At 70.5% G+C, this 57,280-nt stretch carries 52 protein-coding genes and 1 pseudogene (1 of these 53 cut by a window edge); 35 read left to right on the top strand and 18 right to left on the bottom strand.

The genetic code is table 11. The features are described from left to right. From AC5RVZ_RS09870 to AC5RVZ_RS09835, 8 genes are all read left to right on the top strand, one after another. On the top strand, positions 1 to 471 hold the 3' portion of the coding sequence (locus tag AC5RVZ_RS09870) for a TetR/AcrR family transcriptional regulator (RefSeq protein ID WP_494065576.1). Its footprint begins 444 nt before the window's first position; 471 of the gene's 915 nt are visible here — the last part of the coding sequence; its start codon lies off the left edge, out of view; the stop codon is at positions 469 to 471. A gap of 105 nt (positions 472 to 576) precedes the next feature. Beyond that, complete coding sequence (locus AC5RVZ_RS09865; RefSeq protein WP_045277098.1) at positions 577 to 768, top strand: helix-turn-helix domain-containing protein; 192 nt, start codon at positions 577 to 579, stop codon at positions 766 to 768. Between the two features lie 143 nt (positions 769 to 911). Then, on the top strand, positions 912 to 1,733 hold the full coding sequence (locus tag AC5RVZ_RS09860; RefSeq protein WP_494065575.1) for a basic amino acid ABC transporter substrate-binding protein: 822 nt from the start codon (positions 912 to 914) through the stop codon (positions 1,731 to 1,733). A gap of 22 nt (positions 1,734 to 1,755) precedes the next feature. Further along, complete coding sequence (locus AC5RVZ_RS09855) at positions 1,756 to 2,547, top strand: amino acid ABC transporter permease (RefSeq protein ID WP_494065574.1); 792 nt, start codon at positions 1,756 to 1,758, stop codon at positions 2,545 to 2,547. Then, a complete protein-coding gene (locus AC5RVZ_RS09850; RefSeq protein WP_494065573.1) occupies positions 2,544 to 3,299 on the top strand; it encodes an amino acid ABC transporter ATP-binding protein in 756 nt (251 codons plus the stop codon). Before AC5RVZ_RS09855 ends, AC5RVZ_RS09850 begins: the two co-directional genes overlap by 4 nt. Positions 3,300 to 3,450: 151 nt before the next feature. Next, positions 3,451 to 3,549 (top strand): 30S ribosomal protein bS22, encoded by a 99-nt coding sequence (locus AC5RVZ_RS09845; RefSeq protein WP_003792170.1) that lies wholly within the window; start codon positions 3,451 to 3,453, stop codon positions 3,547 to 3,549. A 98-nt stretch (positions 3,550 to 3,647) separates the two neighbouring features. Further along, complete coding sequence (locus AC5RVZ_RS09840) at positions 3,648 to 3,941, top strand: rhodanese-like domain-containing protein (RefSeq protein WP_494065572.1); 294 nt, start codon at positions 3,648 to 3,650, stop codon at positions 3,939 to 3,941. A 35-nt stretch (positions 3,942 to 3,976) separates the two neighbouring features. Further along, positions 3,977 to 4,225 carry a glutaredoxin family protein gene (locus AC5RVZ_RS09835; protein ID WP_494065571.1) on the top strand — a complete coding sequence of 83 codons (249 nt, stop codon included), beginning with the start codon at positions 3,977 to 3,979 and terminating at the stop codon, positions 4,223 to 4,225. Positions 4,226 to 4,285: 60 nt separating this feature from the next. Here the strand turns inward: AC5RVZ_RS09835 and AC5RVZ_RS09830 are convergent, their stop codons facing one another. Beyond that, positions 4,286 to 5,416 carry a ScyD/ScyE family protein gene (locus AC5RVZ_RS09830; protein ID WP_494065570.1) on the bottom strand — a complete coding sequence of 377 codons (1,131 nt, stop codon included), beginning with the start codon at positions 5,414 to 5,416 and terminating at the stop codon, positions 4,286 to 4,288. A gap of 133 nt (positions 5,417 to 5,549) precedes the next feature. Further along, on the bottom strand, positions 5,550 to 6,890 hold the full coding sequence (gene aspS / locus AC5RVZ_RS09825; RefSeq protein WP_494065569.1) for an aspartate--tRNA(Asn) ligase: 1,341 nt from the start codon (positions 6,888 to 6,890) through the stop codon (positions 5,550 to 5,552). Positions 6,891 to 6,925: 35 nt separating this feature from the next. Here aspS and AC5RVZ_RS09820 point away from each other — a divergent pair, with 35 nt between their 5' ends. From AC5RVZ_RS09820 to ccsB, 7 genes are all read left to right on the top strand, one after another. After that, a complete protein-coding gene (locus AC5RVZ_RS09820; RefSeq protein ID WP_494065568.1) occupies positions 6,926 to 7,288 on the top strand; it encodes a hypothetical protein in 363 nt (120 codons plus the stop codon). 84 nt (positions 7,289 to 7,372) lie between these two features. Beyond that, the gene (locus AC5RVZ_RS09815; protein WP_494065567.1) at positions 7,373 to 8,116 is read left to right on the top strand and encodes a DedA family protein; all 744 of its coding nucleotides are present in this window, start codon (positions 7,373 to 7,375) and stop codon (positions 8,114 to 8,116) included. Positions 8,117 to 8,158: 42 nt separating this feature from the next. Further along, complete coding sequence (locus AC5RVZ_RS09810) at positions 8,159 to 8,788, top strand: histidine phosphatase family protein (RefSeq protein ID WP_494065566.1); 630 nt, start codon at positions 8,159 to 8,161, stop codon at positions 8,786 to 8,788. Beyond that, positions 8,785 to 9,396 (top strand): TlpA family protein disulfide reductase, encoded by a 612-nt coding sequence (locus AC5RVZ_RS09805; RefSeq protein ID WP_494065565.1) that lies wholly within the window; start codon positions 8,785 to 8,787, stop codon positions 9,394 to 9,396. The genes AC5RVZ_RS09810 and AC5RVZ_RS09805 overlap by 4 nt, the downstream gene beginning before the upstream one ends. Continuing rightward, positions 9,393 to 10,229 carry a cytochrome c biogenesis CcdA family protein gene (locus AC5RVZ_RS09800; protein ID WP_494065564.1) on the top strand — a complete coding sequence of 279 codons (837 nt, stop codon included), beginning with the start codon at positions 9,393 to 9,395 and terminating at the stop codon, positions 10,227 to 10,229. Before AC5RVZ_RS09805 ends, AC5RVZ_RS09800 begins: the two co-directional genes overlap by 4 nt. After that, positions 10,210 to 11,943, top strand: coding sequence for a cytochrome c biogenesis protein ResB (gene resB, locus AC5RVZ_RS09795; protein WP_494065563.1), 1,734 nt, complete (start codon positions 10,210 to 10,212; stop codon positions 11,941 to 11,943). The genes AC5RVZ_RS09800 and resB overlap by 20 nt, the downstream gene beginning before the upstream one ends. 4 nt (positions 11,944 to 11,947) lie before the next feature. Further along, positions 11,948 to 13,009, top strand: coding sequence for a c-type cytochrome biogenesis protein CcsB (gene ccsB / locus AC5RVZ_RS09790; RefSeq protein ID WP_494065562.1), 1,062 nt, complete (start codon positions 11,948 to 11,950; stop codon positions 13,007 to 13,009). 27 nt (positions 13,010 to 13,036) lie between these two features. Here the strand turns inward: ccsB and AC5RVZ_RS09785 are convergent, their stop codons facing one another. The 3 genes from AC5RVZ_RS09785 to AC5RVZ_RS09775 all read right to left on the bottom strand — a co-directional run bounded on the left by AC5RVZ_RS09785 (position 13,037) and on the right by AC5RVZ_RS09775 (position 18,837). Then, a complete protein-coding gene (locus tag AC5RVZ_RS09785) occupies positions 13,037 to 13,831 on the bottom strand; it encodes an SDR family oxidoreductase (protein ID WP_494065561.1) in 795 nt (264 codons plus the stop codon). An 84-nt stretch (positions 13,832 to 13,915) separates the two neighbouring features. Then, positions 13,916 to 15,931 carry a YhgE/Pip family protein gene (locus AC5RVZ_RS09780; RefSeq protein WP_494065560.1) on the bottom strand — a complete coding sequence of 672 codons (2,016 nt, stop codon included), beginning with the start codon at positions 15,929 to 15,931 and terminating at the stop codon, positions 13,916 to 13,918. Continuing rightward, the gene (locus tag AC5RVZ_RS09775; protein ID WP_494065559.1) at positions 15,928 to 18,837 is read right to left on the bottom strand and encodes an MMPL family transporter; all 2,910 of its coding nucleotides are present in this window, start codon (positions 18,835 to 18,837) and stop codon (positions 15,928 to 15,930) included. Before AC5RVZ_RS09775 ends, AC5RVZ_RS09780 begins: the two co-directional genes overlap by 4 nt. Positions 18,838 to 18,989: 152 nt before the next feature. Between AC5RVZ_RS09775 and AC5RVZ_RS09770 the strand changes: the two genes are divergently transcribed. Then, positions 18,990 to 19,634 carry a TetR/AcrR family transcriptional regulator gene (locus AC5RVZ_RS09770; protein WP_494065558.1) on the top strand — a complete coding sequence of 215 codons (645 nt, stop codon included), beginning with the start codon at positions 18,990 to 18,992 and terminating at the stop codon, positions 19,632 to 19,634. 34 nt (positions 19,635 to 19,668) lie between these two features. On the opposite strand, the gene AC5RVZ_RS09765 is transcribed toward AC5RVZ_RS09770, so the two are convergent. Next, positions 19,669 to 20,658 carry an o-succinylbenzoate synthase gene (locus tag AC5RVZ_RS09765; RefSeq protein WP_494065557.1) on the bottom strand — a complete coding sequence of 330 codons (990 nt, stop codon included), beginning with the start codon at positions 20,656 to 20,658 and terminating at the stop codon, positions 19,669 to 19,671. Positions 20,659 to 20,757: 99 nt separating this feature from the next. On the opposite strand from AC5RVZ_RS09765, the gene AC5RVZ_RS09760 reads away from it, so the two are divergent. From AC5RVZ_RS09760 to metH, 4 genes are all read left to right on the top strand, one after another. After that, positions 20,758 to 21,093, top strand: a complete 336-nt coding sequence (locus AC5RVZ_RS09760; RefSeq protein ID WP_494065556.1) for a PadR family transcriptional regulator — start codon at positions 20,758 to 20,760, stop codon at positions 21,091 to 21,093. Between the two features lies 1 nt (position 21,094). Further along, entirely contained in the window at positions 21,095 to 22,060 is a 966-nt protein-coding gene (locus AC5RVZ_RS09755; protein WP_494065555.1) for a permease prefix domain 1-containing protein, read from the top strand. A gap of 53 nt (positions 22,061 to 22,113) precedes the next feature. Beyond that, a complete protein-coding gene (locus AC5RVZ_RS09750) occupies positions 22,114 to 22,914 on the top strand; it encodes an LLM class F420-dependent oxidoreductase (RefSeq protein WP_494065554.1) in 801 nt (266 codons plus the stop codon). Between the two features lie 193 nt (positions 22,915 to 23,107). Further along, positions 23,108 to 26,740, top strand: a complete 3,633-nt coding sequence (gene metH / locus AC5RVZ_RS09745) for a methionine synthase (protein WP_494065553.1) — start codon at positions 23,108 to 23,110, stop codon at positions 26,738 to 26,740. A gap of 141 nt (positions 26,741 to 26,881) precedes the next feature. On the opposite strand, the gene AC5RVZ_RS09740 is transcribed toward metH, so the two are convergent. After that, positions 26,882 to 29,857 (bottom strand): ATP-binding cassette domain-containing protein, encoded by a 2,976-nt coding sequence (locus AC5RVZ_RS09740; protein WP_494065552.1) that lies wholly within the window; start codon positions 29,855 to 29,857, stop codon positions 26,882 to 26,884. Positions 29,858 to 29,865: 8 nt separating this feature from the next. After that, complete coding sequence (locus tag AC5RVZ_RS09735) at positions 29,866 to 30,417, bottom strand: hypothetical protein (RefSeq protein WP_494065551.1); 552 nt, start codon at positions 30,415 to 30,417, stop codon at positions 29,866 to 29,868. A gap of 76 nt (positions 30,418 to 30,493) precedes the next feature. On the opposite strand from AC5RVZ_RS09735, the gene AC5RVZ_RS09730 reads away from it, so the two are divergent. Both AC5RVZ_RS09730 and AC5RVZ_RS09725 read left to right on the top strand, forming a co-directional pair. After that, on the top strand, positions 30,494 to 31,402 hold the full coding sequence (locus tag AC5RVZ_RS09730) for a 1,4-dihydroxy-2-naphthoyl-CoA synthase (protein ID WP_494065550.1): 909 nt from the start codon (positions 30,494 to 30,496) through the stop codon (positions 31,400 to 31,402). An 8-nt stretch (positions 31,403 to 31,410) separates the two neighbouring features. After that, on the top strand, positions 31,411 to 32,565 hold the full coding sequence (locus tag AC5RVZ_RS09725; RefSeq protein WP_494065549.1) for an AMP-binding protein: 1,155 nt from the start codon (positions 31,411 to 31,413) through the stop codon (positions 32,563 to 32,565). 7 nt (positions 32,566 to 32,572) lie between these two features. On the opposite strand, the gene AC5RVZ_RS09720 is transcribed toward AC5RVZ_RS09725, so the two are convergent. Beyond that, a complete protein-coding gene (locus AC5RVZ_RS09720; RefSeq protein ID WP_494065548.1) occupies positions 32,573 to 32,953 on the bottom strand; it encodes a VOC family protein in 381 nt (126 codons plus the stop codon). Between the two features lie 95 nt (positions 32,954 to 33,048). Here AC5RVZ_RS09720 and AC5RVZ_RS09715 point away from each other — a divergent pair, with 95 nt between their 5' ends. Then, a complete protein-coding gene (locus AC5RVZ_RS09715) occupies positions 33,049 to 34,029 on the top strand; it encodes a 1,4-dihydroxy-2-naphthoate polyprenyltransferase (protein WP_494065547.1) in 981 nt (326 codons plus the stop codon). 129 nt (positions 34,030 to 34,158) lie between these two features. On the opposite strand, the gene AC5RVZ_RS09710 is transcribed toward AC5RVZ_RS09715, so the two are convergent. Continuing rightward, a complete protein-coding gene (locus AC5RVZ_RS09710) occupies positions 34,159 to 34,464 on the bottom strand; it encodes a DUF4229 domain-containing protein (RefSeq protein WP_494065546.1) in 306 nt (101 codons plus the stop codon). Positions 34,465 to 34,580: 116 nt separating this feature from the next. On the opposite strand from AC5RVZ_RS09710, the gene AC5RVZ_RS09705 reads away from it, so the two are divergent. From AC5RVZ_RS09705 to AC5RVZ_RS09695, 3 genes are all read left to right on the top strand, one after another. After that, positions 34,581 to 35,063: a PLD nuclease N-terminal domain-containing protein gene (locus AC5RVZ_RS09705; RefSeq protein ID WP_494065545.1), complete on the top strand. Its 483-nt coding sequence runs from the start codon at positions 34,581 to 34,583 to the stop codon at positions 35,061 to 35,063. Position 35,064: 1 nt separating this feature from the next. Then, the gene (gene menD, locus AC5RVZ_RS09700) at positions 35,065 to 36,816 is read left to right on the top strand and encodes a 2-succinyl-5-enolpyruvyl-6-hydroxy-3-cyclohexene-1-carboxylic-acid synthase (RefSeq protein WP_494065544.1); all 1,752 of its coding nucleotides are present in this window, start codon (positions 35,065 to 35,067) and stop codon (positions 36,814 to 36,816) included. Between the two features lie 82 nt (positions 36,817 to 36,898). Further along, complete coding sequence (locus tag AC5RVZ_RS09695; RefSeq protein ID WP_494065543.1) at positions 36,899 to 37,762, top strand: polyphosphate kinase 2 family protein; 864 nt, start codon at positions 36,899 to 36,901, stop codon at positions 37,760 to 37,762. 13 nt (positions 37,763 to 37,775) lie between these two features. Here the strand turns inward: AC5RVZ_RS09695 and AC5RVZ_RS09690 are convergent, their stop codons facing one another. Continuing rightward, positions 37,776 to 38,537: a class I SAM-dependent methyltransferase gene (locus AC5RVZ_RS09690; RefSeq protein ID WP_494065542.1), complete on the bottom strand. Its 762-nt coding sequence runs from the start codon at positions 38,535 to 38,537 to the stop codon at positions 37,776 to 37,778. A 32-nt stretch (positions 38,538 to 38,569) separates the two neighbouring features. Beyond that, a complete protein-coding gene (locus AC5RVZ_RS09685; RefSeq protein WP_494065541.1) occupies positions 38,570 to 39,868 on the bottom strand; it encodes an isochorismate synthase in 1,299 nt (432 codons plus the stop codon). Positions 39,869 to 39,890: 22 nt separating this feature from the next. Between AC5RVZ_RS09685 and AC5RVZ_RS09680 the strand changes: the two genes are divergently transcribed. From AC5RVZ_RS09680 to AC5RVZ_RS09665, 4 genes are all read left to right on the top strand, one after another. After that, positions 39,891 to 40,445, top strand: a complete 555-nt coding sequence (locus tag AC5RVZ_RS09680) for a DUF402 domain-containing protein (RefSeq protein ID WP_494065540.1) — start codon at positions 39,891 to 39,893, stop codon at positions 40,443 to 40,445. A 57-nt stretch (positions 40,446 to 40,502) separates the two neighbouring features. Continuing rightward, entirely contained in the window at positions 40,503 to 41,252 is a 750-nt protein-coding gene (locus tag AC5RVZ_RS09675; protein ID WP_494065539.1) for a demethylmenaquinone methyltransferase, read from the top strand. Between the two features lie 46 nt (positions 41,253 to 41,298). Beyond that, positions 41,299 to 42,354, top strand: a complete 1,056-nt coding sequence (locus tag AC5RVZ_RS09670) for a polyprenyl synthetase family protein (protein ID WP_494065538.1) — start codon at positions 41,299 to 41,301, stop codon at positions 42,352 to 42,354. A 93-nt stretch (positions 42,355 to 42,447) separates the two neighbouring features. Continuing rightward, complete coding sequence (locus tag AC5RVZ_RS09665; RefSeq protein ID WP_494065537.1) at positions 42,448 to 43,833, top strand: FAD-dependent oxidoreductase; 1,386 nt, start codon at positions 42,448 to 42,450, stop codon at positions 43,831 to 43,833. Between the two features lie 591 nt (positions 43,834 to 44,424). On the opposite strand, the gene AC5RVZ_RS09660 is transcribed toward AC5RVZ_RS09665, so the two are convergent. The 6 genes from AC5RVZ_RS09660 to AC5RVZ_RS09635 form a co-directional block, all read right to left on the bottom strand. Beyond that, a complete protein-coding gene (locus AC5RVZ_RS09660; protein WP_494065536.1) occupies positions 44,425 to 44,946 on the bottom strand; it encodes a gluconokinase in 522 nt (173 codons plus the stop codon). Next, a complete protein-coding gene (gene manD / locus AC5RVZ_RS09655) occupies positions 44,943 to 46,181 on the bottom strand; it encodes a D-mannonate dehydratase ManD (RefSeq protein WP_494065535.1) in 1,239 nt (412 codons plus the stop codon). The genes AC5RVZ_RS09660 and manD overlap by 4 nt, the downstream gene beginning before the upstream one ends. A 150-nt stretch (positions 46,182 to 46,331) precedes the next feature. Then, complete coding sequence (locus AC5RVZ_RS09650) at positions 46,332 to 48,881, bottom strand: glycoside hydrolase family 3 protein (protein ID WP_494065534.1); 2,550 nt, start codon at positions 48,879 to 48,881, stop codon at positions 46,332 to 46,334. Between the two features lie 164 nt (positions 48,882 to 49,045). Further along, positions 49,046 to 50,470: a mannitol dehydrogenase family protein gene (locus AC5RVZ_RS09645; RefSeq protein ID WP_494065533.1), complete on the bottom strand. Its 1,425-nt coding sequence runs from the start codon at positions 50,468 to 50,470 to the stop codon at positions 49,046 to 49,048. Continuing rightward, on the bottom strand, positions 50,467 to 51,873 hold the full coding sequence (gene uxaC, locus AC5RVZ_RS09640; protein ID WP_494065532.1) for a glucuronate isomerase: 1,407 nt from the start codon (positions 51,871 to 51,873) through the stop codon (positions 50,467 to 50,469). Before uxaC ends, AC5RVZ_RS09645 begins: the two co-directional genes overlap by 4 nt. A 79-nt stretch (positions 51,874 to 51,952) precedes the next feature. Next, positions 51,953 to 52,180, bottom strand: coding sequence for a hypothetical protein (locus tag AC5RVZ_RS09635; RefSeq protein WP_494065531.1), 228 nt, complete (start codon positions 52,178 to 52,180; stop codon positions 51,953 to 51,955). A 161-nt stretch (positions 52,181 to 52,341) separates the two neighbouring features. Between AC5RVZ_RS09635 and AC5RVZ_RS09630 the strand changes: the two genes are divergently transcribed. The 5 genes and pseudogenes from AC5RVZ_RS09630 to AC5RVZ_RS09610 form a co-directional block, all read left to right on the top strand. Continuing rightward, complete coding sequence (locus AC5RVZ_RS09630) at positions 52,342 to 53,427, top strand: LacI family DNA-binding transcriptional regulator (protein WP_494065530.1); 1,086 nt, start codon at positions 52,342 to 52,344, stop codon at positions 53,425 to 53,427. A gap of 224 nt (positions 53,428 to 53,651) precedes the next feature. Next, entirely contained in the window at positions 53,652 to 54,686 is a 1,035-nt protein-coding gene (locus AC5RVZ_RS09625; RefSeq protein ID WP_494065529.1) for a TRAP transporter substrate-binding protein, read from the top strand. A gap of 83 nt (positions 54,687 to 54,769) precedes the next feature. Then, positions 54,770 to 55,366, top strand: coding sequence for a TRAP transporter small permease (locus AC5RVZ_RS09620; protein WP_494065528.1), 597 nt, complete (start codon positions 54,770 to 54,772; stop codon positions 55,364 to 55,366). 2 nt (positions 55,367 to 55,368) lie between these two features. Continuing rightward, entirely contained in the window at positions 55,369 to 56,682 is a 1,314-nt protein-coding gene (locus AC5RVZ_RS09615; RefSeq protein WP_494065527.1) for a TRAP transporter large permease, read from the top strand. A gap of 180 nt (positions 56,683 to 56,862) precedes the next feature. Further along, positions 56,863 to 57,280: pseudogene (locus AC5RVZ_RS09610) on the top strand (hypothetical protein); the annotation flags it as partial.

Genomic DNA, 57,280 nt, shown 5'->3' with positions numbered 1-57,280 from the left:
ACGCCTCTGAACCATGAGGAGCGGCTCGCGGTGCTGCTGCTCGTGACCGGCGCCGCACGGTGGACCGGGATCGTCCTCGCGGGATACCAGCGGACGGAGCGGGACCGCGGTCTGAGCAGCAGCGACATCACGGCACGCGAGGACGCGCTCTATCGTGCGCTCATCACCGCGGACGGCTATCCGCACCTGCGTGCCGCGATCGACGCCGGCGTCTTCCTCGACGAGTCAGATTCGTTCGCATTCGGGCTGGAGCGCAGCCTCGACGGTGTGGCCGCGTACATCGAGGCCGTCGCGCACGGGCGGACGGCTGAGCGCATGCCCTGGATGGAGCTCGACGACGCCGACATCGCGGACGACAAGCGGTATCGGGAAGCGAGGAAGGCGGTCCGCGACGCCGAGAAGGCGCTACGGGCGGCTCGCAAGCTGGAGCGGCAGGCGGCGCGCGAGGCGAGGGAGCGGCGCGCCCGCTGAGCGGATCATGGCCGGAGCACAGGAGCCCCACCGGTCACATGTGTTTACACGCGTCCCTCCCCGGCTCTAGAGTGTGGACAGCTGTTCTCTGGGGAAAGGGATCTCATGGCGGAGCTGCCGGATGTGCGGTTTCTCACCGTCGCCGAAGTCGCGGAGCTGATGCGCGTATCGAAGATGACGGTCTACCGGCTGGTGCACGCCGGGGAGCTTCCGGCCGTGCGCTTCGGGCGCAGCTATCGCGTCCCCGAGTCCGCCGTCACCGAAGCCCTGCAGCGCCCGATCGCCGACGTGGGCTGACCGATCGGTCCCTGGAGCGTCGGTCACCGGGCTCGCTGACCGTTGTCGCTGTCGGAGCGTGACAAAATAGGGCGACTCGTCGTCTGCTGACGCATCATCCGCGGCATCGCCCCGGATCCCACCGACATCGTCCAGGAGTACTCATGCACCGACGCCCTTCGTTCCTCGTCGGAGCCGGCCTCGCCGCCGCAGCCCTCGCGCTCGCCGGATGCGCCGGTGGCGGATCCGGGAGCGGCACCGACTCCGCGGGCGGCAATGCCGGCGACGATTTCGGTCTGGTGACCCCGGGCACCCTGACGGTGTGCTCCGACATCCCCTACCCGCCGTTCGAGTTCGAGGATGCCGACAGCCCGAGCGGATACTCCGGGTTCGACATCGACCTGCTCACGGCCATCGCCGAAGAGCTGGGTCTGGACGTCGCCGTGCAGGCGGTCGGCTTCGACGGCCTGCAGTCCGGCACGACCCTCGCCGCGGGGCAGTGCGACATCGCGGCATCCGCCATGACCATCACCGAGGAGCGTCAGGCGAACATCGACTTCTCCGACCCGTACTACGACTCGCTGCAGTCCCTGCTCGTGCCGGCCGACTCGGGAATCGCCTCGATCGACGACCTCGGCGGGAAGACGGTCGGCGTCCAGCAGGGCACCACCGGCGAGGCCTACACGGAGGAGAACGCTCCGGAGGATGCCGAGATCGTCGCCTTCCCCTCGGATGGCGAGCTGTGGCCGGCGCTGCAGGCGGGCAACATCGACGCGATCCTGCAGGACCTCCCCGTCAACCTCGAACACGAGCGCGCAGACAGCGCGTACACGATCGTCGAGGAGTACGAGACGGACGAGCAGTACGGATTCGCGTTCGCCAAGGGCGAGAAGACCGCGCTCCTGGAAGCGGTGAACGAGGCACTCGCGCAGCTGCGCGAGGACGGCACGTACCAGGAGATCTACGACGAGTACTTCGCCAACTGACAGCGGCAGCGGAACGCTCACGATGGCGGTGAAACGCACCACCCGGTCGAAGCTGTACCGGGGCACGATGTATGTCCTGTTCATCGGCATCATCGTGTGGATCGGGCTGTCCACCAACTGGCCGCGGCTGGCGCAGCAGTTCTTCAATCTCGAGGTCGCCGCCCAGCAGTTCCCGCAGATCCTCACGATCGCCCTGGTGAACACGCTGCTGTTCACCGTCATCGCCTTCGCAGGCGGCGCGCTCCTGGGCATTCTCTTCGCGATGATGAAGCTGTCGAGCATCGGCCCGTACCGATGGTTCGCGACCGCCTGGATCGAGCTCTTCCGCGGCCTGCCCGCCCTGCTCACGATCTTCGCCGTCGCGTTCATGCTGCCCATCGCGCTGAACGTGCGGGTGCCGGGCGGCCCGGTCGGGGCGGGACTGGTCGGCCTCATCCTGGTGGCCTCCGCGTACATGGCCGAGGTCATCCGCGCCGGGATCCAGGCGGTTCCCAAGGGGCAGACCGAGGCATCCCGGTCGCTGGGCATGTCGCCGTTGAAGACGATGTTCTGGATCATCCTGCCGCAGGGCTTCCGGATCATCATCCCGCCGCTCACGAACGAGTTCGTGCTGCTGCTGAAGGACACGTCGCTGCTGTTCATCGCCGGTTCCACCGTGTTCACGAAGGAGCTGACGACGTTCGCGCGCGACGCCAGCACGACGACGGCGAACGCGACCCCGCTCGTCATGGCGGCGATGCTGTACCTCGTGGTGACGATCCCGCTCACGCGAGCGGCGGCATGGATGGAACGACGGTTGGCGAAGCAGCGATGAGCACCGATCCGAACACAACCGCCGCGCCGGCCATCGAGCTGCGCGGCCTCGTCAAGCGCTTCGGCGACAACGAGGTGCTCCGCTCGATCGACCTCACCGTCATGCCGGGCGAGGTCGTGTGCGTGATCGGTCCCTCGGGGTCCGGCAAGTCGACGCTCCTGCGCTCGGTGAACATGCTCGAGACGCCCAGCGACGGGACCATCCTCATCGAGGGGATCGACATCCTCGATCCCGAGGTCGACATCGACAGCGTCCGCACGCGCATCGGGATGGTCTTCCAGAGCTTCAACCTGTTTCCGCACATGACCGTCCTCGGAAACCTGACGGTCGCGCAGCGGCGCGTGCTGAAGCGGCCGAAGGCCGAGGCTGAGCGCACCGCGCACGAGATGCTCGAGCGCGTCGGACTGGGCGAGAAAGCGGATGCGTACCCGTCGCACCTGTCCGGCGGCCAGCAGCAGCGCGTTGCGATCGCGCGCGCGCTGTGCATGAATCCCGACATGATGCTGTTCGACGAGCCGACATCGGCGCTGGACCCCGAGCTTGTCGGCGAGGTGCTCGCGGTCATGCGCGCACTCGCGGACGAAGGCATGACGATGCTGGTGGTCACGCACGAGATGGGCTTCGCGCGGGAGGTGGGCTCCCGGCTGATCTTCATGGACGGGGGCGTCATCGTCGAGGACGGCGACCCGCGCGAGGTGCTGTCCAACCCGCGGCATTCGCGCACCAAGGACTTCCTGTCGAAGGTGCTCTGATCGCACTGCCGGGCGTCACCCTCTCGGGCGCCCGAGGGGTGCGACACGGCGGGTGGCCCGGGTCGGCTAGACTGTCCCGAGGCGTTTTTCGCAAATCGCCGGTTCCCGGGCGCGGACGCCGCGCCCAGACCCCGACATAGTGAGGTTTTCCGTGGGTTCTGTCATCAAGAAGCGCCGCAAGCGCATGGCGAAGAAGAAGCACCGCAAGCTGCTTCGCAAGACTCGCCACCAGCGCCGCAACAAGAAGTAAGCGGCATCGACACAAGCGTCCCCCGACCGGTCAGCGCCGACGTGCGCTTTCGGTCGACGGGGGCGCTTCGTGTATCGGTCGCGTGACGAAGGGTCAGCATGAAGTCGATCACGGTCCAGCAGCTGCACGAGCGAGCGGGGACCCCGCTCATCGATGTGCGCGAGGAGTGGGAGTTCGCGCAGGGGCACGTCCCCGGCGCGATCAACCTGCCGATGTCGATCCTCGGCGAGCGGCTCGACGAGCTTCCGGATGCCGCGTTCGACGTCATCTGCAAGGTCGGCGGCCGCTCCGCGCGCGTGGTCGAGGCGCTGCAGGCGCGGGGCTACGACGCGACGAACGTCGAGGGCGGGACCGACGAGTGGATCGCATCCGGGTATCCGGTCGCGCACTGAGCCGGCGGCGCGGACGCCGCTTCTAGACTGAGAGCGTGACGACGCTGACCCTCATCGGCAAGCCCGACTGCCACCTGTGCGACGTCGCGCGTGAGGTGGTCGAGACCGTCGTGGCGGACCTGCCGGAGGATGCCGTGGAGGTCGAGGAGCTGTCGATCGCCGACGACCCGGCCCTGTACGCCCAGTGGTGGGAGAAGATCCCGGTGGTGCTCATCGACGGCCGCCTCCACGGGCATTGGCGGGTGTCCCCCGACCGCCTGCGCGCGGCGCTCGCGGCGAACTGACCCGCGCACGAACGCCGCCCGGTCCGCGAAGGGAGCCGAGCGGCGTTCGCTCGGGAGGGTCTAGCGAAGGCTGACGGCGTGCACCTCGCCGGCGCCGGGAAGGATCGCGCCGGTGCTCACATAGGCCGTCGTGCCGTGGATGGCGACCCCGTACGGCGCGAACAGACCGCTCAGCACAGCAGGGTGCTGCTCGCTGCCCGGGATCACCTTGCGCAACGAGCCGATGGGCGGCTGCGTCTCGTCCAGGAAGCTGCCGTCGGTGATCTGCACCGCGTACAGCGTCCGGTGCTGCCAGGCGAGGCTCGTCACATTGCTCAGGCCCGTGGCGTACACCGTCGGCTCCTCGCCCGGGACGACACGCCAGATGCGCGATTCGCCGACCGGGAAGGGGAAGCCCAGGAGTTCGGAGACGTAGTACGCGCCGTCGGGGCCCTGCACGACGTTCGTCGGGACCGACTCGGCGGGAATCGGGTCGCCGCCCCACGGCGGCACCCCCATCGCCGGCGGCAGGACCGCGACCGTGGCGTCGGGCTGATTGCCGCCCATCGTCACCACGGCGTTCGCACCGGCATCGGCGATCGTCCACCGCTTGCTGTTCACGTCGGTGAAGCCGTTGGGGTTGGAGTCGATGTGCCCGCCATCGGGGTTGTGGGCCTGCTCGTACGCGGAGACGTCTACGGCGACACTCAGGTCCTGCCCGATCCGGCCGGTGAGCATGGTGCCCAGCTCCGCGCCCTCGGCTCCGAGCTGCGCCCGGGTCTCCAGGTTGCCGCCGAGGCCCATCAGAACCGCGATGTTGTTGCCACGGACGCTCACGGCCGACGGGCCTGTCGCGGCGGAGCCGTCCGCCCCGGCGAGGGAGGGCAGACCCGTGACGACCCGCGTCTGTACGCCGTGCCGGATCTCGGTGACCGCGCCGGTGTCGCCGAGGCAGACGCTCGCCGCCGGGTCCTCGGGACTGGGCAGGCATGGTCCGTCGCCTCCCGTTCCCGCCTCGGCGACGTACACCGAGCCGCCGGGACCGATGGAGAGCTGTCGTGGATTGTCCAGGCCGCTCGCGACGACCCACGACTCCGCCTCCGCGGCTGTCGCCGGCGCCCCGACGGATGCCAGCGCGAACGCGGCCGCGGTGGCGGTGAGAAGGGCCGATGCGGCCCGGATTCGGTTCTTCCGAGTGTGCGGATAGCTCATGTAAGTCCCCAAAAGCAGATCGTCCGTCGACGAGAGGTTCCTCGCGCCGCACACAGCTTCGAGGGGAGGGCGGATCTGCACAAGGGGGAAAAACCCCGTAGGGGCCCCCTATTCAGCCCCGATGAACCGGCCGTCAGGGTGCGAGGCGCGTCGGGCCACGGAAGAGATAGGTGACCTCGCGGATCGACGATTCGCCGAGCAGCAGCATCAGCACGCGGGCGAGCCCCATTCCGAAGCCGCCGTGCGGCGGTGCGCCGTAGCGGAAGAAGTCGAAGTAGAAGTCGAGGTGCTCCGGCTCCAGGCCCTTCTCCTTGGCCTGTTCGATGAGGACGTCGACGCGGTGCTCACGCTGGGCGCCGGTCGTGATCTCGACCCCCTTGAACAGCAGGTCGTAGCTCTTGGTCAGCCCCGTCCGCTCATCGCGCATGTGATAGAACGCGCGGATCTCGGGGTGGTAGTCGGTGATGAACACGAACTGGTGGTCGTAGGTCTCCTCGACGTACGCGGAGATCTGGCGCTCGCCCTCGGGGTCGAGGTCTCCATCGGTGCGGGGGATGTCGTAGCCGCGGCTCTTGACGATCTCGCGGGCCTCGGCGAGCGGGATGCGGGGGAAGGGCACCGCCGGAACCTGGACCTCGACGCCGAACAGCTCCTGGATCTCGGCGCCGTGCTTGTCCTTCACGGCCTGGATCGCCGTCGCGAGGAGCTCCTCTTGCATGCCGGCGACGTCCTCGTGGGAGTCGATCCAGCTGATCTCGGCGTCGATCGAGGTGAACTCCGTCGCGTGGCGGCTGGTGAACGAGGGGTCGGCGCGGAAGGCGGGCGCGATCTCGAAGATCTTGCCGAACCCGGCGACCTGCGCCATCTGCTTGAAGAACTGAGGCGACTGCGCGAGGTAGGCGGTCTGGTCGCCGAAGTACTCCAGCGAGAAGAGCTCCGCGTTGGACTCGGAGGCCGACGCCATCAGCTTGGGCGAGTGGACCTCGATGTAGTCGCGCTCGATCCAGTACGTGCGCATGGCGTGCTCGAGGGTGGTCTGCACGCGGAAGATGAGGTTGTTGCGGCGCTGGCGGAGGTCGAGGAAGCGCCAGTCCATGCGCTTGTCGAGCCCGCTGTCCGCGGCGATCGGCGTCTCGGGCAGGGCGGCCCCGGCGATCTCCAGCGTGCCGATCCTGATCTCCACGCCGCCGAGCTTCACCCGCTCGTCGTGCTTGAGGTCGCCGGTGACCGTGAGGAACGTGCCGGTGGCGAGGTTCGAGATGGTGTCGGTGAGCGCGAGCGCCGCGGCATCCTGTTCGGATCCGTCCTCGGCGGGACGCGTGGCCGGGTTGACCAGCTGCACGGCGCCGGTCTCGTCGCGCAGGATGACGAACTGCACCTTCTTCTGATCCCGGACGGTCTCGACCCACCCGGAGACCGAGACGGGGCCGTCGGCGAGACCCTGCAGCTGCTGGACGAGAACGCGTTCACTCACGAGCGACAAGTCTACGTGCGCCCTAGGATGAGGCCGTGACCACCCTCGCGCGCTCGTCCCGGCCCGTCCGCGTGTGGGATGTCGTGGCGTCCGTGGTGCTGCTGATCGGACTGGGCGTGCTGGCCGCGCTGACGTCGGTGTTCGGTGCGTTCCTCGCGATGGCATCCGATCCGTGCGGAGCGCGCGACTGCGACACCGGACTCATCTCGGCGGGCATGCTGACGGCGATGATCCTCCCGTGGGTGCTGCTGGCAGCGGCCGTCGTGGTGGTGGTCGTGCTGCTCGTCCGCCGGCGTCTGGCGTTCTGGGTGCCGCTGGTTGGCGTGCCGCTCGTGATCGGCGCGTGGTTCCTCGGAGCCGCGATCGCGTCCGCGGGCGTGCCCGGCTCGACGCTCTGAGCCGCGGCGCGGGGGAGAGCCCTCAGCGGATTCGGGGGTCAGCACCCAGGAAGGATCCATGCCGACCCCGTACCGTGGGGCGGGATGAGCGACAACACCGACACCTCGTGGCTGGGCGCGCTGCTGGACTGGTCCGTCTCGCTGATTAATCTGATCGGCCCTGCCGGAGCCGGCATCGCGATCGCACTCGAGAACATCTTCCCGCCCCTGCCCAGCGAGGTGGTGCTGCCGATGGCCGGCCTCGCGGCCAGCCGCGGCTCGTTCTCGCTGTTCGAGGCGCTGGCATGGACGACGGCCGGCTCGCTGATCGGAGCGCTGCTGCTCTACGGGATCGGCGCGTGGTTCGGCGTCGACCGTCTGCGCCGCATCGCCGCGAAGGTGCCCCTGCTCAAGGCCGACGACATCGACCGGACGGTCGCGTGGTTCGAGCGGCACGGCGGCAAGGCGGTGTTCTTCGGGCGCATGATCCCGATCTTCCGCAGCCTCATCTCCATTCCCGCCGGCGTGACGCGGATGCCGCTGTGGCGGTTCGGGCTGCTGACCACGCTGGGCAGTCTCATCTGGAACACCGTCTTCGTGCTCGCCGGCTACCTGCTGGGGGAGTCGTGGCACATCGTCGAGCAGTACGTCGACGTCGTGCAGTACGCCGTCATCGCGGTGGTCGCCGTCGCCGTGGTCTGGTTCGTCGTCCACCGCACGCGGGCCCTCCTGGCCGTCAAGCGCGAACGCGGTGACGCCGACCGCCTCGACCGCGGTCGCACCGATGACCGCGAGCGCCGCGTCAGCGACGACGCCGAGCGGGAGCCGGCGTCGACCTCGGTGGACTGACGCTCAGCCGCCCCACAGAACAGCCCGCCGTAGACTGGTGCGGTGCCCGCCGATCGCCTGCATCTCGTGCGACACGGGGAGGTTCACAACCCCCGCCGTGTGCTCTACGGGCGACTCCCGGGGTACGGACTGAGCGTCGACGGCCGTCGCATGGCCCGCCAGGCCGCGGAGTTCGTCCGTGCCATGGAGCGCCCGGTCGCCGCGCTCATCTGCTCGCCGCTGCAGCGCACGCAGGAGTCGGCCGAGCCGTTCGCGGAGCTGTTCGGCATCGCGGCGCGGGTGGATGACCGCGTGATCGAGCCGACCAACGTCTTCGAGGGCAGGCGGATGCTGCACGCGCTGGTCAATCCGTGGAACTGGCGCCACCTGCGCAAGCCGGCCCTGCCGAGCTGGGGGGAGCCGTACGCCGACGTCGTCGGTCGCATGAACGCGGCGATGACGGAGGCGTGGGATGCCGCCGATTCGGGCGACATCGTCATCGTGTCCCATCAGCTGCCGATCTGGATCACGCACCTCGCCGTCGCGGGTCTTCCGCTGCGGCACGATCCCCGCACGCGACGCTGCGCGCTGTCGAGTGTCACCAGCTTCGAGATGCGGGACGGGAAGTGGACCGAGACGGCGTACGCCGAACCGGCGTCCACGTCCGGCGCCGTGGACGTGGGGGCGGTATGAGGAAGATCGTGCGCGGTGCGCGGGCCGCGGCTTCCGCTCTTCTCGCGGCCGGGCTGGCGGCAGGTCTGGTCGCCTGCACGGACGACCCGCTGGCGGATCAGTACCGCGAGGGCGACAACAAGGGGTTCATCGCCGCCGACGGTCTGCGCGTGGAGGAGGTCGCTCCCGACGAGCGCACCGAGCCCATCGAGTTCGAGGCCGCGCTCGACGTGGGGGGCACCGCCTCGAGCGCCGACTACGCCGGCGAGGTCCTCGTGGTCAACTTCTGGTACGCCGCGTGCGCGCCGTGCCGCGTCGAGGCGGCCGAGCTCGAAGAGGCTCACCAGACGTTCGCCGCCGACGACGTGTCGTTCCTCGGTGTGAATCTGTATGACGGCGCCGAGGCATCCCGCGCGTTCGCCGAGAAGTACGGCGTGACCTATCCCAGCGCGCTGACCACGGTCGACGGCTCGATCAAGCTCGCGTTCGCCGGCCAGACGCCGCTGAACGCCGTCCCGGTCACCCTGGTCCTGGACCGCGAGGGCCGGGTCGCCGCTCGCATCATCGGGCAGCTGGAGGAGGCGTCCATCCTCGAGACGCTCGTGCGCGAGACGCTGGAGGAGGCGTGAACCTCGCCGACCTCGTCGCCGACGGCTCGCTCCTGGTCGCGGTCCCCATCGCCGTGCTGGCAGGGCTCATCTCTTTCCTGTCGCCGTGCGTGCTGCCCCTCGTGCCCGGGTACCTCGGGTTCATCGGCGGCGCCGTCGCGCCGCGGGCGCCGCGCGCCGTTGCGCACCCCGTTTCGTCCGGCTCCGCTCGCCCGGTGAACGGAGGGAGCCCGGTCCCTGAGCACGGACCGCAGGGAAGCGATGAGACGCAGCCCGCACGCGGGCGGCTGGTGCTGGGGGTCCTGCTCTTCATCGCCGGCTTCACCGTCGTGTTCGTCAGCATGGCGATGCTCGGCGGCACGGTCGGCCGGTTCCTGCTCGAATACGCCGACCTCATCACGCGGATCCTCGGCGTCGTCGTCATCGCGATGGGCCTGGTCTTCATCGGCGTCTTCGGCCTGGCGCAGCGGATCGTCCGGCCGCAGATCCGCGGGAACCTCGGCCTCGTCGGCGCGCCGCTGCTCGGGATCGCGCTGGGCATCGGGTGGGCGCCGTGCATCGGCCCGACACTGGCGGTGATCCTCACGATGTCCTTCGACGCCGCCTCGACCGGCCGTGCGGCGCTCCTCGGGGTGGCCTACTCGCTCGGCCTCGGCATCCCGTTCGTGCTGCTCACGCTCGGCTTCGGCTGGGCGACGCGATCCGTCGCGTTCGTGCGCCGTCACATCCGGGTGGTCAACCTCGTCGGCGGCGCGGTGCTGATCGTGCTGGGCGTGCTCATGCTCACCGGGGCGTGGACGGCGATCATGGCGCAGCTGCAGGGGGTGTTCGCCAGTGTCCCGGCCCCTCTCTGACGACAGCACCGCGGCGGTCCCCGAGTCCGTCGAAGGGACGCTGCGCCCCGACGACCACGCCGACGGCGGCCGTGCCGAGGCATCCGACGACGTCGCGCAGCCCGCGCTCGGAGCGATCGGGTGGCTGCGCTGGGGCTGGCGCCAGCTGACGTCGATGCGCACCGCGCTCGTGCTGCTGCTGCTGCTCGCCATCGCCGCCGTCCCCGGATCCCTCGTGCCGCAGCGAGGCGCCGACCCCAACGGCGTCACGCAGTACTTCAACGACAATCCCGACCTGGCGCCCATCCTCGACGGCCTGAGTCTGTTCGACGTGTACACGTCGCCGTGGTTCTCGGCGATCTACATCCTGCTGTTCATCTCGCTCGTGGGCTGCGTGATCCCGCGCACGAAGCACCATTGGAAGGCGCTGCGCGCCAAGCCGCCGCGGACGCCCGCTCGTCTGTCGCGGCTGGATGTGCACCGCACCGAGGTGCTCGAGGCGACCGACGACGCGGATGCCGCGACACTGGCCGCGTCCGCCGTCGGGTCGGCGCAGCAGCACCTGAGGAAGAGCGGCTACCGCGTCGAGCGCTACGACACCGGCAGGACCCTGTCGGTGTCGGCCGAGCGCGGATACCTGCGCGAGACGGGCAATCTCGTCTTCCACGCCGCGCTCGTGGGCGTTCTGCTCGCCGTCGGCATCGGCGGCGGGTTCACCTACACCGGTCAGACGGTCATCATCGAGGGTCGCACCTGGGTGAACACCCTCCTCGACTACACCTCCTTCAACCCGGGACGCTTCGTCGACGAGGACGGGCTCACGCCGTATGCGCTCACGCTCGACCGCTTCGATGTGACCTATCAGCCGCTGGGCACCGAGGGTGCCGGGCAGGCCGGTGATTTCGTCGCCAACCTCACGACGCAGCGCGCCGGCGAGGCGCCCGAGTCCGGAGAGGTGCGCGTCAACCACCCGCTCGAGATGGAGGGCGACCGCATCTATCTGATGGGCAACGGCTACGCCCCGACGCTGACGATCCGGGATGCGGACGGACAGGTCGTCTTCTCGGAGTCGGTGCCGTTCCTGCCGCAGGACACGAACATGACCTCGCTGGGCGTGGTGAAGGTCCCCGACGGCCTGCCCGAGCAGGTCGGACTGGTCGGCTTCTTCTACCCGACGCAGGCGCCGCTGTCGACCGGGGCGTTCGCGTCGGCCTACCCCGCCCTGGTGAACCCCGTCGTGTCGCTCGACGTGTACGTAGGGGACCTCGGCATCGACGGCGGCATCCCGCGGTCGGTGTACACGCTCGACACCAGCGAGATGGAGAAGCTCGCAGGCCGCGGCGCCGACGTCGACGCGCTCGAACTGGCGCCCGGCGAGACGGCCGAGCTTCCGGGCGGCCTCGGAACCATCACGTTCGAGAACGAGGCGCCCGACGGCGCGAGCGGATACGACGGCTCGGTCAAGCGGTACGTCTCGCTGTCGATCCATCGGGATGCCGCCGCGGGCTGGGTGCTCGTGTTCGCGGTGCTGGCGACGGCCGGCCTGCTGGCCGCGCTGTTCGTGCCGCGGCGGCGCATGTGGGTCAAGGCGACCGTGGAGGGTCACACCGTCCGGGTCGAGTACGCGGGCCTGGCGCGCGGCGAGGATCCCGCGCTGGCCGATGCCGTCGACCAGTTCGCCCAGCGTCACCGGGCCGGTCTCTCGGGCCCGCCGCCGGGCGCCCGCGTAGACTGAGATCATGCCCGAAACCTCCGTCTTCACGCTCGACTCGGTCTCGGTGCTGCTGGTCTGGACCGCGATCGCGATCTACGCACTCGCGTTCGTCGCGTACGCGGTCGACCTCGCTCGTCGCGGTGCGATGGCCGTCGAGGTCAAGGACGCCGCCGCGAAGGACGCCCGCGTCCGCGAGCGCGAAGTCGTGATGGCAGGCGCCGGCCACGGCGCGTCCCGGGATGCTGTCGCGGCGCAGGCGCTCGGCGGGGAATCGGCCCTCGACGCCCCGATCGGACGCCGTCAGCGACTCGTGTGGGCGCGCATCGGCACGTCGCTCACCGTGCTGGGGTTCCTCTTCCATCTGGGCGCCGACGTCACGCGCGGCATCGCCGCCGGACGCGTGCCGTGGTCGAACATGTACGAGTTCGCCCTCACCGGAACCCTCCTCATCGTCGCGGTCTACCTCGCGGTGCTGTTCCGGTACGACCTGCGCTTCCTCGGAACGTTCATCACCGGCCTGGTCGTCGTGCTGCTCGGCGGCACCGCGATCTGGTTCTACACCGACATCGTCCCGCTGATGGACCCGCTGAAGTCGGTGTGGCTCGTGATCCACGTGTTCGTGGCATCCCTGTCGACGGCCCTGTTCGCCCTGGCGTTCGCGCTCTCGGTCCTGCAGCTCATGCAGGCGCGGCGCGAGCGGAAGACGGCCGCCGCGGATGCCTCGGCCACGGGTCCCGCCAAGACCGGTCCGCGGTTCCTCCGGACGCTTCCCAGCGCCGACGCGCTGGAGTCGCTGGCGTACCGCTTCGCGATCATCGGCTTCATCTTCTGGACCTTCACGCTCATCGCCGGCGCGATCTGGGCCAACGACGCGTGGGGCCGCTACTGGGGCTTCGACACGAAGGAAGTCTGGACCTTCGTGATCTGGGTCCTCTACGCCGGCTACATCCACGCGCGCGCGACCCGCGGCTGGCGCGGCGCGCGATCGGCGTGGCTGTCGATCATCGGCTTCACCGCCGTGATCTTCAACTTCACGATCGTGAACATGTTCTTCAAGGGGCTGCACGCCTACTCCGGCCTCAGCTGATCCGCCCGCCGGAGCGCCGGGCGCCGGTCATGGCGTGCGCCACTCGTCGGAACGCAGGTCCGATCCTCCCTGCGGCCCCATCAGCAGCATCCCGCCGTCGACCACGAACGACGCGCCCGTGACGTACGAGGCCTTCCCCGACGCGAGGTAGGCGACGGTGGACGCCACCTCGCGGGCGTCGCCCGATCGGCGCAGCGGGATGCCGGGTCGCTCCGTCGAGCGCGGGTCGACGTCGGCCATGCCGGTCATCGGGGTGGCGATCTCGCCCGGGGCCACCGTGTTCGCGGTGATGCCGTGGACGCCGAGCTCGAGGGCCGCGCTCTTCATGACGCCCGCCAGGCCGTGCTTGGCGGCGTTGTACGCGGTGAAGCCGACGCGGGGGAGATGCTCGTTCACGCTCGTCACCGCGATGAGTCGGCCGCCGCGTCCCGCCGCCACCATGCGGCGCGCGGCTCGCTGGATGCACAGGAACGCCCCCGTCAGGTCGACCGCGAGCGTCCGGCCCCAGTTGTCGGCAGTGATCTCGAGGAACGCCGCGCTGTCGACCATTCCGGCATTGCTGACGAAGACGTCCAGCCCGCCGAGCCGGTCGGCCAGCTCGTCGACGACGTCCGCGGCGGACGCGTCTCCCGTGTCGAGGTACGCCCACTCCGCGCGCCGGCCGTGGGCGCGGACCTCTTCGGCGGTGCCCCGGGCCCCTTCCTCGTCGGCGTGCCACGTGATCCCCACGTCCATGCCGTCCTCGGCCAGCGCGACGGCGATGGCACGCCCGATCCCCGATTCGGCTCCGGTGACGACGGCGCGGCGTGGGCTGAAGTCCATGTCGGGAGTCTCCCGGACAGCGCCCGCCACGGTCGAGCGGCTTGACACGTTCCCCCCTGCGGGAGACGGTGCGGGCGCGCCGGGTCAGGCGGACGGGGTGGGCTCGAGGAGGGAACGGGCAGAGGTGGTGCGGCGCCGCGCCACGACGAGCATCGTGACGAGAAGGCTGAGCAGGGTCCACACCACGAGTCCGGTGAAGGCGGCACCGAGCCCGGAGGCCGATGTCAGCGCCGCCAGCATGCCCTGATAGGCCGGCGCCGTGGGCATCAGCTGTGCCACGCCCGAGAGCACCCCCGGAACGGTCGAGACGACCCCCGTCGCGGCGGCGAGGACTCCGATGAGCGCCGACACCCAGCGGCCCGCGCCGCCGAGCACCGCGACGAGCGACTGGTTGACGGCGGCGAACGCGACGCCGGCGACGACGCAGACGGCGGCGAACACCGACCATTCGGCCCACGTGTAGGTGGCGGCGAGCTGGACGACGCCTGCCACCGACAGCCCCTGCAGCGCTCCCAGCCCGGCGGCGGGCAGGTAGGAACGCAGCGCGAGCCACGCCGACGGTGCGCGCGAGGTCAGCGCGCGACGCGACACCGCCTGCAGCGCGATGAACGTGCCCAGCCCGCCGAACCACAGCGCGAGCGTCGCCAGCAGTGGAACGGCCGATGCCCCGAACAGCGACGTGCCCACGCCCTCGGCCTCGACCGGATCTGCGACGACATTCGCGAGGTCGGACGCCTCTTCGTCGGTGTACGACGGGATCGAGTCGGTCGCCGTTGAGAGGCCGTCCGCGAGCTCGCCGGTGCCGTCCGCGAGCTGAGCCACACCGTCGGCGAGGCTCGTGGCGCCGTCGGCCGCCTGCGATGCGCCGGTGGCAAGCTGCGACGCACCGGCGGCGAGCTCTCGCGCGCCGGCGGCGGACTGCGTCGTCGCCGTCTGCAGCTGACCGAGCCCCGACGCGAGGCTGCGCACGCCGCTCGAGGCTTCGACGAGACCTGCGCTCGTCTGATCCATCAGGCTGGAGATGCCGCTCGCGGTGGGAGCCGCGTAGCCCGCCGCGGTCCCGGCACTGATCGCGGCAGCGCCCGCGTCCTGCGCCGCCGTCCCGGTCGCCGCGGCGAGGGACTGCAGCTGCGCGCAGAAGGTGTCGGCGGGCGTGGCCGGAACGCACTGGGCGGCCAGGGCGCCGAGCTGCTGAGCCAGTCCAGGCGTGCCTGTCTCGGGGTTGCCGCCGAGTGCCACCGCCAGGGCTGCGGTCTGCCGGGCTGCGGTGCCGGACTGGCCGGCGGCGGTGTTGGCGGCATCCAGCAGGTCCTGGTTCTTCACGGCCGACGCCGCCGCGTCGAGCCCGACGGCGACCTCGTTCGCGCCGCCCGCCGCGCCGCCGATCCCCGCGGCGATCTGGTCGAGGCCACCGGCGAGCTGCGTCGCGCCGTCGGAGAGCTGCGAGCCGCCGTCGGCGAGCTGCGCGATGCCGTCGGGGAGCTGGGACGCGCCGTCCGCGGCCTGCTGCGCACCGTCGGCGAGATCCGTCGCTCCGTCGGCCGCCGTGCCGAGCTGGTCGCCGAGGGTCGTGAACCCGAGGAAGACGTTCTCGAGGTACACCGACGACAGCTCGGTCCCCATCGTCGAGGCCGCGGCGCCCGCCACCTGCGCCGTGATCGCGTCGTCCACGATGAGGCTGTCGGGCGGGGTCTGCACCTGGATGGTCGCCCGCTCGGGCACCTCGCCGGGCTGCGTCGAGGTTGCCGCAGCCGAGAAGTTCTCGGGGATCGTGATGACCGCTGCATAGGTGCCGTCGGCGAGTCCGGATGCCGCGTCGTCGGCGTTGGAGATCGTCCAGGTGAGGTTGCTCTCCAGCTCGTCGGAGCCTTCGACGAGACCTGCCGCAAGCTGCCGGCCGAGCGGTGCCGTCCGGCCGTCGATGGTGACCGGCTCGTCCTCGTTCACGATCGCGGCGGTGAGACTGTCGAGGCGCTCGACGGGGTTGTACAGCGCGGCGACGAGGACGCCGCCGATCACGACAGGGAGCAGCAGCACGCCCAGAAGCGTCAGCCATGTGACGGGCCGCCGCGAGCGTGAGCGTTCGATGGAGAGAGTCATGCGTTCACCTCGGAAGAAGCGGAAGTGCGGGCGAGTCCCGTGGACAGCGCCAGAGATTCGACGTGCGGTCGGTGGGCGTCGGAGAGGAGCCAGAGCGCCGCGGACTCCGAGCGCGCGGTGACGATGAGCGTCAGCGCCGCGGAGTCGCCCCGGCCGCCGGGCCGCGATGCACGCACGGCCTGCGACGCGTCGCGCAGCAGCGCGGCAGCCTGGTCCCGTTCGGCGGCATCCAGCGCATCCGCACCGTCGATCACCACGATCGCAGGGCGGCCGGCCACGGCATCCCGCAGCGCTTCGACGTGGTTCTCACCCTCGTCCAGCAGCGCCAGGCCCACGTGCCCGCGAACCCAGACAGCGCGCTCGGGCAGGAGGTGGCCGCCGACGCGAAGGCGCCCGTCCGTGATCGCCAGGCGGCCCGACACGGCGAGGGCGAACGCGCGAGCCGCCCGCGGGTCGCCCGTGACGATGAGCGTCCCACCGGGCTCGACGCGGAACGAGGCATCCGAGAACAGCGCCACGCTGCCTCTCGCCCGGCCGCCCTCGACCTCCACGGCGACGCCGTCGCCGACGACCGCCGCTGTGCTGCCGGGCTCCGGCCAGTCGGCGAGGGCGAGCTCCCGCTCGACCGCCTCGCCCTCGATGTCGAAGTGGGGGAGGACCCGCTCCAGCCAGCGCGGCATCCACCATGCCCGCTCGCCCAGCAGCGCCATGACCGCAGGAACGAGCGTCATGCGCACGAGGAAGGCGTCGACCGCGATGCCGACGGCCAAGCCCAGCGCGATCGGCTTGATCGACGAGTCGCCCTCGGGGACGAACGCGGCGAACACGGCGAACATGATGACGGCGGCGGCCGTGACCACGCGCGCGGATGCGGTGAAGCCGGAACGGACCGCGCCGATCGCGACATCCCGGCGCGACCGTGTGGGATGCCCCGCGGCTGCGCGCCGCGCATGCACGTAGTCCTCGCGCATGCGGCTGACGAGGAACACCTGGTAGTCCATGGCGAGGCCGAACAGCACTCCCATCAGGATGATCGGCATGAAGCTGATCACCGGCCCGGTCCGGGTGACGTGCAGCAGGTCGGCGAACCAGCCCCACTCGAAGACGGCCGCGACGACGCCGAAGGAAGCCGCGACCGAGAGCAGGTAGCCGAGGGCGGCCTTGATCGGCACCCAGATCGACCGGAACACGATCATCAGGAGCACCAGCGAGAGACCGACGACGAAGATGCCGAAGGGCACGAGCGCTGCGCCGAGCCGGTCGGAGATGTCGATGCCGACCGCGGTGAACCCGGTCACCTTGAGGTCGACGCCGTACTCGTCCTTCAGCTCGGGAGCGAGATCCCGCAGGTTCCGCACCAGGTCGGCGGTCGCCGGGTCATCGGGCGCGGTCTCGGGCACGATCTGGATGAGTCCGGTGTCGGCGGTCTCGTTCGGCGTCGCGAGGGCGATCTCCTTGACGCCGCGGACCTGCTCGATCTCGTCCGCGAGGTCCTGCATGAGCCCCAGCGGGTCGGTCGACGTGACGATCGTCCCGGTCATGATGAGGGGACCGTTCGCGCCCGGGCCGAAGTGCTCCGCGGTCAGGTCGTATGCCTGACGGGCCTGGCTCTCGGGCGGCTGCACCCCCGCGTTCGGCAGCGCGAGGGTGAGGCTTGCGGCCGGGATCGCCATGATCCCGAGGGTCAGCACAACGGCGATGGTGGTGACGAGCGGATGCCTCGTGACGAGCATCACCCACCTGTTCGGCTCCTTGGCCGGGTGCGGTGCGGCCAGGGCACCCTCCTCATCGACGGTCGCGTCGGCCTCCACCCGTCGGCCGGCTTCCTGAGCCGGTGCCGTGCGGCGCCCGGGCAGGGGCACGCCGGCACCCGCGCGGCGGCGCCAGCCGGCGACCCGGCCCTTCGCGAGCCCCAGCAGCGCCGGGGTCATCGTGATGGCGACGACGACGGCGATGGCGACGGCGACCGCCGCGGCCACGCCCATTGTGGTGAGGAACGGGATGCCGGCGAAGCTCAGCCCGATGAGCGCGATCAGCACCGTCACCCCGGCGAACACCACGGCCGAGCCGGCCGTGCCCGTCGCGCGGGCGGCCGACTCCTCGGGCTGGACTCCCGCGCGGACCTGGTCCTGATGGCGCGCGACGATGAACAGGGCGTAGTCGATCCCGACCGCGAGACCCAGCATGATCGCGAGCATCGGGGTGGTGGACGAGATCGAGGCGAACGCGGTCGAGACGTAGATGAGGGCGATCGCCAGGCCCACCCCGATGAGCGCCGACACGAGCGGGAACCACGCGACGGCGAACGAGCGGAAGGTCACGATGAGCACGAAGAGCGCGATGAGCACGCCGACGGCCTCGATGATCGACAGCGCCGGGACCGACGTCGAGAACAGGTCGCCGCCGATGGCGACCTGAGATCCTTCGGGCAGCTCCTGACGCAGCGTCGACGCCACATCCTCCAGCGCGGCCTTGGTGCCGTCGGAGACATCCGTGGCCTGCCCGTCGAACTGGAGGCGCACGATGGCGGCGGTGTCGTCGTCCGACACCATGCCGGTGACCATCTCGTCGAAGGGGTCGGTCACGGCGATGACGCCGTCGAGATCTTCGAGCTCCGCGACGGTGTCGGCGATGCCCTCGGCGTACGGGTCCTGATCCACCGCATCGCCGTCCCCTGCGACGATCACCAGCTGGGCGCTGGTGCCGCTGGCCTGCGGGAAGCTGCGGTCCAGCAGCTCGATGCCCTCCTGAGCCTCCGTGCCAGGGATGGAGAATGAGTTGTCGGTCCCCTTCATGAAGACCAGCGCGCCTCCGCCGGCGATGCCCAGCAGCACCAGCCACGCGATCAGCACGCGCCACGGGTGCCGGTACGCCCAGCGGCCGAGGGCATACAGAAGAGTCGACACAGCGCCTCCGGAGTCACGAATCGATCAGAGCGGACTTTCGATACAGCGCTGTATCGGATACATGAGTGTATCGTAGAGGCGGCTCGGGCACTCAAGCTGTGGAGTCACCGAGTACTTCGATGCACACTGACACCGTTGCGGAAGGAGGACGCATGGCCGACACCGTCACCGCGCCCTCGCGCCGCCGTGAGGCCACGCGCCAACGCCTGCTGGATGCCGCCGCCCAGGTCTTCGCCGAGGTCGGCCTGGACGCGGCATCCGTCGAGGCGATCTGCGACCGGGCAGGCTTCACGCGCGGCGCGTTCTATTCGAACTTCGAGACCAAGGACGAGCTGTTCCTCGAGCTCGCGGGCAACGTCGCCCGCGCGCGCGTGGAGGCCGTGCGCGAGCGGGTGGACGGCCTGCAGCGGGGAGGCGCCTTCGACGAAGCGCCCGCCGACGCTCTCGCGATCATCCAGCAGGTGCTCGATGTCTCCGCCGACGACCGCCTCGGGGTGCTGCTGGGCAGCGAGATCCGCATCCACGCTCTGCGCAGCCCGGCGCTCGCCGTCGCCTACCTCGCCCAGGAGGACGAGATGCGGCGGAGCGTGGCGCACATCATCGACGACATCGGCCGCGCCAAGGTGCTGCGTTTCCGCCTCCCCAGTGATCAGGCAGCGCGTCTGATGCTCACGGTGTGGGAGGACTCGGCGGTCCGCGCCACCATGGCGGGTCTGGATCACGAGGAGATGCGCCTTCGCACCAATGAGGAGCTCGCGCGGGTCGCGCAGCTCATCATCGAGGTCCCCGAGTCGTGACCGCCGCGGTCGGAGAGGGGATGGGATCGGCGGCTCAGCCCTCCCCGAGCAGCTCGTAGCACCGCGTCAGCCGGGTCAGCCACCACTCGCGCCGATCGTCGGATGCCGCATGCGCATCGAGCAGCGACGGGTCGGGCTCGATCCGGCCCACCGGCAGTGAGCCGGCGCGAGGCGTGAGCGACGGGGACGCGACATCCGCGCTGAACAGCGACGCCGTGCCCAGGCCGCAGTCGTAGTCGAGCGTCGGCAGCGCCGCGGCCAGTGTCGCCCCCATGGCGAGGCCGACCGAGGTGTCGAGGGCGCTCGACACGACGGCCGGCAGCCCGGCCTCGGCGACGATGTCGAGCGCACGGCGGATGCCGCCCAGTGGCTGCGCCTTCACGACCAGCACGTCGGCCGCCCCCGCGCGGGCGACGGCGAGCGGGTCCGATGCCTTGCGAACGCTCTCGTCGGCGGCGATGGGGATGCCCATGTACTTCACGCGACGCCGAAGCTGCGCGAGGTCGTCGACCGTGGCGCACGGCTGCTCGGCGTATTCGAGATCGAACTCCGCGAGCCCGTGCAAGGCGTGCTCGGCCTCGTCGACGTTCCATCCGCCGTTCGCGTCGATGCGGATGCGGCCTTCCGGACCCATCGCGTCTCGCACGGCGCGTACGCGCGCGATGTCGTCCTCGAGGCGCTGGCCGGCCTCGGCGACCTTGACCTTCGCCGTCCGGCATCCGTCGAAGCGCGCGAGGACGCCGGGAACGGACCGCGCGTCCACCGCCGGCACGGTGGCGTTGACGGGGATCTCGTCGCGCAGCGGGGCCGGCTGAGGCATCCAGCCGTAGTCGACGGCGGCGGCGAGCCAGGTGGCCGACTCGCGGTCGTCGTACTCCGTGAAGGGCGAGAACTCCGTCCAGCCCTCGGGGCCCTCGAAGAGAACGGCCTCGCGGACGTCGACGCCGCGGAACCGCGTCGCCAGCGGCACGGCGACGACGCGCGCGGTGCGGAGGATGTCGGCGAGCGAAGGAAGCGCGGTCATGCTCCCATCTTGGTCACCGTCCCGGCGCAACGACGAGATCTCGTCATGACGACAATGTGTTGTTGACGATGGTGTGTGACACACAGTATCGTGTGAGGCATGAGCGAGTCGGAGATCCTCGAGACGCACCTGCAGGAGCTGCGGCGCGGCACGGTCGTCCTGGCATGCCTGCGGCTGCTGGCCGTGCCCGGCTACGGGTACGGACTGCTCGAGGAGCTCCAGACGCGAGGCTTCGCGACGGATGCCAACACCCTCTATCCGCTGCTGCGGCGCCTCGAGAAGCAGGGGTGTCTCACCAGCGAGTGGAACACGGACGAAGCGAGGCCCCGCAAGTTCTACCGCACCAGCGCGGCGGGCGCTCGCCTGGCATCCGCGCTCACCGACGACTTCCGCGCGATCGCGGCGGCGATCGATGCGCTTCCGAAGGAGGACTGATATGACCACCACAACCCTCACCGAACGGTACGTCGACGCCGCGATGCGCACGGTGCCCGAGCGACAGCGCGCCGACCTGGCCGCCGAGCTGCGCGCCTCGATCGACGACCAGGTCGAGGCCCGCGTGGCCGACGGCCAGGATCGGGCTGCCGCCGAGCGCGCGGTCCTCATCGACCTCGGCGACCCCGAGAAGCTGGCCGCGGATTACACCGACCGGCCGCTGCACCTCATCGGCCCGCGCTACTACCTCGCGTGGTGGCGCCTGACGAAGCTGCTGTGGGCGATCGTCCCGGCGTGCGCGGCGTTCGGCGTCGCGCTCGGACAGACCCTCGCCGGCGCTGATTTCGGCGAGATCATCGCCTCCGTCGTCTCGGTGGTTCTCGGCGTCGTCGTCCACATCGGGTTCTGGACCACGCTCGTGTTCTTCATCGTCGAGCGCACGGCGAAAGGCAGCGACGTCGGATTCGTCGGCGACTGGACGCCCGAGAGCCTGCCGGAGCCGCGGGATCGCGGCGCCGGACTGACCGACCTGGTCGCGTCCCTGGTCTTCCTCGCCGTCGCCGCGGGGGCGATCCTCTGGGACCGGTTCGTCGGCTTCGTCCTGGTGGCCGAGACGGGAGAGCGGATGCCGTTCCTCGCGCCGTCGCTCTGGCCCTGGTGGATCGGCGCGCTGTTCGTGCTCATGGTGCTCGAGGCGCTGCTCGCCATCTCGGTCTACGCCAAGGGCCGCTGGGACATCGGCTCGGCGACGGTGAACCTGTGCCTCAACCTCGCGATCGCGCTGCCGGCGGTGTGGCTGCTGATGAACGAGCAGCTGGTGAATCCCGGTTTCTTCGACGCGGTGATCGCCGCCGGCAGCGTGGAGACGGTCCGTGGCGTCGTGCTGACGCTGACCGGCTTCGGCATCGTGGCCGTCGCGGCATGGGACGCGGTCGACGCCTTCGTGAAGGCGCGGCGCGCGCGCTGACGCAGTGGGCGGGTGCCGGAGGCGACGGCATCCGCCCGCTTAGGCTGAAACCCATGCCTCTTCTGGATACCCCCGTCCGCCTCGGCGTGCAGCTGCAGCCCCAGCACGCTCCGTACCCGGCCTTCCGCGACGCGGTGCGCCGCCTCGAGGAGATGGGAGTGGACATCCTGTTCAACTGGGACCACTTCTTCCCGCTCTCAGGCGATCCCGAAGGGATGCACTTCGAGTCCTGGACGATGCTCGCCGCGTGGGCCGAGCAGACCGAGCGGGTCGAGTTCGGAGCGCTCGTGAACTGCAACAGCTACCGCAACCCCGACCTGCAGGCTGACATGGCGCGCACCGTGGACCACATCTCTGCGAAGGGCGGCGGTCTCGGCCGCTTCATCTTCGCCACCGGCGCCGGCTGGTTCGCCCGCGACTACGCCGAGTACGGCTACGAGTTCGGCACCGCCGGCTCGCGGCTGGACGACCTCGCCGTGGGACTCGAGCGCATCGAGGCGCGGTGGGCGAAGCTCAATCCCGCGCCGACCCGCGACATCCCGGTGATGATCGGCGGCAAGGGCGAGCAGAAGACGCTGCGCCTCGTGGCGCGTCACGCCGACATCTGGCACAGCTTCGTCCGACCGGACGAACTGGCGCACAAGCTCGACGTCATCGAGCGCTGGGCCGAGCGCGAGCAGCGCGACACGTCCGACCTGGTGATCTCCAACGAGCTCCACCAGAAGGGCGAGGACTTCGCCGACGAGCTCTACGACGCCGGCGTGCGCCTGTTCACGCTGGCGTTCCACGGGCCGGACTGGAACTACGACCTCGTGCGCTCCTGGCTGCGCTGGCGCGACGCCAAGAACGCCTGACCCGTCGCGTCCCGTCCCGGTGTCGTTTCCGTGAGACAGCATCGGGACGCCGAGACTGCGTGAACGCGGACGCTGTCTCGGCGCTCGGATGCTGTCTCGCGGAGGGGCGACCGACCACGGGATGCCTCGAGCGGCGCCGACGCAGACCGTCACGCGAGCGGCCGGGCAGGGCCTGCGCGACTAAAATCGCCGAGTGACCGCCGCCTCCACCGCTCCCCGCTTCGCGCTCGACATCGAGGGCGTCCCGCGCCCGGATCGCTCGGAGCGGCTGCGGGATGCCGTGCAGCGCCGTGTCGTCATCGCCGATGGCGCCATGGGCACGATGCTGCAGCGTCACGACCTGTCGATCGAGACGGACTTCCAGGGGCTCGAGGGCTGCAACGAGATCCTCAACATCACGAGGCCCGACGTCATCGCGGCGATCCACGACGCCTACCTCGCGGTGGGCGTCGACGCCGTCGAGACCAACACCTTCGGGGCGAACTGGTCCAACCTCGGCGACTACGGCATCGACGACCGCATCGCCGAACTGGCGGCCGCCGGCGCCCGCATCGCGCGCGAACGCGCCGAAGCGGCTGAGGCCGCGGACGGCCGTGAGCGGTGGGTGCTCGGCTCCATGGGACCGGGCACGAAACTCCCCAGCCTCGGTCACACGACGTACGACCACCTGAAGCAGACGTTCGCCCTGCAGGCCGAAGGCCTCATCGACGGCGGGGCCGACGCGTTCCTCGTGGAGACCTCGCAGGATCTCCTGCAGACCAAGGCGGCCATCAACGGCTGCAGGCAGGCGATCGTGAGCCGCGGCATCCGGCTGCCGATCTTCGTCGAGGTCACGGTCGAGACCACCGGCACGATGCTGATGGGCAGCGAGATCGGCGCCGCCCTGACGGCGATCGAGCCGCTCGGCGTCGACGCGATCGGCCTGAACTGCGCCACGGGTCCGACGGAGATGAGCGAGCACCTGCGTCACCTCTCCCGGCACGCGACCGTGCCCATCGCGTGCATGCCCAACGCCGGGCTCCCGGTGCTGACCGCCGACGGCGCGCACTATCCGCTGTCGCCGTCCGAGCTGGCGACCGCGCACGAGCAGTTCGTGCGCGAGTTCGGCCTGGGCCTCGTGGGCGGATGCTGCGGCACGACCCCCGAGCACCTGGCCGCCGTCGTCGAGCGGCTGCGGCCGCTGCGGGCGGCGGGGGAGCGGCGACCGGCACTCGATCCCGGCGTGGCGTCGCTGTACCAGCACGTCTCCTTCGCGCAGGATGCCTCGTACCTCGCCATCGGCGAGCGGACCAACGCCAACGGCTCCAAGGCGTTCCGCGAGGCGATGCTCGAGGGGCGGTGGGACGACTGCGTCGAGATCGCGCGCAACCAGATCCGGGTCGGCGCGCACCTGCTCGACGTCTGCGTGGACTACGTCGGGCGCGACGGCGTCGCCGACATCCGTGAGGTGGTGTCGCGGTTCGCCTCGGCCTCCACGCTGCCGCTCGTGGTGGACTCCACCGAGCCGGGGGTGATCCGGGCGGGACTCGAGCTCATCGGCGGCCGCCCGGTCGTCAACTCCGTCAACTACGAGGACGGCGACGGCCCGACCTCGCGGTTCGGCCGCATCATGCCGCTCGTCAAGGAGCACGGCACCGCGGTGATCGCCCTGACGATCGACGAGCAGGGCCAGGCCCGCACCGCCGACGACAAGATGCGGATCGCCTCCCGGCTCGTGGAGGAGCTGACCGGCGCGTGGGGGATGCGGGTGACCGACATCATCGTCGACTGCCTGACGTTCCCGATCGCCACGGGACAGGAGGAGACGCGCCGCGACGCGATCGAGACGATCGAGGCGATCCGCCGGATCACCCAGAAGTACCCCGGCATCCAGACCACCCTCGGGGTGTCCAACGTGTCGTTCGGGCTCAACCCCGCCGCCCGGAGCGTGCTCAACTCGGCGTTCCTGCATGAGGCCGTCCAGGCAGGGCTGACTTCGGCGATCGTCGACGCCGCCAAGATCGTGCCGCTGGCGTCGCTGTCGGACGAGCAGCGCCAGGTCGCGCTCGACCTGGTATGGGACCGCCGCGAGTACGACGCCGACGGCAACGTCACCTACGACCCGCTGGCCCGCATGCTCGACCTCTTCGCCGGCGTCGACACCGCCGCCCTGCGCGACCAGCGCGCCGCCGAGCTCGCGGCGCTGCCGGTCGGCGAGCGCCTCGAGCGGCGCATCATCGACGGCGAGGGCAAGGGGCTCGAAGCCGACCTGGACCTCGCCCGCGAGGGCGGGCTCACGCCGCTGCAGATCATCAACGATCACCTGCTCGAGGGCATGAAGATCGTCGGCGAGCGTTTCGGCGCCGGTGAGATGCAGCTGCCCTTCGTGCTGCAGTCGGCCGAGGTCATGAAGACGGCGGTGGCCCTCCTCGAGCCCCACATGGAGCGAGCGGATGCCTCCGGCCGGGGCCGCATCGTCCTGGCGACCGTGCGCGGTGACGTGCACGACATCGGCAAGAACCTCGTCGACATCATCCTGACCAACAACGGCTACGAGGTGATCAACCTCGGGATCAAGCAGCCGATCGCCGACATCATCGCCGCCGCCGAGGAGCACGACGCCGACGTGATCGGCATGTCGGGCCTGCTGGTGAAGTCCACGGTCGTCATGAAGGAGAACCTCGAGGAGCTGCAGTCAAGGGGCCTCGCCAAGCGCTGGCCGATCATCCTCGGCGGCGCGGCGCTCACCCGCGCCTACGTCGAGGACGACCTCGCCGGACTCTTCGAGGGCGAGGTGCGCTACGCCCGCGACGCCTTCGAGGGGCTGGCGCTCATGGAGCCCCTCGTGAAGATCGCGCGCGGCGCCGATCCCGCGTCGGTGGGGCTCCCGGCACTGAAGAAGCGCCGCCACGCCGCGGGTTCGCGGCTCACGCTCACGGAGCCCGAAGCCATGCCGGCCCGCTCGGACGTGGCATCCGACAATCCCGTTCCCGCGCCGCCGTTCTGGGGGACCCGCATCGTCCGGGGGATCGCGCTGCAGGACTACGCCGCCTTCCTCGACGAGCGCGCGACGTTCATGGGGCAGTGGGGCCTCAAGCCGGGGCGCGGCGCGGACGGCCTGTCGTACGAGGTGCTCGTGCAGACCGAGGGACGACCGCGGCTGCGGTACTGGCTGGACCGCATCCTCGCCGAGGGGATGCTGGACGCCTCGGTCGCGTACGGCTACTTCCCGGTGGTGTCCGAGGGCGATGACGTGGTCGTGCTGCACCACGGCGACGACCCGGCGGGCGTGCTGGGAGCCCCGGGGCTGCTCGCGCCCGACGGCGGCTCGGACGGGGCGATCGGCGCCGACCGACTGCGGTTCCACTTCCCCCGCCAGCGTCGCGACCGGCACCTGTGCCTCGCCGACTTCGTGCGGTCACGCGGGTCCGGGCAGGTCGACGTGCTTCCCGTGCAGCTCGTCACCGCCGGCGCACGCATCGACACGGTGACGGCGAAGCTCTTCGCCGAAGACCGGTACCGCGACTACTACGAGCTCAACGGGCTGGTCATGCAGCTCACCGAGGCGCTCGCGGAGTACTGGCACGCGCGCGTGCGCGCGGAGCTCGGCTTCTCGGATGAGGACCCCACCGACACGGCGGGCCTGTTCAAGCTCGAGTACCGCGGTGCCCGGTTCTCGCTCGGCTACCCGGCGTGCCCCGACATGGAGGACCGCCGCAAGGTCGTCGAGCTGCTGCGCCCCGAGCGCATGGGGGTCGAGCTCAGCGAGGAGCTGCAGCTGCACCCCGAGCAGTCCACGGACGCGTTCGTCTTCCATCACCCCGAGGCGAAGTACTTCTCCGTCTGAGGCGCGGCCGGCGCAGGAGAAGTCGTCCTCCACAGGAGGTTCGGCGGGGCGACGTCCTGTCGAGGTGCGGTTCTCCTGTGGACGGGACAGGATGCCACGGCGCCGGGCGGTGGCCGCGGCACGTGCCGCGGCATCCCGGGGTCAGGGCGTCGGAGCGGGCACGCGACTCGGAAGTGGCCGGGCGGCAGGAGCGAGGGGCTTGGTGCGACGCAGCGCCGCGAGGACGGGACGCCCGACGAGCAGGAGGCCGAGCACCGTCGTGACGGCGCGGAGGGTGTCCCAGCCGGCGGTCGAGGTGACGAGCGAATACAGCAGGAACCCGGCGAGGTTCTCCACCAGCGGCGCCCCCGGCTCGTACGAGATGCCGGTGCCGTAGCCGACCGCGAACGGCCAGAACCACAGATTCATCAGCAGCCCGAAGACGTAGGAGGCGGCGACGCCGTACCCGCAGAGCATCGCGATCTCGGAACGGCGCTCCACCTGGCGGGGAAGCAGCCCCGCCATCGCAGCGACCCACCCGCACGCGAACATCTGGAACGGCGTCCAGGGTCCGAAGCTGCCGGTCACGGCCGTCGACAGGACGATCGTGGCCAGACCCAGCAGCATCCCGAACCTCGCCCCGAAGGCGCGGCCGGCGAGGATCAGCAGGATGAACACGGCCTCGACGCCGCCCGCGCCGGTGCCCGCGATGCGGACGGCCGCGCCGATCGCGGCGAGGGTTCCCAGCAGCGCCAGCATGTGGGCCGAACGGACGGTGCCGTCCAGCGTCGCGACGACGACGAGCGCGGCGAGCGGTGCGAGGGCGAGAGCGGCGACGGGGACGGCCGCGTGCGCCTGCTGGGGGAGCGCGGCGGCGACGAGGGGCCAGCAGAAGGAGGCCAACGCCACCGCATTCGCGGCGAGCAGCGCCATGAGGGGAATTCGCCGCGCGGCCGCGACCGCCGCAGGGTGAGCTGGACCGGCCGGGCGCGACGAGGGCTCGTCCCGGCGGTGGGGCGCCGGAATCCGGGAACGACGCGGAGCCGCGACCTGCGCCGTCGCGGGAGCAGGGAGCGAGGCATCCGGTCGGGATGCCGGCGCGGCGGCGAGCACGCCGGCATCCATCGTCAGAACCCGATCCGCGAGGGCGGCCACCTCGGGCTCGTGCGACGCGATCAGCACGGCCGCGCCCTGCGCCGCCAGTCCCACCAGCGCCGCGCACACCATGGCGCGCGCCGCCGGGTCGAGCCCCCGCGTCGGCTCGTCCACGAGGAGGACGCGCGGCCGCGTCGCGAGCTGGATCGCGAGCGCGAGGCACCGGCGCTCGCCGACCGAGAGGTCCCGCGGATGCCGCGCCAGTCGCATCCGGAACTCCGGGCTCTCGGGCTCGAGGCCGAGGAAGGCGGCGAGGAGCGCCGCCGTGGTGCCCGCCGGCGCCGGGGCGAGCGGGAGGAATCGAGGAGATCCGCCGGATCGAGGAGCGGATCCCGCGATCTCGTCCTCGTTCCCGGTCATCTCCGCATTCACGCGCGCACGCCGGCGTTCGGTCCGCGCCGCGCGCCGGTCGGCCCGCTCGCATTCGGCTGCGACGGAGTCGTGCACGAACAGGTCGTCCGAGGCATCCGGGACGAGGGCGACACGTCCGCCGGCGACCACATCGCTTCCGCGCGGCGGCAGGGCGAGCGCGGCGAGCAGACTCGACTTGCCGGCGCCGTTGGGCCCGACGAGCGCGACCACCTCGCCGGGGAGAAGGTCGAGCTCGGCCGCCGCGACGGCGACGAGGTCGCGGTGGCGCACCGTGACCGCCCGGGCACGCAGCACCGCATCGCCCACGGCGAGGGCATCGTCCGTCCGGGGCGGAGTCAGACCTCGGGCCGGCCCGTCGCGGTCCGATCCGGCACGGGGGAGCCCCTCGACGACCGTCCCGCCGTCGATCCGGAACGCCCGGTCGGCGACGCTCGTCAGGGCCTCCACGCGGTGCTCGGCGACGACGACGCACACGCCCGCCTCGTGCGCCAGCCGGTCCAGCACGTCGACCACGCGCCCGCGAGCCGCCCCGTCGAGGTCGGCCAGCGGCTCGTCGACGAGCAGCAGGATGGGATGCTCCACGACGGCGGCGGCGATCGCGACGAGCGTCGCCTCACCGGCCGACAGCCCGCGCATCGACCGGTCGAGCAGCGCCGTCACGCCGACGCGGCCCGCGACCTCCGCGACGCGCGCGGTCGTGATCGTCGGGGCGACGCCGCGCAGCTCGAGTGCGAGTCCGATCTCGTCTCGCACCCGATCCGTGACGAACGCCTCCCGCGGATGCTGCAGCACGACCCCGACCCGCTGCGCGAGGTCCCTCGGCGGCACCTCGCGGCGATCGTGACCGACGACACGCGGATTCCCCGTGAGCCAGCCGCCGTCGACGTGGGTGTGCAGGCCGGCCAGTGCCCGCAGCAGCGTGGACTTGCCCGAGCCGGTGGGGCCGGACAGGAGAGTGAGGGAGCCGGTGGAGAGCGTGAGATCGTCGACGCGCAGGCCCACGGCGCCCGCCACGCCCGCGTCGGGGATTCGATCGCCGCCGCCGAAGCCCAGCGAGACCGTCAACGCCTCGACGGGCGCGTCGCAGGCGCCGTCGAGGCCGCGGCCGGCGAACCCCCGGAGCTCGAGCGCCGCGGCGAGGGCGCCCGCGCGCTCGAGGGTCCGCTGCAGCAGCGGCACGAGCATCCGCACGCCGCGGCGCTCGCCTCGCAGCCGCTGCGCGAACGCGACCGCCCGCGCGGCCTCGGCGAGGGACGGAAGGGTCGCCCAGGCGATGGCCAGCGCACGGGCGAGACCCCGCAGCGGCCCACGCCGGGACGCCCGGGCGAACACGCGCGCGACGTCGACGACGGCGTTGACGACACCGAACGCGAGGATGCCGACGGCGATCGGCAGTGCGCTCACGGCGGCATCCCACAGGCCGTCCGCGGTCACCGGACCGAACATCACCACGTGCGCGAACGGCGCCGGCAGCCGCAGCGACGGCAGCGCGAGCAGCACCGGTCCGTCGCCGTCGGCGCCGTGGAACAGCATCCGGTAGACGACCCGGATCACCACGAACCCGACGGCGAGCGCCGCCGCGGCACGCAGGGGCCCGGGTCGGAACGTCACGGCATCGGTTACGGGGTCGGTGCGGCGGGCTCGCCGTTCAGGGTGAAGAGGAGCTCGACGGCGTCGCCGGGCTGCAGCTCCAGCGTCGACAGGCCTTCCTGCGCGTAGCCCCACTCGCCGCCGCCGGGCTTGACCCACAGCGACCAGTACGCGAACGCGGCGGGCATCGCCTGGCAGGTCTCGAAGTAGTCCGAGCCGTCCTCGGCCGGCAGCGCCGTGTCCTCAGCGGGCACGCCGTCGACACGGCACACCACCTGGTCGCCGTACTCCTCGGTGCCCTCGGTCTCGATGCCCGCCAGCCTCAGGGCCTCGGCGGCGATCACCGGCTCTTCGGTGATGAGGCACTGCTCCTCGGCGGGGTCGTCCCCGAGGGCGGAGGCATCCACGACGATCGTGACGCCCTCGTCGCCCGAGCACGCGGTGTCGGTCGAGACCGAGGCGGTCGCCTCCCCGGTCTCCGTCGCCGTCGGCGTGGGCGTTGCGGAGGCGCAGCCGGCGAGAGTGAGGAGCAGGACAGCGGATGCCGCAGCGGCGGCGAGAGGGCGAAGCGTCGAAGTCACCGATCCAGGCTAGGCCTCGCGGCGACCGGGTCCGCACCGCATGACGCTCGAGGTCGCACCGCCGTAGGCTGGCCGGGTGACGGTTTCGGAGCTGTTCGACGAGAACGAGTGGATCGCGGCGCCCGGCGCCCCGGACGGCGGATACACCGACATCACGGCTCACGTGTCGAAGGACGGACGCATCGCACGCATCGCGTTCGATCGCCCCGACGTGCGCAACGCCTTCCGGCCGCACACCGTCGACGAGCTGTACCGCGCCCTCGACCTCGCGCGCCAGGATCCGCGCATCGGCGTCGTGCTGCTGACGGGCAACGGGCCGAGCCCGAAGGACGGCGGCTGGGCCTTCTGCTCGGGCGGCGACCAGCGCATCCGCGGCCGCGACGGCTACAAGTACTCCGACGACGAGCAGGCGGTGGCCGACCCCGCCCGTGCCGGCCGACTGCACATCCTGGAGGTGCAGCGGCTCATCCGGTTCATGCCCAAGGTCGTGATCGCGGTGATCCCCGGGTGGGCGGCCGGCGGCGGACACTCCCTGCACGTCGTGTGCGATCTGTCGATCGCATCTGGCGAGCACGGGCGGTTCAAGCAGACCGACGCCGACGTCGGCTCGTTCGACGCCGGCTACGGCTCGGCGTACATGGCCAGGCAGGTGGGGCAGAAGTTCGCGCGCGAGGTGTTCTTCCTCGCCGAGGAGTACTCCGCGCAGCGCGCGCACGAGATGGGGGCGGTCAACCGCGTCGTCCCGCACGCCGACCTCGAGCGCGAGGCCGTCGCCATGGCGCGGACGATCCTGACCAAGTCGCCGACGGCCATCCGCATGCTGAAGTTCGCGTTCAACGCGGTCGACGACGGGATGGTCGGGCAGCAGGTGTTCGCCGGCGAGGCGACGCGGCTCGCCTACGGCACCGATGAGGCCGTCGAGGGACGCGACGCGTTCCTGCAGAAGCGCGACCCCGACTGGTCGCCGTATCCCTGGCACTACTGAGGTCGGCTGTGAAGCTGCAGCCGGTCACGGGCGACGATCCGCGGGAGATCCTGCGCAGCCTCCGCGGCGCGATCCACGGTGCAGGCCCCGCGCTCGCGCTCGGGCTCGTCGAGGGACTCCCGCCGGACGTCGACGCCGGAACAGCGGTGGTCGTGACCACCTCCGGCTCGACCGGCATCCCCAAGAGCGTCGTCCTCAGCCGTGACGCGCTCACGGCCAGCGCCCTCGCGACGGCCGACCGCATCGGCGACGGCGCGTGGCTCCTCGCCCTGCCGGCCGCCTACGTCGCGGGCCTGCAGGTCCTGGTCCGATCGCTCGTCGCCGATCGGGAGCCGGCGATCCTCTCCGGAGCCTTCACGCCGCAGTCCTTCGCCGCGGCTGCCCGCACGATGGTCTCGACCGTGCGCGGGAACCGCGTGCCGACCTACACCTCCCTCGTCCCCGCCCAGCTGTCGAAGCTGCTCGACGCCGCCGAGGCCGACGCGGGCGTGCTGGCGGCGCTGCGGTCCTTCGAGGCGATCCTCGTCGGGGGTCAGGCGCTGCCGGCCGCGACGCTCGAACGAGCCGAGTCCGCCGGTGCGCGCATCGTCCGCACGTACGGGGCCACCGAGACCAGCGGCGGCTGCGTGTACGACGGGGTTCCGCTGCGCGGGGTCCGCGTGCGCATCGAGAGCGGTGAGGTGCAGGTGTCGGGGCCGACCCTCGCGGGCGGCTACCTCGGCGACCCGGAACGGACGGATGCCGCGTTCCCGCGGGACCGGGACGGGGCACGGTGGTACCGCACCGGTGACGCGGGCCTGATCGAGGACGGTGTCCTGCGGGTGCGGGGACGACTGGACAACGTCATCGTCTCCGGCGGCATCAACGTCTCGCTCGATCGCGTGGAGCGGGTGGTGCGGTCGGTCCCCGGGCTGGCTGAGGCCGTCGTGGTGGGCGTTCCGGACGAGCGCTGGGGCGAGGCATCCGTCGTCGTCGCGGCCCGCGGCGAGGCGCTGCGCCGGAGCGAGGCGACGCAGCTGGAAGAGGCGCGCGCGGCGGTGCAGGCCGAGATCGGCGCGCACGCGCGGCCGTCGCGGCTGGTGCTCGTCGATGAGCTGCCGACGCTGCTGTCGGGCAAACCGGACCGTGAGACGATCCGCCGCGCCGTCGCGGCGCTGCACTGAGGGGCCGTCAGCGCGGCGGCGGACCGGCGTCGACGACGCAGAAGCGATTGCCTTCGGTGTCCTCCAGCACGATCCAGTCGGCGTCCTCGGGGTATCCGTCCCAGTCGACTTCGCGCGCGCCGAGGCCGAGCAGGCGCTGGACCTCGGCCTGCTGGTCCTCGGCGTAGAGGTCCAGGTGGATCCGCGGCGGGTAGTGCTGCGGGTACCCGGTCACCGACAGGGCGAGACTCGCGCCGGGCGCTGCCCAGTCCGGCTTGTCCGGCGGGTCGAGGATCACCCAGTCGTCGGTCGGCTCGCGGCGGTTGACGTAGCCGAGCGCGCCGCGCCAGAACGCGCCCGCTCGATCGATGTCCTCCACGGTCAGCACGATGGATCCGATGCTCAACATCCCGCCATGGTCGGCTCACGACGCTGCGGTGGCGAGGGACTTGACGAGCGCGGCTCCGCGAGCCGACATGGCCGCGACGCCTAGAATGTGCACTCGTGGCAGGCACCTCCAGCAAGAAACGCAAGCGCCCGGGACCGAAGAACCACGTGACGCGCAGCAATCCGCAGAAGCCTCGGGTGTCGCGTGACCCCGCGCGTCCCAGCAAGGCGTCGGCACGCGACTGGATCGCGGCGGCACGGCTGCGCACGCTCCCGCTGGCCATCACGCCGGTGCTGATCGGCACCGGCGCGGCGATGCTCGTCGTCGACGAGTTCCACTGGGTGATCGCCCTCTTCTGCCTCATCGTCGCCGCCGCGCTGCAGATCGGCGTCAACTACGCCAACGACTACAGCGACGGCATCCGCGGGACCGACGACCACCGTGTCGGCCCGGCGCGGCTGACCGCCTCGCGAAAGGCCGAGCCTCGCACGGTGCTCCTCGTCGCGATGGGCTTCTTCGCGATCGCGGCGCTGGCGGGCCTCGCCATCACCATCCGCACGCAGCAGTGGTGGCTCATCGCAGTCGGCGCGGCGTGCATCGTCGCGGCCTGGTTCTACACCGGCGGCAAGCGCCCCTACGGCTACTACGGGCTGGGCGAGGTGTTCGTCTTCGTCTTCTTCGGACTGGTCGCGACCCTCGGGACGACCTGGGTGCAGGCCCTGTCGCTGCCGCAGGAAGCGTGGTTCGGGGCGGTCGCCGCCGGTCTGCTGGCGTGCGCCGTGCTGCTGGCGAACAACCTCCGCGACATCGACCAGGACCGGGCTGCCGGCAAGCGCACTCTGACCGTGCTCATCGGCCGCACCGCGACGCGCTGGCTGTTCACGCTGTTCGTGCTCGTGCCCTTCGTCATCGCGGTCCTCCTGGCGCTGTTCTACCCGATCGCGTGGCTGACCCTGCTGGCGCTGCTCGGCGCGCTCCCGGCCATCCTCATCGTCTGGACGTACCGGGATCCGCGCGAGCTGGTGGTCGCCCTGGGTGTGACCTCGCTCACGTCGGTGGCGTACGGGGCGTTCCTGTTCTGGGCCTTCGTCGGCTGAGCGACACGCCCGCCCGCGGGGGCGCCGCGCGGAGGAGATGCGTCCTTCCGCAGGATCCCCGCGCGGCCGACGTCCTGTGCAAGGCCGTTTCTCCTGCGGGGGATACCGTGGGCGGCGCGCGACGGCCGGTCAGGCGCGCGGGTCGGCGCCGGGCGCGTCCGCGGAACCGGCGGCCGCATCGGCGGCGGCATCCTCGGTCTCCTCGTCGCTGACCGCGGCGCGGGCGCGGGCGCGGCGCTCGGCGAGGCCGGAGGTGACCTCCTCGAGCGGCTTGCGCAGGAACAGCACCGACAGGCTCAGCCCGATGAGGGCTGCGAAGACTGCGGCGAGCCAGTAGTACTCCCGCATGATCGGGAACAGCATCAGGATGCCGAACGGCACCAGGAACGCCAGCAGCCGCAGGACCGAGTAGACGATGGCCGAGCGCGCTTTCACGCGTCCATCCTAGGTTCCGACGCCCGGAGAAGCCTGGGCGCCCGGCACTGCAGACTCACAGCGACGGTTCGGTCACGACCGGACCACAGCGTGACGGGCCCGCCTAGGATGGGAGCATGCCTCGGGTGCTGCTCATTCTGGCCCTGGTGGCGGCCGCGTTCTGGGTCTTCACCATCGTCGATTGCGCCGTGCAGCCCCCGTCGCGTCACCGCGGTGTCAGCAAGCCGGTGTGGCTGGTCATCGTGATCCTGCTGCCGGTGCTCGGCGGCATCCTGTGGCTTCTCGTCGGACGCGTGCGCAAGTCCGCCGTCGCCGCGCGCCGCGCTCCCGACGACGACCCCGACTTCCTCGGCCGCATCGGGTCCATCAGCGATCAGGACGAGCGCATCCGGCGCCTCGAGGAAGAGCTCGCGCAGCTCGACGCGGAGGATGACGACCCCCGCTGGAGCCCGCCGATCCGGCCCGCCGGCGATGCGGCGGCGCCCGAGTCGGGCGCATCCGGATCCTCGACCGCTCCCGGCGCGGCGCCGACCGACCCGCCCAGCCGTCCCGCCGACGGCGACGACGACACCCGCGGGCAGCGCGGCGTCGTCGGCTGACGTGACGGCCGACGAGCGCGGGCTGATCTCACCCGCGACGGATGCCGCCGCCGCATTGCTGGGACGACTGGTCGAGCGCGGCGTCGAGCACATCGTGGTCAGTCCGGGCTCGCGTTCGCAGGCGCTGGCCCTCGTCGCCGCCGAACTGGAGCGACGCGGTGCCGTCCGCGTCCATGTGCGCATCGACGAGCGTGTCGCCGGCTTCACCGCGCTGGGGATCGGGCGGGAGACCGGGATGCCGGCGGTCGTCATCTGCACATCGGGCACCGCCGTGGCCAACCTGCTGCCTTCGGTGCTCGAGGCGCACCACGCCGGTGTGCCCCTGCTCCTGCTCACCGCCGACCGTCCTCCCGAGCTGCGCGGCGTGGGGGCGAATCAGGCCACCCGTCAGCCGGGGATCTTCGCGCCGCACACGCGTCACGAAGCCGACCTGCCGGTTCCGGATCGCGGAGACGCCGATGGCGACGGGGAGCACACCCGCACGCTTCGGCGGGTCGCGGATGCGGCGCTCGCTGCGGCGGTCGGCGACCCCTCACGGCCGGCCGGTCCCGTCCACCTCAACGTGCCGTACCGCGAGCCGCTCGCGGGCGAGTTCCCTCGATGGCTGGGCGCGGCGACCGCCCCGGGCGGCGCGCCCGCGGACGCTTCCACCCCGGAGGACCCGACCGTCGTCGAGCCCGCGGCGGGCCGGTCGGCTCCGCCGTTCATCCTCGACCCCGGACCCCGCACGATCGTCCTCGCCGGCGCCGACGCGGGGGCGGACGCCGAAGCGGTCGCGCACGCCGGCGGCTGGCCGCTCGTGGCCGAGATCGTCAGCGGCGCGCGGTTCGGACGACACCTCGTGCACGGCTACCGGCGCCTCCTGGCCGACCCCCAGCTGGGCGGGCGCGTCGAGCGCGTCGTCGTCCTCGGGCACCCGACGCTCAGCCGCGAGGCGGCCGCGCTGCTGTCCCGGCGCGACGTCGAGGTCATCGCCGTCCGGGGGCCCGGAGAGGCGCTGAACCTCAACGGGTGCTCGCGCGCCGTCGACGCCGTCGCCGCCGCCGCCGGGCAGCCCGATCGGGAATGGCTGGGAGCGTGGATGCGCGCCTCGCGGCAGGCATCCGTGGATCTCGCCCCGCCCGCTCCGGATGCCGACGGCCTGTCGTCGGCGGTGCCGGAGCAGCGGCTCGGCGCGATCGCCGCGGAGCTCGCCGTCATCCGCGCGCCGCTGGACCGCGCGGCGCTCGTCGACGCGGTGTGGCGGGCGACGTGGCCGCACGACCGGCTCGTCTTCGGCTCGTCACGTCTGGTGCGGGTCGCGGACGCGCTGCTTCCCGGCAAGAAGGTGCCCGTGCACGCCAACCGCGGCCTCGCCGGGATCGACGGGACCGTGGCCACCGCCACCGGGATCGCGCTCGCGAGCCAGACCGACGAGCGCCCGGGCGTCACCCGCGTGCTCCTCGGCGACCTCGCCCTGCTCCACGATGTCGGAGCCCTGCTGCTGCCTCCGGGAGAGCCGCGGCCGCGGCTGCAGGTGGTCGTCGGCAACGACGGCGGCGGCACGATCTTCGACGGTCTCGAGGCGGCGGGCGTCGCCGATGAGGACGCGATGGATCGCGTCCTCTACACCCCCCACGCCGTGACGCTCGCGGATGTGGCGAAGGCGTACGGATGGGATCACCGGCGCGTGACGACCCGCTCCGCCCTCGACCAGGCGCTGACGTCGCCGGTGACGGGCCCGCAGCTCATCGAGGTTCCGCTCGAGCGCTGACCGGAACCTGCGTCCGGCGCCGCGGGCTCGATCCGGCCGGGTGACCACGGAGTCGGCGGAGACCATGCGCCATGATGGCTGCATGATCGCCCGAAGCCAGAAGCACTGGACCGCCGACGTCGCCGAGCTGCTCCGCGTCGGCCCGGGATTCCGGCTGGCAGGGGTCGACCCGCGCGCGACGCCCGGGTACGACAAGGACAAGGTGCAGGCCGCCGAAGACCTCGCCGCCGGCGCCGTGCAGCTGGACGAGTACCAGGAGCGGCTGTTCGCCCGCAGCCGGGTCGAGTCCACCGACGCGTCGGTGCTGCTGGTGCTGCAGGCGATGGACTCGGCGGGCAAGGGCGGCATCATCCGGCACGTCGTCGGGTCGGTCGACCCGCAGGGCATCGCGCTCACAGCCTTCAAGAAGCCTACGCCCGAGGAGCTCGGGCACGACTTCCTGTGGCGGGTCGAGCGGCGCCTCCCGGCACCCGGCTACATCGGGGTCTTCGACCGCTCGCACTACGAGGATGTGCTCATCGGGCGGGTGCGGCAGCTGGCGCCGGCCGACGAGATCGAGCGCCGCTACGGTGCGATCAACGACTTCGAGAAGAGGGTGGCCGATGCCGGCACCCGCATCGTCAAGGTGATGCTGCACATCTCGCCACAGGAGCAGAAGGAGCGGCTCCTGGAGCGGCTCGAGCGCCCCGACAAGCACTGGAAGTACAACCCGGGCGACGTGGACGAGCGCCAGCGGTGGCCGCAGTACATGGCGGCCTATCAGACCGTCTTCGAGCGGACCTCGACCGACCACGCCCCGTGGTTCGTCGTGCCGGCCGACCGCAAATGGTACGCCCGTCTCGCGGTCCAGCACCTGCTGCTCGAGGCCCTCGAGGACATCGATCCGCAGTGGCCCGCCGCCACCTTCGACGTCGAGGCCGAGAAGAAGCGTCTGGCGGCGAGCTGAGCAGGCCGGCGGTCTACGGGACGACGCCCCGGGCGGCCCACGCGGTGGCGGCGAGCGTGAACGCGCCGCTGGGCAGCAGGCCGGCGCAGGCATCGCGGACTCGTTCGCGATCGGCGTCGCCCAGCGCGGCGAGCTGGCGACCCGCCGGAGCCACGCCCAGGTTGTACGAATCCCACCAGTCCTCGAACCCCAGGTAGGGCACCTCCACGGCGAGCTCGGCCTCCTCGACGTTTGAGCATCCCGCATCCCGCAGTAGCGAGCCCAGGTCTCCGGCCCGCGAACCGACACGCTCGGTCTCGTCGTCCACGCCGTCGACGACCGACGAGAGGGCCCGGAAGAACGTGCTCTGCGGTGCCCGCCCGCCGGCGAAGTCCCACACGCACGCCGCCACCACGCCGCCGGCGCGCGTGACCCGGAGCATCTCGCGCACGCCCGCCGCGGCATCCGTCATGAAGTGCACGACGAGCTCGGCGAGGGCGGTGGCGAAGATGCCGTCCTCGAAAGGCAGCGCCTCGGCATGCCCGTGTCGCACGTCCACCCACGGGAACCGCTCGGTCATGGCGTCCACGAAGCTCGCGGAAGGATCGACGGCCGCGACCTCGGTCTCGCCGTACCGGCGGGCCAGCACCGCGGTCAGCGCGCCGGTGCCGCAGCCGACATCGAGCGCCCGCCCGCCCAGCGGCGGCTCGGCGAACTCGACGAAAAGCTCGGCCAGGGGCTGGGAGAACCGCCCCATGAAGCCGTCGTACGCCTCGGCGGCGACCTCGAACGTCATGGCGGGAGTCTAGGACGAGGGCGCCCCGGGCATCAGGCCAGTGCGTCGACGATCGGCCGGAACTTCACGCGGGTCTCCAGCAGCTCCGCCTCGGGGTCGCTCGCGGCGACGATCCCGGCGCCGGCGTGCGCGACGACGGGGATGGTGTCGCTGTACTCGGCGTGGCGGCGCGCCGGGGCGCCGCCGATCTGCGCGCATCGCAGGGCGATCGCCCACTCGCCGTCGCCGTCGCCGTCGACCCACCCGACCGGACCGGCGTAGCGACCCCGGTCGAACGGCTCGAGCCGGCGGATCGCCGCGATCGCGGCATCCCTCGGCGTCCCGGCGACGGCGGCCGTCGGGTGCAGCGCCGCGACGAGGTCGAGGGACGACGCCTGGTCGGACAGGTCGCCGGCGACGTCGGTGGCCAGGTGCCACAGGTTCGGCAGCTCGAGGGTGAAGGGCTCGGCGTCGGCCCGCAGGTCGCGGACGTGCGGTTCGAGCGTCTCGAGCACGCTGCGCACGGCGAACCGGTGCTCGGCGATGTCCTTCGCGCTGTGCGCGAGCGAATCGGATGCCGCGGCGTCGTCACCGGCGTCCGTGCCGCGGGGGATCGTGCCCGCGAGCACGCGGGCGGTGACCGAGCCGCCCGAGACCGTCACGAGGGTCTCGGGACTTGCTCCCAGCAGCCCGTCGACGGCGAAGGTCCACGTGTCGGGATAGTCGTGCGAGAGCGCGCGCACCAGCCGCCGGAGGTCGGCGCCGGCGGGCACCGTGCCGACCAAGTCCCGTGCGAGCACGACCTTCTCCACCTCGCCCCGGCCGATCGCCTCGACGGCGGCGCGGACGGCCGCCTGGTAGCCGGCGGGGTCGAGCGAGCCCGGTCCGAGCGTGCCCGACCAGTACGGTCCGTACGGGACGGGCTCGACCGCCGGCTCTGCCGGCCCGGCCCCCACCGCACGGATCCGCGTGATCCAGGAGCGTCCACGATACCGTCCGACGACCGCCTGCGGGATGATCAGTCGGCTGCTCGCGCGCGAGCTCTCGTCGAAGACCAGCGTGCCGAAGGCCACCAGACCCGTGCCCGGCAGTCCCACCGGGTCGTCGACGGCCGCTCCGGCGGCGATCGCGCGCCAGGCGTCGGCCGGTGCCGGGATCGGGCCGGGATCGACGCCGGCCCCCGCCTCGGGCCCGCGTGCGTAGCCGCCCACCTCGCCGATCCCGACGATGCCGTCGCCACGACGGAGCCACGCCAGCGGCTGATCGGGGGAGGTGTACGCGAGCAGGTCGTCGACCGGATCGATCTCGCGGGTTTCGACCACCAGCGGGAGCGGGCGGTGCGAGGACGTCACCTTCCCAGCCTAGACTCGCGGGGTGACCGACATCGTCGTCCCGCCCCGGCCCGAGCCGGGTACACGCGTGCTGTTCCGCTGGCGGAAGTGGGACGGTGGACCGCACTGGGTGCACGAGTGCGTGTACCTGGGCAGCGACCGGTGGGGCGACTGGTTCGGTCAGCTCGCCGGATGGCGGAGCTTCCGGCCGGGACGCGACTTCCTCGCCGACGCGCCCAACGTCACGCTGCTGCCCCCGGGCGGCGATCACGTGGTGACGCTGAACCAGGCTCCGCCGGCGACCTACCGCGTCTACATCGACCTCGCGTGGGATGCCCACTGGGAGGACGAGGAGCCGACCGGCATCGACATGGACCTCGATGTGGTGCGCGCGATCGACGAGCGGGGCGTCTTCATCGACGACCGCGACGAGTGGGAAGAGCACCGGGTGGCGTACGGCTACCCGCTCGACGTCGTCGAACGGCTCGAGATGCTCGCGGCGGACCTGGAGCAGCGCGTGCGCTCTCGGGTGGCGCCGTTCGACGACGCGACCGCCGACGCGTGGCTGTCGCGACTGGACGCCCTCGACCGCGCCTGATGCGAGGGACGAACCGACCCTGAGCGCGCTGGGGAGCCCCCGGCCTAGACTCGACACGTGGCATCCGATCCCTCCGCATCAGAGCCGAACCGCGCCGATCTGCACAAGGATCCCTCGCGCGTGAGCGGCATGTTCGATCAGGTGGCGGCCGGATACGACCGCACCAACACGGTGCTCAGCGTCGGCAACGACAAGTTCTGGCGCGCGGCCACCACCCGCGCGGTCGATCCGCGGCCGGGCCAGCGCATCCTCGACGTGGCGGCAGGCACGGGGGCGTCGAGCGTCGCGCTCGCGCGCCGGGGCGCCGCGGTCGTCGCCGCCGACTTCTCGCCCGGCATGATCGCCGAGGGCGAGCGCCGCTACGGCCCCCGCTCGCGCGGCGGAGGCATACCGAATCTCTCCTTCGTGCAGGCCGACGCCACAGAGCTGCCGTTCGAGGACGGCTGGTTCGACACGGTCACGATGTCCTTCGGGCTGCGCAACGTCCATGATCCGCGCAAGGCGCTGCGCGAGCTGCTGCGTGTCACCCGTCCCGGCGGGCGCCTGGTGATCTGCGAGTTCTCGCACCCGCCGTCGAAGGCGTTCCGCGGCCTCTATCGGTTCTACAACGACCGGGTCCTGCCTGTCGTCGCCAAGGCGGTGAGCTCGAACGCCGAAGCCTACGACTATCTCAACGAGTCCATCCGGGACTGGCCCGACCAGCGCACGCTGTCGGCGTGGATCCGCGAGGCGGGATGGACCGATGTGGCCTACCGCAACCTCTCGATGGGGATCGTCGCCCTGCACCGCGCGTCCAAGCCCCGCTGACCGCCGGCGCGGAGGGTGGTCGACGCCCGGACGGTAGGCTGGAAACGTGACTCCTTCCGTGCCCGGCTCGCACATCGCGGGCAAGCTGGGCCTCACCGACCGCACTTTCGCGGGACCGCGGTCTCGGACACTCCTCTCGGCCGTCGAGGCCGGTCTCAAGCGCGTCGACGCCGCGCTGGAGCGCGAGCTGCGCGTGACCGACGCGCTCGCCGATGCGACGAGCCGCTACCTGTACGAAGCGGGCGGCAAGCGGGTCCGGCCGATGCTGGCGCTGCTGGCCGCGCAGCTCGGCGACGGCGTGACCGACGACGTCATCGAGGGCGCCACGGCGCTGGAGATGACGCATCTGGGATCGCTGTACCACGACGACGTGATGGATGCCGCCGACAAGCGCCGCGGTGTGCCCAGCGCGCACGCGGTGTGGGGCAACAGCGTCGCGATCCTCACCGGCGACCTGCTGTTCTCCCGCGCCAGCCAGATCATGGCCCGTCACGGCGACCGCGCCATCCGCCTGCAGGCCGACACCTTCGAGCGGCTGGTGCTCGGGCAGATGCACGAGACGGTGGGACCGGCCGCCGGGGAGGACCCGGTCGCGTTCTACCTCCAGGTGCTCTCCGACAAGACCGGTTCGCTCATCGCGGCCGCCGCGCAGGCCGGCGTCATCTTCGCCAACGGACCCGAGGAGTACGAGGCGGCGATGGTGACGTTCGGCGAGAAGGCCGGCGTGGCCTTCCAGCTGCTCGATGACGTGATCGACCTCTCCGACGACCCGGAGGAGACCGGCAAGGTGCCGGGGACCGACCTGCGTGCGGGCGTTCCCACCATGCCTTATCTCCTGCTCGGACAGCGGACGGATGCCTCCTCCGGCGAGCTGCGGGCGCGCATCGACGACGGCGTCAGCCGCATCGCCGAGGGCGATGACCCCGCGCTGCTCGACGAGCCGCTGGCGCGGCTGCGCGAGCACGAGGCCACGCGGGCCACGCGGGAGCTGGCGAACGCGTGGTCCCAGGAGGCGATCGACGCCCTCGAACCGCTGCCCGATGGACCCGTGCGCGAGGCGCTCACGCGCTTCGCCGAAGCCGTCGCGGACCGCTCCAGTTAGCGGCATCCGCCTTACGTCTCACGAAGACCCGGGCTGAGCGAGCGGAACGACCCCAAGGTCGTCCCGCACCGCGGCCCGGCGGAAAGGACCTGTATGACCAAGCTCCGACTGGCCATCGTCGGCGCAGGACCGGCCGGCATCTACGCCGCCGACATCCTGCTGAAGGCCGAGCGCAAGTTCGACGTGTCGATCGACCTCTTCGAGCAGCTGCCGGCGCCTTACGGACTCGTCCGCTACGGCGTCGCGCCCGATCACCCTCGCATCAAGGGGATCATCTCGGCGCTGCGTGAGGTCCTGGACCGCGGTGACATCCGGATCTTCGGCAACGTGCGCTTCGGCGAGGACATCACGCTGGACGACCTCAAGCACCACTACAACGCCGTGATCTTCGCCACCGGCGCGGTCCGCGACGCCGACCTGAACATTCCGGGGATCGACGCTGCCGGGTCGTACGGCGCCGCCGACTTCGTCAGCTGGTTCGACGGCCACCCCGACGTGCCCCGCGAGTGGCCGCTGGATGCGGCATCCGTCGCCGTCATCGGCAACGGCAACGTCGCCCTCGACATCTCCCGCATGCTGGCCAAGCACGCCGAGGACCTCCTGCCGACCGAGATCCCCGCCAACGTGTACGAGGGGCTGAAGGCATCCGCCGTCACCGACGTCCACGTCTTCGGCCGCCGCGGTCCCGCGCAGGTGAAGTTCACGCCGCTGGAGCTGCGCGAGCTCGGGGAGCTCCGCGACGTCGACATGGTCGTCTACGACGAGGACTTCGACTACGACGAGGCATCCAATGCCGCGATCGCGAGCAACAAGCAGGTCATGGTGATCGACCGGGTGCTCCAGTCGTGGCGCAAGCGCGAGTCGGTCAACAACGCCGGCGGCTCGGCATCGCGCCGTCTGCATCTGCACTTCTGGGCCAAGCCCGTCGAGGTGAGGACGGATGCCTCCGGACGCGTGTCGTGCTTCGTCTACGAGCGCACGCGGCCCGACGGCGAAGGCGGCGTGGTCGGCACCGGCGAATTCCGCGAGGTGCCGGTACAGGCCCTGTACCGGGCCGTCGGCTACTTCGGATCGCCGCTTCCCGGCGTGCCGTTCGACAAGCGGCACGGCGTCATCCCGAACCACGAGGGCCAGGTGCTGCGCAAGGACTCCAACGAGCGCGTGCCGGGCGTCTACGCCACCGGGTGGATCAAGCGCGGGCCGGTGGGCCTGATCGGCCACACCAAGTCCGACGCCATGGAGACCGTCCGGCACCTCATCAACGACCAGGGATCATGGTGGCAGCCCGAGGACCCGTCCGAGGAGGCGATCCCGCGCCTGCTGGCCTCGCGCGGCGTGGCCTGGACCGACCTCGAGGGATGGCACCGCCTCGACCAGCACGAGATCGGGCTGGGCGCGCCGCAGGAGCGTGCGCGCGTCAAGGTCGTCCCGCGTGAGGAGATGGTCGCCATCTCGCGCGGAGAGCTCCCTCCCGCCTGATCGCGCTCGGACGTCGGATGTCAGCGGACACGGATGCCGTCCGACGCACGGTTTCTGCGCCGATGACAGCGCCAGGACCTAGGCAGGAAAGGCGGATTCCCGTACCGTAGGCCGGAAGTTCTCGTGTCGCGGCGTCGCGACACGAATCTGTCCCCCGAAGAGGGGACAACGATGGTCCTACCAATGCGGCTATGCTTATACGCGAGGCGTCCCCAGCGCCTCACGGGAAGGTGTCTCCCCAAACCCTTCCCATATCGTCGCCAGGAGCCGTTCGCCGGGGGGTGGACGAGCGAAAGACCGGCGACGACAGGCCCCGGGTGTCCCCAGCACCCGGGGCCTTCGCTTTGCCCCACCTCGGAGAGCGCGCTTCTCGAACGTTGGGTGCATCCAGCGGAACCGGTCGGGCTTCGGGAGCCCGCCCTCCGTGCGTGCCCTCAGGCGACTGACCAGCTGCTGCGGTGGTGACGTCGGTCTACCCATACCTCAGTTCGCTGCGCGCGCGGGACGCACGACGGAGCGGCGTCGCATCGGGGCCAGCGGCAGGAACGCCATCTCCAGGCGCCCGGCGGCGAACGTTCGACGGCAGCTGCCTCAGCGGGCTGCGCGGAGCCAGGCCGCGGCTTCGTCGGCGATGGCTTCGACGGTGTCTTCCACGCTGATCCTGACGCCGCGTTCGTCGACTGCGAGCGGCTCCAGTGTCGCCAACTGCGAGGGGAGGAGCGAAGCGGGCATGTAGTGGCCCGTTCGCCCTGCCGCCCGGATCGCCAGCAGCTCGCGGGGCCCGTCCAGATGCACGAACACGACATCCGGCACCTGGGCCCGCAGTCGGTCGCGGTAGGCCCGCCGCAGAGCCGAGCAGGCCATCACCATCCCGCCGGGCGCCGTGGCGAGGGCCGAGCCGACGGCATCGAGCCAGGGCCAGCGGTCGTCGTCGGACAGCGGCACGCCGCCTGCCATCTTGGCGACATTCTCCGGCGGATGTAGGTCGTCGGCGTCGCGCCATGGCACGCCGAGGCGAGCGGCGAGCGCCCTGGCGACGCTCGTCTTGCCTGCGGCGGACACGCCCATGACGACGACGAAGGCCTGCAGGGTGTGCACGCCGTCGTCCCTCACCAGTCGTGGATGGTGCCGTCGAGGAGGCGGTTGTAGGGGAGGTACGCCTGCTCGTAGGGGTACTTCCCTGCCTCGTCCGTGTTGAGTTCCACCCCGAGCCCCGGCTTGTCGCCCGGGTGCAGATAGCCGTCGGTCCACGTGAAGGACTGCTCGAAGACCTGATCGGTCCTGGCGCCGTGCTTCATGTACTCCTGGATGCCGAAGTTGTGGATCGCGAGGCCCAGGTGCATCGCCGCAGCCATGCCCACCGGAGAGATGTCGGTCGGGCCGTGCATGCCCGATTTCACCTGATACATCGCGGCGTAATCGAGGGTCTTCTTCAGCGGCGAGATCCCGCCCATGTGGGTGACAGCGCCACGGACGTAGTCGATGAGCTGGTCGCGGATGATGTCCTTGAAGTCCCAGATGGTATTGAAGATCTCGCCGATGGCGAGCGGCGTCGTGGTGTGGTGCCGAACGAGCCGCAGCGCCTCCTGGTTCTCTGCTGGCGTGCAGTCCTCTAGCCAGAAGAGGTCGTACGGCTCCAGGTCCTTGCCGAGGCGGGCTGCCTGGATCGGCGTCATGCGGTGGTGGCCGTCGTGAAGGAGCGGAATATCCGGGCCGAACTCGTTGCGCACCGCTTCGAAGACGGCGGGCAGGTGATTGAGGTATGCGCGCGTGTCCCAGTCCTCTTCGACGGGCTTCGCGCCGCGGCGTGCCGGCTCGTGGTCATAGCGCACCGTCGCATCGCCGACGTCCGCGCCCTGCGCGGCGATGCCGTAGATCGCCTTCAGCGTCGGCACACCGGTCTGCACGCGGATCGCCTTGTAGCCCTGCTCCTGGTGGGCGCGGATCGAATCGAAGAGCTCGGGGAGTTCCTTGCCCGACGCGTGACCGTAGGCCATCAAGCCGTTACGGCTCGCGCCCCCCAGCAGCTGATAGACCGGCATGCCCGCGGCTTTGCCCTTGATGTCCCACAGTGCCATGTCGACGGCCGCGATCGCGGCCATCGTCACGGGTCCGCGGCGCCAGTATGCCCCGCGGTACAGGAACTGCCAGGTGTCCTCGATGCGGCGGGCATCCGCCCCGATGAGCAGGGGCACAACGTGCTCGGTGAGGTAGGCGACCACCGCGAGTTCACGACCGTTCAGTGTCGCATCCCCGAGGCCGGTCAGGCCGTCCTGGGTAGTGAGCTTCAGGGTCACGAAATTGCGGTCCGGGCTGGTGACGATGACCTCAGCCTTGTCGATCTTCATGTCTCTCCGATCGGGCGCGACCATTGCGCCGAGGGGTGTGGTGTGTCCATGATCGCGAGGCGGTCCTGAGGAGGCAATCGGTTGCCATATGTTGGCGCGCGCGACGCGACGAAGCGGCGGGGAGCGTGCGCTCCCCGCCGCTTCGCCGGCTCAGCGAGAGAGCCCGGGATAGTCCACGGTCTTCGTGTCGACGGTGACCTCGCCATCCACCTCCGAGCTGACCGTAACGGTCGCCTGGCCTGCGGCGAACGTCGGCGCATGCGCGTTGAAGTCGACGTCCACTGTCTTGCCGGGACGCACATTGCGCAGCGTCTTCTCACCGAACGGCGTCGAGATCTCGACATCGATCCGGGCGTCCGTGTTGTTCGTCGCCTCGATCGTAAGCCATGCGTTCTTCCCTCGCGTGAAAGTGGACGCGCCGAGCGGAACATCGAGGGACGCCTCGTAACTCAAGCCGTGACCGAACTCGAACAATGCACCGTCAGTCGTCTCGTCGTACCCGGCGAGGTCGCTGTACTGCTGCTCGACGGCCGCGCGGGTTCCCGCCAGCGCGAACGGCATGCGCCCTTGCGGATTGAACCGACCGGACAGCACGTCCATCAGCGCGACGTCACCGGTGCCGAACCCCGCGACGATGGCGCCGGCATCTCTCAGGCCGCTGGCCTCGTCGAGGACGAAGGGCTGGCGGAAGTAGACGTTGAGGATGACCTTGCCCGGGTCGCCGACCTCGGCCATCGCCCGCTGGATCACATCCAGTGAGGGTGTGACCTCCCACGACTGCGCCTCCGACATGCCGGTGAAATCGAGGATCGAGCCCTCCCAGGGCAGTGAGCCGCCGAATCGCAGGCCGGCGTCGGTGCAGCTCGACGCGCCGTACGCGACACAGGCGTCTGTCGCGCCGAAGCGGCTCTGGCCGTCGAGGCCGGCGAACCCGTCGAGCACGATGGGGTTCACCGGGGCCGTCTGGGCCGCGGTGCGGCTGTCGTAGCCCGACGTGTTGACGTTTCGCGCCGTCATCGACACCACCACGTAGTCACTTCCGGCCGCGCTCGGGCGCTGCCCGTTGGCGTCGGTCTGGTTGCCGTCGACGACCTCGAAGCCGTAGTCGGCCACAGTCTCCGGGTCGAAGGAGCCGAGGAGGTACAGCTTCGAGCCTTCCTTGAGGGGAAGGGCGTGCGAGCCGTCCTCGAGCTCTTCGTTCTGCAGGAGAACGAGCGACTTGCGCTGCAGGTCGAGGGCGACCTGCTCGTTCTCCTCCGTGCCGACCTGGGCGTCGGCTGCCGCCTCATCGACATACGGGTCCTCGAACAGCCCCATCTGGAACAGCGGCGTGAGCAGGCGCGTCGCTGCCTCGTTCACTCGGTCCTCGGTCACAAGGCCCTGGCTGACCAGGTCGGTCACGACCGCGGCGTCGCTGAATCCCGAGAGGGTGTCGGTGCCTCCGTTGACGGCAGCGGCGACGCGCTCCGGCACCGTTGCCTCCTCGAGGCCCCAGGCGCGGTCGTTGATGATGCCGGTGTCGGAGTTGACGTAACCGCGGAACCCGAGCTGACCGCGCAGCAACTCGTTGACGATCTGGTCGGAGAACGCCATGCCGACAGGGTTGTACTGGGTTCCCTGATACTCGACGTCGACCGGGATGCCGTAGTACGGCATGATCGACGACACGCCCGCGTCGATCGCGGCCTCGAACGGCTTCAGGTGCTCGCCGAAGGCGCCGCCCGGGTATACCTGGGTCTTGCCGAACGAGTAGTGCGGGTCGAATCCGAGCTCTTGGGGACCGCCGCCGGGGAAGTGCTTCAGGGTCAGTGCCACGTCGGTTTCAGGGCTGAGCGAGGTGCCGGATCGGTCGACCTCGCCCTGGAGGCCCGTCACGAGCGTCCGCATGATGTCGGCGTTGAGATCGGCGTTCTCTGTGAACGTCTCGTGGGTTCGGTACCACCGCGGCTCCGTCGACAGGTCCGCCATGTAGCCGTACATGCCACGCAGGCCGATGGCCGACCATTCCTGCCCCATCACCTCGGCGAACTGCTCGATCGTGTCCATGTCTCCGACCCCGTCGGCGGGGGAGGTGCCGTTCTTGGCCGCCTCGCCGAGGGCGGCTGCCGCGAGGCCCGCCTCCTTCGGGAAGGCGGTCATGGCGCCGGATGCCTCGTTGATCCCCACGCGCACGTCGGGGTCGATATGGTTGCGCGCATTCGACTTGAACAGCGACGGGATTCCGAGCCGGCTCGCCTCCGAGATCTCCTGAACGGAGTTGGTGAACTTCGCTGCTTCGGAGGGCGTAGGGCTGCTGCACGCAGCGTTCTCGGCGTCGGCGACCACCGAGCGGAAGATGAACCGGCGCATCGACTGGCCCTCGAGCAGCGCTTTTCCGCTGGCGGGGACGATGCCGCGCTCGCCGGTCGACGGGTCGCAGGTCGCGTTCATCGTATTGATCAGCATGAGCCCGGCCTTCTCAGCGAGCGTCATCCGATTCACGAGATCCTCGACCCGCTCGGCAACAGGTCGACGCCAGTCCTCATATGCGTCGAGCGACCCGTTGCCGTTGAGGTCCTTGAACTGCTTCCCGCTCTCGGTCAGCAGCTGCTTGCTGCGCGCCTCGAGGACCGGCTGCGCGTGCGAATGCGGGGGAGGTGCTGCGCTGGCAGCCACTGCGCCACCGCCGACGGTCATTGTCGACACCGCGAGCGCAGCCATGGCTGCAAGCCTCGCGCGCCGTCGTGGGAACTTGTTCACGGCGCGATCTCCTTTGATCGGGTTCCATCACGGGCGCTCGCGTGTGCGAGCGCATACCAACGCTCCTGTTCTGCGCGGGAGGCGGCAACCATTTGCCGTCAGTTGCCTCGTGTTGCGTCGCGTCGTCAGGAGCGGAGGTCGCCTGAAGCTGCTGCCACGTCCTGCACGATGCCGTCGTCGTCGGCCAGCTCGGCGTCCAGGAGGGCCAGCAGCGCCCTGACTTCCTCACGACCCTGGTATGACGAAGCCGGGGGCCGCTCCAGACCTTGCCGGTCCACAGCGACCCGACCGGCTGCGGAGGCCGCGACCCAGGCGCCGAGCACCCGGAGACACGCCTCGCCGCTTCGCCCGGAGGCGCGTTCGGCACGCAGCGGCGGAAGAACGCGGACACGCAGCTTCGTAAGGCTGTCCTGCCCGATCTGCGCCAGCATGTGGCGGATGCGATGGTTGTCGAACCGCTCCAGAAGCGCGGCCCGGTAGCCGACGACATCCAGTTCGGCGGCGGGGAGATGACGCTCCGCCTCGTCCCAGAAGTCCTCCACCCAGCCTCGGATCGTCTCGTCCCCGATCGCCTCGGCGACGGTCTGGTGCCCGCGTGCGAGGCCGGCGTACGCGAGAAGTGAGTGCGCGCCGTTCAACAACCAGAGCTTGCGCCGCTCGAACGGCTCGATGTCCTCGACGAAGAGGGCCCCCGCGCGTTCCCAGGCGGGCCTGCCGGTGGGGAAGCGTCCGCTCAATACCCAGCTGTGGAACGGCTCGGTCACGACGGGGCTGTAATCCGCCCATCCGGTGAGGGAGGCGACGGCTGCGCGATCGGTGTCCGTCGTCTGCGGTGTGATGCGGTCGACGGAGGTCGACACGAATGAGACCTGCTCGTCGAGGTAGCTGACCGTCCTGCGGGCGCGCGCCGCATCGGCCATCGTCCGCAGTACCTCACGGGCGCGCACGCCGTTGGCTGGCAGGTTGTCGCACGAGACGACGGCGATGCCGCCGGCGTCCGCTCGCCGTCGCGCTTCCAGCCCGAGCAGCAGCCGGGCCAGCGCCGTCTTCGGTGCGGGCGTTGAGTGGAGCCGGTCGGCGGCCAGCGACTCGGTGAGCAGTGCCACATCGGCTGCGACGTCATCCCGCCCCAGGTCGAGGGCGCCTGCAGGGTCGAGCGGGTACCCCGCCTCGGTGATCGTCAGGGTGACCGCGGCGGTGCGACCTGCCGCGATCGTATTCATCAGGTGGTCTTGGCGTCCGATGTCGGCGGCTTCCGAAATGGAGTCCACGATCGTCACCGAGTCGCCGTCGACCGCACGCTCGAGGAGGCAGTACAGGCCGTCCTGCGCGGCGAGCTCCTTCGCTGATCGGGGATGGCGCCCGGTGAAGGCCCGGATGCCCCACTCGTTGTCCTCGTCGACGGCATCGGTGTACCACGCCTGGTGTGCCCGATGAAAAGCGCCCAGCCCGATGTGGGCGATTCGCGCGGGAGCAGGTGTGTAGGAGCGACCCGTCACGGCGGCTGCGGTTGCGCGATCCAGACGCGCGAGCCGCGAGTGGTCCCTCACAGCTTGAACGCCCTGCGGGGGATCGCGTCCACCAGGTCCACCGCGATCGCTTGAGCGCGGTGCAGCGGGATGCGGCCTTCGGCGACCAGCCTCGCCAGGAAGGCGGAGTCCAGGCGGCGGGCCATGTCGTGGCGGGCGGGAATGGAGAGGAACGCACGTGTGTCGTCGATGAACCCGGCGCCACGGTAGAAGCCCGCCGTCTCCGTCACCGCCGCGCGATACCGATGGATGGCATCCGGCGCGTCCAGGAACCACCACGGTGCTCCGATGAACACCGACGGATAGAACCCTGCCAAGGGCGCCACCTCCCGGGAGTACACCGTCTCGTCAACGGTGAACAGCACGATGTGCAGGCCGGGGGTCAGCCCGTGACGCTCCAGCAGGGGCCGGAGATTCTCGGTGTACGACGTGGTCAGCGGAATATCGTGCCCGGTGTCCGCGCCGAAGCGCTCGAAGGTCGCAGACGAGTGATTACGGAGGACACCGGGGTGGATGGTCATGACAAGCCCGTCGCGAGCGCTCATGCCCGCCATCCGGAGCAGCATGTTGCCGCGGAACGCGCGAGCGCCGCGGGCGTCAATGGTGCCTGACACCGCCTCTGAGAACAGGTGGGCGGCGTCGTCATCGTCGATGTCGACCGTGTACGGTTCGCGCACACCGTGATCCGCCGATACCGCGCCGTGCGCGATGAAGTGCGCGCGGCGCGCCTCCAGGGCGTCGAGGTACCCGCGGAAGTCGTCGGCGGGACGACCTTGGAGTTGCGCGAGCCGCTCGGCGCGCTCGGCGAACCCCTCGGATTCCGGGTCGAGATACGCGTCAGGACGGAAGGTGGGCAGCACGCGCCCTGGGAAGGACTCGTCTGCAGCGAGGGCGGCGTGGATGGAGAGGTCGTCGAGGGGGTCGTCGGTCGTGGCGAGAACCTCGATGCCGAAGCGGTCGAACAGGGCGCGGGGCCGGTATCCCGGCAGGGCAAGGCAGGCGGAGATGCGGTCGAAGAGGCCATCTGCGGTTGCGGATGCAGGTTCCAGGTCGACCCCGAACAGTGTCGTCAGCTCGTGCGAGAGCCAGTAGCCGGAGGCTGTCCCTGCGAACACCGGCCAGTGCTCGCAGAATGCTCGCCAGATCTCCCTGGGCTCGGTGCTCGCCTCACGGCCCACGCCGAGGTCGCTGAGGTCGACCCCGGCCGCGTGCAACAGCCGCGTGACGTAGTGATCGTGGCGGATCAAGAGGTCCGCGGGGTCCGCGAACGGCGCGTCGTCTCGAAGTATGCGCGGATCGACATGGCCATGGGGCGACAGGATGGGTCGATCTGCGACCGACTCGTACAGTTCACGCGCCACCGCGCGCGTGGAAGGGTCGACCGGAAGAAGCCGGTCGGGGTCGAGGGAGAGCGGAGCTGGCATCATCCCATCCTGAGATCGACGGCTGACAGGCACAACCGGTTGCCATATGTGGCCATGAACCGCCCCGGCAGCGGTCGCATCATTCGTCGATCGCCAGGGCAACGCGCGAAAAACCGGCTGCTTTGACAGCCCGGACCACCTCGCGGCGCAGAGGATTGCGCGTCACCAGCTGCGCTTGCGACGCCGGCAGCTCCAGCCATGCGACGTCGCCGCACGAGCGCACGCGTAACTGAAGCAGGCCGAGCCGTCGCAGTTCGTTCTCGGCCGCGGCCGCGTCGGCATCGGCAAGGGACTCGTCGCGGTTCACCAACGCCTCGCTTCCTCGGCGACCCGGATCGGCGTCGCACGCTCCAACCTGAGGCGGCGTCGCTGTCCCCGCAATCGGTTGTCGTCAGTTGCCATGCGGGAATCCGGCTGTCTCTGGCTTCCGATTGCCATGCGGCGATGCGCTCACCTACCATTCGCCACATGACCGACGAACCGAGCGAGCGGGAAGGAAGCGGACGGCCCACTATCTACGACGTCGCCGCGGCGTGCGGGGTCGCGCCGTCCACGGTATCGCGCGCGTTCGCGCGGCCAGGGCGGGTGAATGCCGAGACGGCCGAGCGCATCCGCCAGGTGGCAGCAGAGATGGGCTATCGCACCAACCCGCTTGCGCGCGCGCTTCCCACCGGTCGGACGTCACTTCTCGCCGTGATCGTGGCTGATGTCACCAACCCGTTCTTCTTCGAGATCCTCCGTGGCGCCGAAGAGACCGCCACGGCCGCTGGCTACACGCTGTTGGTCGCCGATGTGCAGGAGTCCGTCGAGGCTGAGCGGCAAGCACTTGACCGGGTCCTTCCCATGGTGGAGGGGGTGGTGCTCACGACCTCCCGAATGTCGGACTCGTCCATCCGCGTCGCCGCCAAGCAGCGTCCGACCGTCGTCCTGAACCGGTCGATGAGTGACATCGCGAGCGTGGCGACGGACAACGCGCGCGGTATGCGGCGCGCGGTCGAGCATCTGGGAATGCTGGGTCATACGAGCATCACCTATGTCGCCGGACCGGACGCGTCATGGGCCAACGGTGTGCGATGGCAATCGCTGCGAGAAGGCGCGCACGAGCTCGGGTTGCGCGTACGCAGGATCGGGCCCTTCGCGCCTACGCAAGCCGGGGGGCTTTCCGCGGCGGGTGAGCTGATGGACGCGCCTACCACCGCTGTCATCACCTACAACGATCTGCTCGCGATCGGACTGATGCGTGGGCTGTCCAGCTTCGGCGTATCGGTTCCGGATGACGTCTCGGTGGTCGGATTCGACAACATCTTCGGCGCCGACTTCTGCACCCCCCAGCTCACAACAGTCGCTGCCCCCCTGCGCCAGCTGGGACGGGTGGCGGTGCAGACCCTGCTCGATGACCTCTCCCGTCCTCGCTCGCAGCGAAGCACTCGAAGCGCACCCCTGAAAACGGCTCTGCTGCCGGCGCGCCTGGTGACTCGGGCGTCCACAGCGGCCGCCCGGCCTCTGCGAGACTGGTCGGACCCTATCGCCACGGCGCCGCGCAACCACGTTTGACAGCGGCGCCGACGCAGCGCATGGACCGGGGACGGCTCGACGGCAATCCATGGCAACTGGTTGCCGCCGCTTCGGTCGGATGCGTGAATGTCCGGTAGCGGAGGGCCGGAAGGTCAGGCCGCCAGCCCAACCCCGAGAGACAGATATTCAGCGGACAACGACGACTCGGCACCTGTTCCACACTGCCGTTCCCCGGTCCTGCACCGCGTTCAAAGGAGAATCCCATGCGGACAACGACCCGTATCGCTCTGCTCGCCACCACGACGGTCGCCGCGCTGACACTCGCGGCCTGCAGCGGCGGCGGTGGTGCCGGTGGCGCCACATCCGATGGCGGCGACACGGCGCCTAAGACGATGAAGTTGGCGCTCAATCAGACCGAGGAGCACCCCTCCTACATCGCGCTCCAAGCGTTCGGGGAGCACCTCTCGGAGGCAACGGACGGTCGCTGGAACATCGAGGTGTACCCGAACTCGACGCTCGGCGATCAGACCGAGTACGTGCAGTCGGTCGGCGACGCCGTCTTCGACCTCGCAGTGGTCTCCGCGCCGCAGCTGGAGAACCTCCAGGACGATTTCGTCGTCTTCAGCCTTCCGACGGTCTTCGACTCCATCGACCACCAGATGGCCGTGCTCAGCGATGAGGAGATCGTCGGCGACGTGTACACCTCCCTCGAGGAAAGCAACAACGTCACCGTCGTCGGCGGACTCACCCAGGGTGCGCGCAGTGTCTACACGAAAGAGAGCATCGCCGAGACACCCGAGGACCTCGCCGGCAAGAAGATCCGCGTGCAGGAGAGCCCCGTCTTCCTCGCAATGATCGAAGCGCTCAGTGCCTCTCCCACGCCCATGGCGTTCGCCGAGGTCTACACCGCGCTGCAGTCCGGCGTGATCGACGGCGCCGAGAACAACGAGATCTCGTACTTCACCCAGAAGCACTACGAGGTCGCGCCCTTCTTCTCCTACACGCGCCATCTCATCGGCGCCGACTTCCTGATCATCAACTCCGACACGCTCGCTTCGATGTCCGACGAGGACCGCGAGGCCTTCGACGAGGGCTGGACCCAGGCGTGGACCGAGCACACCGACCTGTGGACAACGCAGACCGAAGAGGCGATCGCGGATGCGGAGGCCGGTGGAGCCACGTTCGAGGAGGTCGACACCGACGCCTACACCGAAGCCCTCGAGCCGCTCCTCGACGAGTTCCTCACCACGGACTCGCAGCGTGAGCTGTACGACGGGATCCGGGAAGCAGCCGAGTGACCCGCGGCGCGCCGCGGGGCGGTCGAAGGCACCCCCGCGGCGCGCCCTCATCCCCTACACGCCCGACCCTTCCGGAGGACGCCGTGAACTCCAGCCCTCGCCCCGGGGACAGCGCGCACGACAAGCCCGCCACCCCGGAACCGGCCCGATGGTCGGGCCTGTACCGCGGCATCCAGACCGCTAAGCGGGTCATCGACCGCGTGCTCGCCACCATCTGCATCGTCGCGTTCGTGGGCCTGGTCGTCATCGTGTCATGGCAGGTCTTCACTCGTGAGGTACTCAACAACTCCGCTCCTTGGACCGAGGAAGCCGCGCGATACACGTTCATCGTCCTGGCCGTGTTCGCCGCCGCCTACGTCTTCTCCGAGCGTGGGCACATCGCCGTCGAGATCCTCGTCGACAAGCTTCGTCTCGGCGGCCAGCGAGTCATGGCAGTCGTCATCGAGCTGACCGTGATGTTCTTCTTCATCCTGGTGTTCATCGTCGGCGGCTCACGGATGGCCGACAGCGCCTGGAACCAAGCGATCTCCACGCTTCCCCTCAGCACCGGGCAGATCTACCTCGTCCTGCCCGTCGCGGGAGCACTCATCCTGTTCTACTCCGCCGCACACATCATCGGCATCGCGGCGGGCGCGGAGAAGCCCACCCCGGAGAACGACGAGATCTCCGAGGCGATCTGATCATGGACACAGCCACCATCATCGCCACCGTCATCCTGCTCGGCGGCATCGCCGTCGGCATCGCGATGGGTCTTCCCGTTGCCGTGGCCATGGGCCTGCCTTCGACCATCGCCATCGTGGTCCTGCTCGGCTGGGAGGGAGCCTCCCTCACCAGCGCACAGCGCATCTTCGCAGCAAGCAATTCCTTCGCACTCCTGGCCATCCCCTTCTTCGTCCTCGCCGGCGGGCTCATGAACACCGGTGGCATAGCAGGCAGGCTCATCGATCTGGCGCTGGTCATCTCCGGTCGCCTGCCGGCTTCCCTCGCCCAGACCACGGTTGTGGCGAACACGATGTTCGGCGCAGTCTCCGGAGCATCCGTTGCGTCCGCCGCTGCCGTGGGAACCGTGCTCGGGCCCCGTATGCGCAAGGAAGGCTACGACCCCGCTTTCTCTGCGGCCGTCAACGCGGCAGCATCCCCCGCCGGCATGCTCCTGCCTCCTAGCAACACTTTCATCGTCTACTCCCTGGTCTCCAGCACCTCCATCGCCGCGCTGTTCATGGCAGGCGTGGGCCCGGGTCTGATCTGGGCTGCGGTCTGCGTCATCGCCGTCGCCGTCTATGCCCGCAAGCACCCGGAACTCAAGGCGACAGGCGGCAGGCCGACGCTCTCGCAGGGGCTGCTGGTCCTCCTGCGCGCGCTGCCGGCGCTTCTGCTGATCGTGGTCGTCATCGGCGGCATCCTTCTCGGAGTCTTCACCGCAACCGAATCGGCCGTCATCGCCGTCTTGTACTCGTTCGTGCTCGGACTGCTCCAGCGCAGCCTTCCGCTGAAGGCGCTCCCGAAGATCATCCTCGAAGCATCCAAGGTGACAGGCATCATCATGCTGCTGATCGGGGTGTCAGGCGCCCTCGGTTGGGTCCTGGCGTTCGCGCGGCTCCCGCAGATGGTGACAGAAGGCCTGCTGGGTCTGACAGACAACGTCTACATCATCCTGCTGCTCATCATGGTCATCCTGCTGCTGGCAGGAACCGTCATGGATCCGACCCCCGCCATCCTGATCTTCACGCCGATCTTTCTGCCCGTTGTGACGGCGCTCGGAGTGGACCCCATCCACTTCGGCGCGATGATGGTCTTCAACATGTGCCTCGGCAACATCTCGCCGCCGATCGGCAACAACCTGTTCGTCGCCGCACGAGTCGGCGAGGTCAGGCTGGAGCCCACCATCGGGCGCCTGTGGCCCTTCTTCTGGGCACTATGCGCGGGACTCCTCATCGTCACGTTCATCCCCGCGGTCTCGACCTGGTTCCCGACTGTGCTGGGCCTGATGAACTGAGCGCGCATTCCGCGGTTCGCGTTCCGCAGCCGAGGCAAGTCGCGGCAACTGGTGGGGACTGCGCCGATTACCGGAAAGATTCTGAGCACGTCCTCCGGACTGGGGCTTGTCGGTCCGGCGACGAACCGTCACTCAAGAGAGTCGACACACTCGAGTATTCGTTCGAAGGAGATCGATTCGATGTCGAAATCACGCAACCGAGAAAGTGCGAGGAAACGCGGGGCCGCCGCCCTCGTGGTCCCGCTGACCTGCGCGCTCGTGGCCAGCACCGTGGCCGCGTCCGCCCCGGCGTTCGCAGCGGACGCCCCCGCCATCGAAGCGCGGGTGAAGCCGATTATCACCGTCGGCGGTCAGCAGTTCCGCGACCTCAATGCGAACGGTCAGGTGGACGCTTACGAAGACTGGCGGCTGTCGACCGATGACCGCGTCGCCGACCTGGTGGAGCGTATGACTCTGCTCGAGAAGGCATCTCTCATGATGATCTCCTCGTACAACGCCAACAACACGCCCACCGCTATTGACCGGGGCAACCGCTACTTCATCGTGCGAGACGACCCAGAGCCCTCGGCTCTCGCCGAGCGTCACAACACCCTGCAGC

Source organism: Arthrobacter sp. Cza30 (assembly GCF_059090765.1).
The sequence above is the reverse complement of the archived record's forward strand: the minus strand, read 5'-3'. Positions and strand labels throughout refer to the sequence as shown.

What these genes read in the sequence shown, in the direction of transcription:
- AC5RVZ_RS09865 (WP_045277098.1), top strand. Translation starts at nt 577, where the DNA reads ATGGCGGAGCTGCCGGATGTGCGGTTTCTCACCGTCGCCGAAGTCGCG.
- AC5RVZ_RS09860 (WP_494065575.1), top strand. Translation starts at nt 912, where the DNA reads ATGCACCGACGCCCTTCGTTCCTCGTCGGAGCCGGCCTCGCCGCCGCA.
- AC5RVZ_RS09855 (WP_494065574.1), top strand. Translation starts at nt 1,756, where the DNA reads ATGGCGGTGAAACGCACCACCCGGTCGAAGCTGTACCGGGGCACGATG.
- AC5RVZ_RS09850 (WP_494065573.1), top strand. Translation starts at nt 2,544, where the DNA reads ATGAGCACCGATCCGAACACAACCGCCGCGCCGGCCATCGAGCTGCGC.
- AC5RVZ_RS09840 (WP_494065572.1), top strand. Translation starts at nt 3,648, where the DNA reads ATGAAGTCGATCACGGTCCAGCAGCTGCACGAGCGAGCGGGGACCCCG.
- AC5RVZ_RS09830 (WP_494065570.1), bottom strand. Translation starts at nt 5,416, where the DNA reads ATGAGCTATCCGCACACTCGGAAGAACCGAATCCGGGCCGCATCGGCC.
- AC5RVZ_RS09815 (WP_494065567.1), top strand. Translation starts at nt 7,373, where the DNA reads ATGAGCGACAACACCGACACCTCGTGGCTGGGCGCGCTGCTGGACTGG.
- AC5RVZ_RS09805 (WP_494065565.1), top strand. Translation starts at nt 8,785, where the DNA reads ATGAGGAAGATCGTGCGCGGTGCGCGGGCCGCGGCTTCCGCTCTTCTC.
- ccsB (WP_494065562.1), top strand. Translation starts at nt 11,948, where the DNA reads ATGCCCGAAACCTCCGTCTTCACGCTCGACTCGGTCTCGGTGCTGCTG.
- AC5RVZ_RS09785 (WP_494065561.1), bottom strand. Translation starts at nt 13,831, where the DNA reads ATGGACTTCAGCCCACGCCGCGCCGTCGTCACCGGAGCCGAATCGGGG.
- AC5RVZ_RS09780 (WP_494065560.1), bottom strand. Translation starts at nt 15,931, where the DNA reads ATGACTCTCTCCATCGAACGCTCACGCTCGCGGCGGCCCGTCACATGG.
- AC5RVZ_RS09770 (WP_494065558.1), top strand. Translation starts at nt 18,990, where the DNA reads ATGGCCGACACCGTCACCGCGCCCTCGCGCCGCCGTGAGGCCACGCGC.
- AC5RVZ_RS09765 (WP_494065557.1), bottom strand. Translation starts at nt 20,658, where the DNA reads ATGACCGCGCTTCCTTCGCTCGCCGACATCCTCCGCACCGCGCGCGTC.
- AC5RVZ_RS09760 (WP_494065556.1), top strand. Translation starts at nt 20,758, where the DNA reads ATGAGCGAGTCGGAGATCCTCGAGACGCACCTGCAGGAGCTGCGGCGC.
- AC5RVZ_RS09755 (WP_494065555.1), top strand. Translation starts at nt 21,095, where the DNA reads ATGACCACCACAACCCTCACCGAACGGTACGTCGACGCCGCGATGCGC.
- AC5RVZ_RS09750 (WP_494065554.1), top strand. Translation starts at nt 22,114, where the DNA reads ATGCCTCTTCTGGATACCCCCGTCCGCCTCGGCGTGCAGCTGCAGCCC.
- AC5RVZ_RS09720 (WP_494065548.1), bottom strand. Translation starts at nt 32,953, where the DNA reads ATGTTGAGCATCGGATCCATCGTGCTGACCGTGGAGGACATCGATCGA.
- AC5RVZ_RS09705 (WP_494065545.1), top strand. Translation starts at nt 34,581, where the DNA reads ATGCCTCGGGTGCTGCTCATTCTGGCCCTGGTGGCGGCCGCGTTCTGG.
- AC5RVZ_RS09695 (WP_494065543.1), top strand. Translation starts at nt 36,899, where the DNA reads ATGATCGCCCGAAGCCAGAAGCACTGGACCGCCGACGTCGCCGAGCTG.
- AC5RVZ_RS09690 (WP_494065542.1), bottom strand. Translation starts at nt 38,537, where the DNA reads ATGACGTTCGAGGTCGCCGCCGAGGCGTACGACGGCTTCATGGGGCGG.
- AC5RVZ_RS09665 (WP_494065537.1), top strand. Translation starts at nt 42,448, where the DNA reads ATGACCAAGCTCCGACTGGCCATCGTCGGCGCAGGACCGGCCGGCATC.
- manD (WP_494065535.1), bottom strand. Translation starts at nt 46,181, where the DNA reads ATGAAGATCGACAAGGCTGAGGTCATCGTCACCAGCCCGGACCGCAAT.
- AC5RVZ_RS09650 (WP_494065534.1), bottom strand. Translation starts at nt 48,881, where the DNA reads ATGGCTGCGCTCGCGGTGTCGACAATGACCGTCGGCGGTGGCGCAGTG.
- uxaC (WP_494065532.1), bottom strand. Translation starts at nt 51,873, where the DNA reads ATGCCAGCTCCGCTCTCCCTCGACCCCGACCGGCTTCTTCCGGTCGAC.
- AC5RVZ_RS09630 (WP_494065530.1), top strand. Translation starts at nt 52,342, where the DNA reads ATGACCGACGAACCGAGCGAGCGGGAAGGAAGCGGACGGCCCACTATC.
- AC5RVZ_RS09625 (WP_494065529.1), top strand. Translation starts at nt 53,652, where the DNA reads ATGCGGACAACGACCCGTATCGCTCTGCTCGCCACCACGACGGTCGCC.
- AC5RVZ_RS09615 (WP_494065527.1), top strand. Translation starts at nt 55,369, where the DNA reads ATGGACACAGCCACCATCATCGCCACCGTCATCCTGCTCGGCGGCATC.